This window comes from Burkholderia sp. Bp8986 (assembly GCF_003854225.1).
Lineage (GTDB): Bacteria > Pseudomonadota > Gammaproteobacteria > Burkholderiales > Burkholderiaceae > Burkholderia.
The window spans coordinates 56,009-113,679 of the sequence record NZ_QTQM01000013.1 but is presented as its reverse complement, the minus strand read 5'-3'; the positions used below and the strand labels follow the sequence as shown (position 1 = coordinate 113,679).

The window sequence follows — 57,671 nt, the reverse complement described above, 5'->3', positions numbered from 1 at the left end:
GCAACCCGCTCGCCGGCCCCGAAGTGCTCGGCGTCACGCAGGGCGCGGGGCTCGTCACGCTGTTCGCGTTGTCGACGTGGCCGCTGATGGGGCATGTGACGCTCGCGGCGGCCGCGTTGAGCGGCGGTGCGGCGTCGCTCGCGATCACGCTCGTGCTGAATCACCGGCATCGTTACGCACCGCTCGCGGTCGCGCTGACCGGCATCGCGATCGGCGCGCTGTGGACCACGCTCGCGCAATGGCTGATCACGCAGCAAAGCGTGCAGCCCGCGCGCTTCGTCGTCTGGCTCGTCGGCGGCACCTACGGCCGCAGCTGGGGCGAGGTGTCGATGCTGCTGCCGTGGTGCGTGCTGGCGCTGCCGGTATTCGCGTGGCTCGCGCGGCCGCTCGACATGCTCGCGCTCGGCGACGACCAGGCGGCCGCGCTCGGCCTGCCGGTCGCCGCGCTGCGGCCGCTCGCGCTGACGATCGCGACGCTCGCCGCCTGCGCGGCCGTCGCGGCGGTCGGCCCGGTCGGCTTCATTGGGCTGATGGCGCCGCACGTCGCGACGATGCTCGGCGCGCGCCGGCATCGCACGCGGCTGTGGCTCGCGGCCGCATGCGGCGCGCTGATTCTCGGCCTCGCCGATCTGGCCGCCCGCACGGTCGTCGCGCCGCGCGAAGTGCCGGCCGGCGTGCTGACCGCGCTGATCGGCGCGCCTTACCTGCTCGGGTTGCTGATCCTCGAGGGGCGCCGCGCCCGGCGCGCGGGGCGATGACGCCGGCGCTCGACGGCGCACGCGCCACGCGATTCTCCGCGTTCGCGCCCGAACCGTTCGCCGCGCATCTCGACGCCGTGTGGCTCGGGATGCCCGACGACACGCACGCGCCGGGCCGGATCGTCGTGCCGGTCAGCGCGCTGCCCGAGCATCGCGATACGGTGCTCGACGCGATGGTCCGCCACTACGGCGGCGATCCGGTGCTGCATGCGCGCGCGCTGATGTCGCAATGGAGCAAGTACTACTTCGGCCGCGCGGCGCCCGCCGGCGTGGTCGCCGCGCTGACGCTCGGCCGGCCGCTCGACATGGCGCCGGAGCGCACCTTCGTCGCGCTCGACGACGGGATGCCGGCCGCGTTGTATGTCTCGCCTGACGCGCTCGGCGCACCGTGCGACGAACCTGCGCCGCGCTATGCGGGGCTCGTCGCGCATCTCGGCGCGGTGATCGACCTGCTCGCGGCGATGGGCCGCGTCACGCCGCGCGTGCTGTGGAGCAACGCGGGCAACCTGCTCGACTATCTGCTCGACACGTACCGCGCGCTGCCGTGCGCGGCCGATCCCGTTCGCGATGCCGACTGGCTGTTCGGCGCGTCGTGCGTCGCCGGCGAGCCGAATCCGCTGCGCATGCCGGTGCGCGACGCCGTGCCGCGCTCGCCGCTGCTGCCGACGCCGTTTCGCGCGCGCCGCGTATGCTGCCTGCGCTATGAAATTCCTGGAGAAACGCAACTGTGTGGAAGCTGCCCGCTGCTATTGACGATGGACGACGCGGCGCTGGCCGGGCAGGATGCGATCCGGTGATGCCGGTACCGCATGCCGGCCGCCGCCATGCGCTCGCGGCACTGGCCGCGCTCGGCGCCGCGTGCTGCGGTGCGCCGGCCGTCGCGATCGCGGACGGCGCGCGCGCCGGGCAGGGCGGCATGCCGTCGCAACCGGGCCGCTCGCTCGCCGCCAACCCCGTCGTGTCGCAGGCGAGCGCGACGATGCCCGTGCGGCCGCAGCGCGTGGTCGCGCTCGACTTCATGTTCGCGGAAAGCGTGATCGCGCTCGACCTCGTGCCGGTCGGCATGGCCGATACCGCGTTTTATCCGGGCTGGCTCGGCTACCAGAGCGACCGGCTCGCGCACGTGACCGACATCGGTTCGAGGCAGGAGCCGGGGCTCGAGGCGATTGCCGCGGTGAAGCCCGACCTGATCATCGGCGTCGGCTTCCGGCATGCGCCGATCTTCGCCGCGCTCGACCGGATCGCGCCGACGATCCTGTTCCAGTTCAGCCCGAACGTGTCGGAACGCGGCGTGCCCGTCACGCAGCTCGACTGGATGCGCCAGATCTTCCGGACGATCGGTCGCGTGACCGGGCGCGAGGCACGCGCACAGGCGGTCGAAGCGCAACTCGACGCAGGGATCGCGCGCAATGCGGCGCGGCTCGCGGCCGCGGGCCGCGGCGGCGAACGCATCGCACTGCTGCAGGATCTCGGGCTGCCCGACCGCTACTGGGCCTATACGGGCAACAGCACGTCGGCCGGCCTCGCGCGCGCGCTCGGGCTCGACCCGTGGCCGAAGAAGCCGACGCGGGAAGGCACGCTTTACGTGACGTCCGCCGATCTGCTCCGGCAACGCGATCTCGCCGTGCTGTTCGTCACCGCGACGGGGATGGACGTGCCGCTGTCGTCGAAACTCGATTCGCCGGTGTGGCGTTTCGTGCCCGCGCTGCGCGAGCGCAGGATCGCGCTGGTCGAGCGGAACATCTGGGGGTTCGGCGGGCCGATGTCGGCGCTGAAGCTGGCCGACGTGATGACCGATACGATGCTGACGCTGCCGGCCGTGCGCTGAACGCGCGGCGGGTCGTGCGCGGGTGGGGTGGCGTGGTCGCGAATTGCATTGTCTCGCGCGTGTTGCGCGAATGCCTGTTCCGCTGCATTCCGTCGACGTCGCAAACGATATATCTCAGGTTCTTCCGGTACTTCCCGACGCTCACCATCCTTCGAACCTGAAACCGCCTGCGTGCAGCATCCGCTGCGCGCAGGCGGCAGGTGTTTGACGATACTTACGCGCTCAGCACATCCGCACCATCGCGTGCGCGTGACCGCGCGGGCGTCGTATCGCTGACGATCTGCCCGTTGTCGAGCTTCAGCAGGCGATCGGCGAGACCGAAATAGCGGTCGTCGTGCGTGATCACGATCACGGCCTTGCCGCGCGCGCGCAGCTCGGGCAGCAACTGTTCGTAGAACACCGCCTTGAACGACGGATCCTGGTCGGCCGCCCATTCGTCGAACAGGTAGAACGGCCGGTCCTCCAGGTACGCGACGACGAGCGCGAGCCGCTTGCGCTGCCCGGTCGACAGCGCGCGGTTCGAGAACGCGCCGTCGACGACCTTCACCTTGTGATCGAGCGCGAGCTTCGCGACCAGCGCGTTCGCGCGCGCATCGGCCTGCGTCCGCGCCGGATCGTCGGGATCGACGATGCCGAGCAGCGCATCGAACAGGTGGAAGTCGTTGAACACCGCGCTGAAACGCTGCCGGTACGCGGCGCGCTCGCGCCAGCCGATCGGGCGGCCGTCGACCTCGATCGTGCCTTCCTCCGGCTCGTAGAGCCCCGTCAGCACCTTCGCGAGCGTCGTCTTGCCGCTGCCGTTGCCGCCGACGATGAACACGAGCTCGCCCGGCCGGATCGTCAGGTCGATCGGCCCGATGCGGAACATCCGTTCGTCGCGCTCGTGGAAATACGCGTGCGTGACGCCGCGCAGCGTGACGGCGCCTGCCGGCGGCACGTCGGGCGCGTCGCTCGCAGGCGGCACCGTCCGCAGCGCGCCGAATTCGGCCATCACGCCTTCGATGCGCCCGAGCGACACGCGCGCCGCGTTGACGGTCGGCAGGTTGTTCAGCAGACCGTCGAGCGGCACCAGCATGAACAGGAACACGACGACGTAGCCGGCCGCCGTGCCCGCATCGGCATGCACGCCGAGCTGCGGCCAGAACGCGGCCGCGCCGAGGAACACGTAGAACAGGAAGATGATCCAGCCGACGCCGATCGCATACGCGCTGAACGCGCGGCGGCGGTGGTCGCGCACCTCGCCGATCGCGGCGCCGAGCTGGCCGTCGACGAACTGGCGCGCGCGCGCGTCGTGCAGCTTCAGTTCCTTCGCGCCGGAGAACAGCGAGCCGAGATAGCCGAACAGGCGGTCCTGCGCGTGGCCGGCCGCCTCCAGCGACGCGATCGCGCGGCGATCGCCGGTGTGATAGCCGAGCGAGCCGGCGACGATCGCGGTCAGCGCGAGCACGCACACGGGCCACGACAGCCACGCGAGATAGCCGAGGCAGCCGAACACGATCGAGCCGTGCATCACCAGGTTCGGCAGCGCGAAGAACAGCATCGACACGTTGGTCGCGTCGTCGGTCAGCACCGACTGCACGGGCGCCGCGCCGATCCGCTCGATGTCGCGCAGCTCGGCCGCGCCGACGCGCCGCGCGAGGTGCATGCGCAGCCGCGCCATCGTGTCCTGCGACAGCCGGGCGAACAGCGTGCCCGACACGATCCGCGTGACGAGCGCGATCACCGCGCACAGCGCGAAGCGCCACGCGAGCGCCGCGTCGGCCGCGCCGGGCGTCGCGAGCGCGCGGTTCAGCGTCGCGACGAGCAGCACGCTCGCGACGCCGTTGAGCACGCAGGCGACGAGCGCCAGCGCGAGCGACGCGCGGCTTTCGCGCAGCAACGCGAGGATCAGGCGGGCCGCGGGGCGGCCGGGGGGGGCGTCGAGGGACGGCGGGGAAGAGGGCTCGTGGGCAGCGGTCATCGGCAACGTCGGTAAATGAAGGGCAGGCAAACCCTGCGGAAACGGCAAGACTGATGCGAAAGCGGCGCGCGGGGCGGGCCCGGTTGCGACTTTCCTCCCTGATAGACGAACGGGCCGCGCAAATATTTAGCCCTGCCTTCAAAAAATGCATCCGTGCCGGCTTTGCGCGCAAAACGGTAAAAAATCGGCCGCGCCGTTCGTCACACCAGTGAAGCCGCCCCATGCGGCCCCGAGACTTGGCCGAAGCGGCCGGACCGAAGGACTTCACGCACATGACGAGTTTCCCGACTGCGTTGCATCACCGAATCCGCGAACTGGCGCGCCGCGCGCCCGACGCGCCCGCGCTCGCCGCGCCTTTTCAGAACGACCTGCGCCTGTCGCGCGGCGCGCTCGACGCGCGTGCGTCGCACCTTGCCCGCCAACTGCGCGCGGCCGGTGTCGGCGCGGAAGTGCGGGTGGGTGTCTGCGTCGAGCGCTCGTGCGAGCTGTTCGTCGCGCTGCTCGCCGTGCTGAAGGCGGGCGGCGTATTCGTGCCGCTCGATCCGCGTCATCCGGCCGCGCGCCTCGACTGGATCGTCCGCGATGCGCAACTGCGGCACGGCGTCGTCGATGCGGCCGGCCGCGCGGCGCTCGGCGCGTCGTTCGATCACGCGTTCGACGCAAGCTCCGCGGATGCCGCTGCCTGCGTCGACGACGAAGACGCGCCGGTACATCCGCGCTCGGCCGCCTACATGATCTATACGTCGGGCTCGACCGGCACGCCGAAGGCGGTGGTCGTCGAGCACGGGCCGCTCGCCGCGCATTGCGATGCGCTCGCGGCCGCGCTGCCGATCGCGGGCGGCGACCGCCTGCTGCATTTCGCGTCGGTCAATTTCGATGCCGCGCACGAGTGCTGGCTCGCGCCGCTCGCGGTGGGTGCGAGCGTGACGATCGCGCCGCCGCAACCGTTCGCGCCGGACGCCGCACATGCGCTGATGGTGCACGAAGCGGTCAGCGTCGCCGCGTTCCCGCCGGCCTACCTGCGCGAATTCGCGGCCGTCGCCGCGCGCGACGGCGTGCCGCCGGCCTTGCGCGTGCTCGCGTTCGGCGGCGAAGCGCTGCCGCAACAGGCATTCGAATTCGTGCGCCGCACGTTCCCGTCGGTACGCCTGATCAACGGCTACGGGCCGACCGAGGCCGTGATCTCGCCGATGCTGTGGCCGGTCGAGCCGGGTGAAATGCCCGCGCTGGAAGCGGACGATGCGTATGCGTCGCTGCCGATCGGTCGCGCGATCGGCCCGCGTGTCGCGCGCATCGACGGCGACGCGGCCGGCGAGCCGAATGACGCGGGCGAGGGCGGCGAGCTGCTGCTCGGCGGCGTGTGTCTCGCGCGCGGCTATCACGGCCGCCCGGCGCTGACGGCCGAACGCTTCATTCCCGATGCGCACGGCGAGCCCGGTGCCCGCGTCTATCGCACCGGCGATCTTGCACGCCTGCGCGCCGACGGTGCGTTCGATTATCTCGGCCGCCTCGACGATCAGGTCCAGGTGCGCGGCGTGCGTGTGGAGCCCGCGGAAATCGCCGCGTGCCTGCGCACGCATCCGGCAGTGGCCGACGCGGCCGTGATCGCCGAAACCGGCAACGGGCCGACGCGGCTGATCGCGTGCGTCGCGCTGCGCGCGGCCGCCGACGATGCGGAGCTGAAGGCGCACGTGGGCGCGCAATTGCCTGCCGCGTGGCAGCCGCACCGCTTCGTGCGCTGCGCTGCGCTGCCGTACACGCTGAACGGCAAGCTCGACCGTGCCGCGCTGCGCGAGCGCAGCGCCGCCGCGCGCGACGCCGAAGCTCCCGCCGGCGCCGCGCCGTGCACGCCGACCGAAGCGCAGATCGCCGGCTTCTGGCAGACGCTGCTCGGCCTCGACGCGACGCCGTCGCGCGACGACCGCTTCTTCGCGCTGGGCGCCGATTCGCTCGCCGCGATGCAACTGCAGGCCGCGGTCCGCGCCGCGTTGCGCGTGAACCTGCGGCTCGACACTCTGTTCGCCGATCCGGCACTGGCCGAGCTGGCCGCGCACGTCGATCAGGCGGAGCGCGAGACGGGCGAGCCGCTGGCCGCGATTGCCGCGCGCCGTGCACCGGCCGAAGCCGCCGCATCGGGTGCCCCGCATGTCGATCGTGCCGCATCGCTCGCACAGCAACGCTTCTGGGTGCTCGCGCAAACGCGCGATGCCAGCGCCGCGTATCACATCGCCGCGCACTGGACGATCGACGGCGCGCTCGACCGCGCCGCGCTGCAGCGTGCGCTCGATCACGTGATCGGGCGGCACGACGCGTGGCGCACGACGCTCGTCGACAACGACGACGGCATCGTGATGCAGCGCATCCATGCCCGTCTGCCGGTTACGATCGCGACGCTCGACTTGCGCGACCAGCCGCCGGCCGCTCGCGACGCGCAAGCCGCGCGTATCGCCGAGCGCGACGCGGGCGCACCGTTCGATCTGTCGAACGGGCCGCTGCTGCGCGCGACGCTCGTCGTGCTCGCCGACGATCGCCACCGGCTGCTGCTGACCGCGCACCACGCGATCACCGACGGCTGGAGCTCGCGCTGCGCATTCGACGAATTGTCGGCCGCGTACCGTGCGTATGCGGAAGGGCGCGAACCGGCGTTGCCGCCACTGCCGATCCAGTACGCCGACTATGCGGACTGGCAGCGCGACATGCTCGCCGGCGGCGAAGGCGAGCGTCAGCTCGATTACTGGCGCGACGCCTTGCGCGACGTGCCGGGCCCGCTCGCGCTGCCGGTCGATCGGAAGCCGGGTGCGACGCGCACGCTGCAGGGCGCACGCGTGTCGGTTCGCCTGCCCGACACGGTTGCGGCGGACGTCCGGCGTCTCGCGCGCGACGCGCAGGCCACGGTCTTCACGGTACTGCTGGCCGCGCTCGATGCATGGCTGTCGCGCCTGACCGGCGAGACCGACGTGGTCGTCGCGGTGCCGGTCGCGCATCGGCAGCGGCCGGAAACCCGCGCGCTGCTCGGCCTGTTCCTGAACACGGTCGCGCTGCGCGTGCGGGTGGCGCCGACGCTGCCGTTCCGCGCGCTGGTCGACGCGGCGCGCACGGCGGCACTCGACGCGGTCGCGCACCAGGACGTGCCGTTCGAGCGCGTCGTCGATGCGGTGAAACCGCCGGTCCGGCGCGGCGACGAATGGCTGCGCGTGAAATTCGCGCAGCAGTTCGATGCGCGGCACGACAGCGTGCTGCCGGACGCGACCGCCGTTGCGACGCCGGGGCCTGATCTCGCCGCGCGCTTCGACTTCGCGCTTGATTTCACCGACGACCCGCACGGGATCGAACTGGTCGCCGCCTATGCGACCGACTGCATCGAGGCCGACACCGCGCGCGCATGGCTCGACAGCTATGCGGCGCTCGTCGCGTCCGCCGCACATGAACCGCACCGCGCGACGGCCGCGCTGCCGTGCGATGCGTCGCCGGCATCGCGCCAGCCGCGCGACGGCCGTGCGTTGCGGATCGAACACGCCGACATCGTCGCCGCTTTCGCGCGGCAGGCCGCCGCGTATCCGCATCGCGTCGCACTCGCCGATGCGTCGGCGTCGCTGACGTTCGCCGAACTCGACGATGCATCGAACCGTATCGCACATGCGCTGAAACTGCGCGGCGCGACGGCCGAAGCACCCGTCATCGTCTGCATCGAGCGCTCGGCCCGCTTCGTCGTCGGCCTGCTCGGCGCACTGAAGGCCGGCGCGCTGGCCGTGCTGCTCGACCCGGCCCAGCCGGCCGCGCGCCTCGTGGCCGCGGCCGCCGATTGCGGCGCGCGCTGGGCGCTCGTCGCGCAGCAGCCGGACGGGGCCGCGTGGCCGGCCGGCAGCGCCGCACAGCCGCTCGACGTCGACACGCTCGCGCAGGACGCGACGCTCGCGCATGCGGCGGGCATCCGCGTCGCGCCGCATCCGGAACAGGGCGCGTACCTGATCTATACGTCGGGTTCGACCGGCACGCCGAAGGGTGTCGTCGTGTCGCACGGCGCACTGGCCGACTACGTGCAGGGGATGCTCGACGAACTCGCGTTCGCACCGGACGCGTCGTTCGCGATGGTGTCGACGGTTGCCGCCGACCTCGGCCACACGACGCTGTTCGGCGCGCTGTGCGCGGGCCGCACGCTGCACCTGCTGCCGGCCGCGTGCGCGTTCGATCCGGACCTGTTCGCCGACGAGATGCGCCGCCGCGACGTCGGCGTGCTGAAGATCGTGCCGAGCCACCTGCAGGCGCTGCTCGACGCGCGCGTGCCGGCCGACGTGCTGCCGCGCCATGCGCTCGTGACCGGCGGCGAAACGCTGACGTGGGCGCTCGTCGCGCGAATCGCCGCGCTCGCGCCGGCCTGCCGCGTGATCAACCATTACGGGCCGACCGAGGCGACCGTCGGCGCGATCGCGTGCGACACCGCGTCGATCGCCGCCGATGCGCGCGATCCCGCGAGCGGCGTGCCGCTCGGCGGCCCGCTGCCGAATGCGCGCGCGCTGGTGCTCGACGCGTTCGGCGCGTGCGTGCCGGCCGGCGCGGCGGGCGAACTGTATCTCGGCGGCCCGGGCGTGGCGCGCGGCTACCTGAACCGGCCCGCGCAGACCGCCGAGCGCTTCGTGCCCGATCCGTTCGCGGCCGGTGCGCGCCTGTATCGAACCGGCGATCGCGTACGCCTGCGCGCGGACGGCCGTCTCGCGTTCCTCGGCCGCATCGACGACCAGGTGAAGATTCGCGGCTATCGCGTCGAGCCGGGCGAGGTGAGCACGGCGGTACGCGCGGCCGGCCCGATCGCGCAGGCCGAGACGCTCGCGATCGAGCACGACGCCCGCCTGCGGCTCGCCACGTTCGTCGTGATGCGCGACGGCGCGGCATTCGACGAAGCGGCCGTGCGCGCGGCGCTCGGCGCGGCGTTGCCCGACTACATGGTGCCCGCGCAGTTCGTCGTGCTCGCACGCCTGCCGGTGACCGCGAACGGCAAGCTCGATCGCGCGGCGCTGCGCGAACTGGCCACATCGCCGGTGGCGGTGGCCGCCGGCGATGCGCCGCAGGGGCCGGTCGAAACGGCGCTCGCCGAAGTCTGGCAAGCGGTGCTGAAGGCGCCGCACGTCGGCCGCGACGACAATTTCTTCGAGCTCGGCGGCGATTCGATCCTCGTGCTGCAGGTGATCGCACGCGCCCGCAAGCGCGGCGTGCGCTTCACGCCGAAGCAGCTGTTCGACGGCCCGACGGTCGCCGAACTCGCGCGCATCGCGAAGATCGAGGACGTTGCCGCCGCAACGACATCGACCGCGCCGGCTCGGTCCGCAACCGCTTCCGCAGCGGTCCTGACGCCTGCACAGCAGCGCTTCTTCGCGCTCGACGTGCCGCATCCGGGCCACTGGAACCAGTCCGTCGCGTTCGACGTGCGCGGTCCGTTCGACGCCGACGCATTCGCGCGTGCATTCGACGCGTTGCTCACCCATCACGACGCATTCCGCCAGCGCTTCGCGCGTGGCGCGGACGGCAAGTGGCGCGCGAGCGATGCGCCGAAACCCTACGACGCGCTGCCGTTCGTCGAAGTCGCCGCGCGCGACGAAGCCGACGCACTGGCGCGCTTCGACGCGTTGCAGCGTCGCCTCGACCTCGGCCGCGGGCCGCTCGCGTGCGCATGCGCGGCGCGTCTGCCGGACGGCGCGGCGCGGCTGTATCTGGCGATTCACCACGCGATCGTCGACGGCGTGTCGTGGCGCATCCTGCTCGACGACCTCGACGCCGCGTATCGCGCCGCATGCGAGCGCACGCCCGTTCGCCTGTCGCAGCCGGGCCTGCGCGCGGATGCGTGGGCCGCGCGCCTCGCGCGTGCCGCGACGGAGCCGGCATCGCCGTTCGCCGCTGAAGCGGCTTACTGGGCCGGCATGGCACAGGGCGACGACCTGGTGCCCGATCATCCCGACGCACCGGCGACGAACGCCGACGCGGCGGTCGTCGTGCAGACCATCGACGCGGCATTGACCCGCGCCGCGCTGACCGACGCGCACGCCGCGTATCGCACGCAGACGATCGAACTGCTGGGCGCGGCGCTCGCGCTGGCGCTGGCCGGTGCCGACGGCGCCGCGTCGTGCCGCGTCGAACTCGAGGGGCATGGCCGCGAGGCGCTGTTCGACGATGCGGACGCGAGCCGCACGATCGGCTGGCTGACGAGCCACTATCCGGTCACGCTGCCGGTCGAAGCCACCGCGCGCGACACGCTGTGCGCGGTCAAGGACACGCTGCGCGCGGTGCCGCACAAGGGGCTCGGCTTCGGCGTGCTCGCGCACTACGGCGACGCGGCGACGCGGGCGGCGCTGGCCGCCGTGCCGCGTCCGCGCGTCACGTTCAACTATCTCGGCCAGTTCGACGCACCGCGCGACGCGACGCTCGTGCCGCGCTTCGGCGGCACCGGCATCGAGCGCGACCCGCAAGGGCCGCTCGGCAACACGCTCGCGATCCATGCGTATCTCGATACCGACCGCGACGGCGCACGCACGCTGAAGGTTCACTGGGTATACGGCGCGCCGCAGTTCGAGCGCGCGACGATCGATGCGCTCGCGGAACGCTTTGCGGCCGCACTGCGCGAACTCGCCGACGCATGCGCATCGCGTGTCGCGCATCGCGGCGGCGGCGCGACGCCGGGCGACTTCCCGCTCGCGCAGGCTGCCGGCCTCACGCAGGCCGCGATCGAGCGCGCGCCGCTCGACTGGCGCACGATCGACGACGTGTATCCGCTGTCGCCGATGCAGCAGGGGATCCTGTTCCATGCGCTGTTCGCGCCCGGTCATGCGAGCTACGTGAACCAGCTCGTCGCGACCGCGACGGCGCTCGATGCCGACCGGCTCGCGGCCGCGTTCGCCGCATCGGTCGCACGTCACGACATCCTGCGCACCAGCGTGATGCCCGACGAGGCCGCACCGCTGCAATGCGTGCATCGCCATGCGCGGATGCCGGTCGAGCAACTCGACTGGCGTGCGCGCGGCGACACGCTCGACGCCGACTTCGACGCGTGGCTCGCGGCCGATCGCGCACGCGGCTTCGACTGGCGCGAGCCGCCGCTGATGCGGCTCACGCTGATGCGCGTGACGGACGACGCGTGGCGCGTCGTGTGGACGCGCCACCATGTGCTGCTCGACGGCTGGAGCACCGCGCGCCTGCTCGCGGACGTGCTGCGCGACTATCGCGACCCCGATGCGGTGTCGCCGTTCGCGAGCCGCCCGGCGCTGCGCTATCGCGACTTCATCGCGTGGCTCGGCACGCGCGACCGCGACGCCGATGAGCGTTTCTGGACCGGGCGGCTCGCGCGCCTCGATGCGCCGACGCTGATCGCCGAGCGTGTGGCCGACCGCGCGGACGCCGAGATGGTCACGTGGCGCGCGACGATCGACGCGGCCGCGACGACGCGTATCGCGCACACGGCGCGCGCGCTGAAGCTGACCGTCAACACGCTGGTGCAGGGCGCGTGGGCGCTCGCGCTGCAGCGCATGACGCACCAGCCGGCCGTCGCGTTCGGCGCGACCGTCGCGGGCCGTCCCGATGCGCTCGCGGACGTCGATACGGTGCTCGGCCTTTTCATCAACACGCTGCCGGTGATCACGGCACCCGCGCCGCAACAACGCGCGGCCGACTGGCTGCAGGGATTGCAGCGCGAGAACGCGGCGGCTGCCGAGCATGCGCATACGCCGCTCGCCGACATCCAGCGCTGGGCGCGCGGCGCCGGCGGCGCACTGTTCGACACGCTGGTCGTGTTCGAGAACTACCCGGTCGACGACACGGCGCGCGATGCCGATCCGCGTGCGCTCGCGCTGAGCGGCGTGCGCAGCATCGAGTCGACCGATTTCGCGCTGACGCTCGTGATCGAAAGCGGCGCCGAGCTGACGATCGACTACGGCTACGACACCGCGCGCGTCGATGCGCACCAGGTCGAGACCTGGCACCGCGCGTTCGCGTGCGCGCTCGATGCGCTGGCCCGCACGCCCGACGCGCTGCTCGGCACGCTGTCGATCGCCGACGACGCGACGCGCGACGCGCTGGCCCGCGCGCAGGACACCGCACGGAGCTGGCCGGACGCGCAACGGCAACCGCTGCATCTGCAATTCGCGGACGCCGCACGCGCAACGCCCGATGCGATCGCACTCGAATACGCGGATGCCCAGGGCCACGTGCAACGCGCGACCTATCGCGAACTCGACCGGAACACAACGCGCGTCGCCGCCGCCTTGCGCCGGCGCGGCGTGCAGCCCGACACGCCGGTCGCGCTGTGCGTCGAGCGTTCGTTCGACATGGTGACGGCGCTCGTCGGCGTGCTGAAGGCCGGCGCCGCGTACCTGCCGGTCGACCCCGACTATCCGGCCGAGCGCATCGCGTACCTGCTGCGCGACGCGCGGCCCGCGGTCGCGATCACGCAGGCCCATCTGAGCGCGCGAGTCGAGGCTGCGCTCGGCGACGACGCGACGACGCAGTTGCTGACGGTCGCCGATCTGCTCGCCGATGAAGCGAACGATGGCGGCGAGTACGGCGAAGCGGGCGATGCCGCCGAGATCGCGACCGACATCGACGCCGCCCAGCTAGCGTACCTGATCTACACGTCCGGCTCGACCGGCAAGCCGAAGGGCGCCGGCAACTCGCACGGCGCGCTCGCGAACCGGATCGCGTGGATGCAGCACGCGTACCGGCTCACGCGCGACGACGTCGTGCTGCACAAGACGCCGTTCGGCTTCGACGTGTCGGTGTGGGAATTCGTGTGGCCGCTCGCGACCGGCGCGAAGCTCGCGATCGCCGCGCCCGGCGACCACCGCGATCCGGCCCGCCTCGCGGCCGCGATCCATGCGCACGGCGTGACGGTGCTGCACTTCGTGCCGTCGATGCTGGCCGCGTTCGCCGCGTATCTCGACGATTTCCAGGCCGCCGCGCAATGCGACAGCGTGCGCCTGATCGTCGCGAGCGGCGAGGCGCTCGCGCCGGAACTCGTCGCGAAGGTCGCGCGGCTCGTGCCGAACGCGACGCTCGTGAACTTGTACGGGCCGACGGAAGCCGCGATCGACGTGTCGCACTGGACCTGCGGCCCCGACGACGCCAACGCATTCGCGGTGCCGATCGGCCATCCGATCGCGAACCTGCAGCTGCACGTGCTCGACGCGGCCTGGCAGCCGGTGCCGGCCGGCGCGACCGGCGAACTGTATCTGGCCGGCGCGGGGCTCGCGCGCGGCTATCTCGGCCGCCCGGGGCTGACCGCCGAGCGTTTCGTGCCCGATCCGTTCGTGCCGGGCGCGCGCATGTATCGCACCGGCGACCTCGCACGGCGTCGCGCCGACGGCGCGCTCGACTACCTCGGCCGCGTCGACACGCAGGTGAAGCTGCGCGGCCAGCGGATCGAGCCGGGTGAAATCGAGGCGCTGCTGCGCACGGCGCCGGGCGTGCACGACGCGGTCGTGATCGTGCGCGACGATCAGCTGATCGGCTATGTCGCACGCGGCGACGCGGGGCCGCTCGACCGTGCGGCCATGCTCGATTCGCTGCGCGCGCAGTTGCCGGCCTACATGGTGCCGTCGCAGCTGATCGAACTCGACGCGCTGCCGGTCACGCCGAACGGCAAGTGCGACCGCCATGCGTTGCCCGCACCGGTGCGCGAGGCGGCCGCGGCCAGCGAACTCGCGACCGACACGGAGCGCACGCTCGCGGCGATCTGGCAACGCGTGCTGCACGTCGACGCGATCGGCCGCGACGACGATTTCTTCCTGCTCGGCGGCCACTCGCTGCTCGCGACGCAAGCCCATGCGCAGGCGAACCTGCACTGGGGCCTCGCGCTGCCGCTGCGCACGCTGTTCGACACCCGCACGCTCGCACGCTGCGCGGACGCGATCGATGCGGCCTGCGCGGCACGCGGCGCGACCGACGCGGCGAGCGCGATCGACGCGCTGCTCGGCGAACTGGAAACCCAATAAGGACGACGGATGACGAGGATGCAACCCGACTGGCTCGCACTCGCGACGCGTTTCGCGCAATTGCCCGACGCGCAGCGCGCGGTGTTCATCGACAAGCTCGGCGCGGCCGGCATCGACTTTCGCATGCTGCCGATCCCGCCGCGCACGCCGCGCGGCGACCGTGTGCCGGCATCGTTCGCGCAGACGCGGCTGTGGCTGCACGCGCGGCTGATCGACGCGCCGGACGCGTATCACATCACCGAGCGGCTCGCGCTGACCGGTCCGCTCGACGCGCACGCGCTGCGGCTCGCGTGCGATGCGCTGATCGCGCGCCATGAAGCGCTGCGCACCACCTTCGACGAAGCGGAGGACGGCGTCGCACAGACGATCCATCCGCCGCTGCGCTGCCCGTGGCGCGAGACCGGTCTCGAAGCGCTGCCCGACGCGCAGCGCATGGCACGCGCCGAAAGCATCGCGACGGCCGACGAAGCCGCCGCGTTCGATCTCGGCGCGGCGCCGCTCATGCGAGCACACCTGATCCGTCTCGACGCGACGCATCACTGGCTCGCGCTGACCGTTCACCACATCGTGTCGGACGGCTGGTCGTCGGACGTGATGCTGTTCGAACTCGCGGCGTTCTATCGCGCGTATGCGTCGGGCGCGCCGGTGCCGCTCGCGCCGCTGCCGATCCAGTATGCGGACTATGCGCTGTGGCAACGCCGCTGGCTCGATGCCGGCGAGCGCGATCGCCAACTGGCGTTCTGGCGCGAGCGCCTCGACCCGCAACGCGGCGTGCTGACGCTGCCCGGCGCGGCCGCACGGCCGGCGCGCCGCAGCGCACGCGGTGCGCGTCACGTGTTTTCCCTCGACGCACACACCGGCGCGCGGCTGCGCGCGTTCGCGGCCGCGTCGGGCGCGACGCCGTTCGCGGCGCTGCTCGCGGCGCTCGACGCGCTGCTCGCGCGCGCGACCGGCGATGCGCGGATCTGCGTCGGCGTGCCGGCCGCGAACCGCGAGCGCGCGGAAACGGCCGGCCTGATCGGCTTTTTCGTCAACACGCTCGCGATCGATGTCGACGTGCCCGCGCACGGCGATTTCGCGTCGCTGGTCGCACGCACGCAGCGCGCGCTCGTCGATGCGCAGATGCACCAGGACGTGCCGTTCGAGCAGGTCGTCGACGCGCTCGGCGTGCCGCGCAGCGCCAGCCACCATCCGCTGTTCCAGGTGATGGCCGCGTACGGCGAGCGCCGCGCGCTGCCGGCGCTGGGCGCGGCATCGGCATCCTTGCTGCCGTCCGGCACGCCTTCCGCGAAATTCGACCTGACGCTTGCCGTCGAGGCGACGCCCGACGGCACGTTCGACGCCGCATTCATCTACGCGCTCGACCTGTTCGACGGCGACGCGATCGCGCGGCTGGCCGCGCGCTTCGTCACGCTGCTCGGCGATGCGCTCGCGCGCCCCGACATGCCGATCGGCGATCTCGACTGGCTGCCGGCCGACGAGCTCGCGCAACTCTTCGCGTGGAATGCGCCGGCAGGCGCGGCCGATGCCGAACCGTTCGTGCCGGTGCACGCACGCATCGCCGCACACGCGCACGCACGGCCCGACGCACGCGGTGTCGCCGACATCGATCGCGCACTGACGCGCGGCGAGGTCGACGCGCGCGCGGCCCGCATCGCGCGCAACCTCGTCGCCGCCGGGGTGCGGCCGGAAATGCGCGTCGGCGTCGCGCTGCAGCGTTCGGTCGACCTGCTGGTCGCGCTGATCGCGGTGCTGAAGTCGGGCGCCGCGTTCGTGCCGCTCGATCCGGCGCATCCGCGCGAACGGCTCGCGCAGATCGTCGGCGACGCGGGCATCGCGCACGTGCTGACCGACGCCGCGAGCGCCGCCTCGCTGCCCGAGCTGCCGGCGCTGCGCGTCTGGCGCGCGGACGAAGTCGACGCGCTCGACGAAGCCGCGGACGTCGCGCTGCCGGACGTGCTGCCCGGCCATGCGGCGTACGCGATCTACACGTCCGGCTCGACCGGCAAGCCGAAGGGCGTGATCGTCGATCACGCGGCGTTCGCGCGGCATTGCGCGGCGATCGCCGAACGCTACGGCGCGGGCGAGCACGACGTGTTTCTGCTGTTCCAGTCGGTCAACTTCGACGGCGCGCACGAAGGCTGGTTTTCGCAGTACCTGTCGGGTGCCGCCGTGTCGGTGACGGCCGACGTGCTGTGGCCGCCCGCGCAGACCTGCGCGATGATGATTCGCGACGGCGTGACGATGACCTACGTGCCGCCCGGCTGCGCCGCGCAGCTCGCCGAATGGGCGCTCGTGCACGGCGCGCCACCGACGCTGCGCTCGCTGACCGTCGGCGGCGAGGCGACGTCGCGCGAAGCCTTCGCGATGTTGCGCCGCGCGATGCCGAACGTGCGCGTGGTCAACGGCTACGGGCCGACCGAGACCGTGATCACGCCGACGCTGTGGATGTTCCGTCCCGGCGACGATCTCGCGACGCTCGGCGACGCCGCGTACCTGCCGATCGGCACGCTGGTCGGCGCGCGCACCGCGCACGTGCTCGACGCGCGGCTGCATCCGCTGCCGGTCGGCGTGATCGGCGAGCTGTACCTCGGCGGCGAGGGGATCGGCGTCGCGCGCGGCTATCTCGATCGTCCCGCGCTGACGGCCGAGCGCTTCGTGCCCGACCCGTACGGCGCGCCGGGCGCACGCCTGTATCGCACGGGCGACCTCGTGCGGCGGCGCGCGGACGGCGTATTCGACTTCATCGGCCGCGTCGATCACCAGGTGAAGCTGCGCGGGCTGCGCATCGAACTCGGCGAGATCGAGGCGCAACTGGCCGCGCACGATGCGGTGCGCGAAGCGTGCGCGGTCGTGCACGGGCAGGGCGCGCAGGCGCAGCTCGTCGCGTACGTCGAACTGACCGCCGACGCGCAGGCGGCCGCGCAACCGGTGGAGGCCGCGACGCTCGACGCGCATCTGCGCCGCACGCTGCCCGACTACATGGTGCCCGCGCAGCTGATCGTGCTCGACGCGTTGCCGCGCAACGCGAACAGCAAGGTCGATCGGGCGCGGCTGCCGGCGCCGGTGCGCGTCGAACGTGCCTACGAGGCGCCGCACGACGGCGATGAAACCGTGCTCGCGGCGATCTGGCGCGACGTGCTGAACGCCGAGCGCGTCGGCCGCGGCGATCACTTCTTCGAACTCGGCGGCCATTCGCTGGCGGCGGTGCGCGTCGCGACCCGCGTTGCCGAGCGGCTCGGCCGCGACGTGCCGGTGCGCGCGCTGTTCGAAGCGCCGGTGCTCGCGCAATACGCGCGCCAGGTGGCCGACGCGCCGCGCGCCGCGCACGCCGGCACCGCCGTGCCGGGCGTCGCGATGGCGAAGCCCGATGCGCATGGCGTGTGGCCGCTGTCGCCCGCGCAGCTTGGCCTGTGGTTCCTGTGGCGCGCGCAGCCGGACAGCGCCGCATACAACATTCCGGTCGCGCTGCGCGTGCGCGGCCCGCTCGACGTCGATGCGCTGCGCGCGGCGTTTTCGGCGGTCGCGGCCGCGCACCCGGCGCTGCGCACGCGGCTCGTCGCGCGCGACGGCATGCTGCCGGGCCAGCGGATCGACGCCGCGGCGAGCGTCGCGCTGCCGGTCGTCGACTTGTCCGCGCAGCCCGACGCGCTCGCGCGCGCGGCGGCGCTGACCGGCGCCGATGCGCTCGCGCCGTTCGATCTCGCGGCCGACGCGCCGCTGTGGCGCGCCCGCGTGCTGCGGCTCGGCGCGGACGATCACGTGCTGTCGGTGACGATCCATCACATCGTGTCGGACGGCGAATCGATCGAGCTATGGCTCGACGCGGTGCGCGCGCGCTATGTCGCGCTCGTGCGCGGCGAAGCGGCCCGGGCCTCTTCGACGACGACAACGACGCCAGAAAACACGCCGCTCGTGCTGCCCGCGTCGTGCCAGCCGGCCCGTGTCGCGTACTGGCGCGACGCGCTGGCCGACCTGCCGCCGCCCATGCTTCCGCAGCGCGCCGACGCGCCGGCCGTGCCGCAATGGCGTGCGGCGCGCATCGCGTTCGAGTTCGACGCGTCGCTGATCCGTGCCGCGCGCGATGCCGCGTCGGCGTCGCACGCGACGTTGCCGATGCTGCTGCATGCGGCGCTCAATACCGCGCTGTTCCGCGTGACCGGCGCGGCCGACCAGCCGGTCGGCGTGCTGGCATCGACGCGCGAACTCACGGGTGAAGCCGCACGCGACGCGCTCGGTCTCTTCATCAATTCGGTGGTCGTACGCACGCGGCTCGATTCCACGGCCCGCCGCGCGGACGTGCTCGCCCAGGTGCGCGACATGGCGCTTGCCGCCTATGCGCATGCGGACGTGCCGTTCGCCGACGTCGTCGCGGCGCTGCGCGCGCCGCGTGCCGCGCGGGCCAATCCGCTGTTCCAGGTGATGTTCAACTACCTGCGCCCGACCGGCGCGGCCGCACGCGACTGGGCCGGCCTGTCGCTCGCCGGCTTCGACGACGTTCGTCATCGCGTCGTGTTCACGCTGGAGCTGGACGTCGTCGAGCATCCGGACGGCCGCGTGAGCGCCGCGTTCTCCTATGCGGACGAACTGCTCGACGGCCGCTTCGTCGATGCGCTCGTCGATCTTTACCACGACGAAGTCGCGCGTTTCGCCGGTGCGGCGCAAGCGCCACTCGGCGTGCCCGATGCGCTGTTCGCCGCGCCGGCAGCGGTCGCACCGGTCGGCAACGCGACCCATGCGGCGGCGTCATCGCGCGTGCCGAACACGGCTGCCGCGCTCGCCGCGCTGTGGTCGGACACGTTCGCGACGGCCGCGCCCGCGCCCGATGCCGATCTGTTCGAGGCCGGCGCGACGTCGTTCGACGTCGTGCGTTTCGTCGATGCGGCGAGCCGCGCCGGGCACGCGCTGACGGTGGCCGACGTGTTCACGTCGCCGACGCTCGCGGCGCTCGGCACGCATCTCGACGAAGCGGCGCACACGCGACTGGAGGTGCGCGATGCTGGCTGAAGTGCGCCCGGACGGATTCACGCTGCTCGATACGTACCGCCTCGCGTTCGCGGGCGGCCTGTTCGCGGTGCGCGACGGCACGGAGATCCGCGTCGCACAGGGCGACGGCATCGGCGCGCAGTTGCTGCGTGCGCAACTCGGCGACGACGGCGCGCTGCGCCTCGTCGCCTACAACCACCGCGCGGCGCCGGCCGACCAGCGCCGCGCGCTGCTGGCCGCGCTCGCCGCGGCGTTTTCGGACAGCGCGCGCCACGCGGCGATCCGGCTCGACCCGGCCGCATGGCCGGCGGTCGCGCTCGATGCGCTGCGCGCGAGCGGCGTGCTGGCCGACGGCGGCCGGTGCATGCGCGAGGGCTGGGCCCAGCAGGCCGATCTGTGGCGCGTCGGCGCGCATCTGCCGTGCGCGACGCTGCCGATGCTGACCGACGGCCGGCGTCATCCGCGCCGGCCGCCCGCGCCGCGCGGCGACGTGTATGCGCGCGACCTGCCGGCGCTTGGCGTGCGCTTCACGCTGCGCGGCTGGCAGCCGGGCGAGGATGCCGCGCGCCTCGCGCACTGGTTCGACGAGCCGCGCGTGCGCGACGGCTGGCCGGGCACGCAGCCCGGCGCGCACGGCACGGCGCCCGATGCCGATCCGCACGTGAGCCCGCTCGTCGGCTGCTTCGACGGCGAACCGTTCGCGTACGTCGAGGCGTACTGGCTGAAGGAAGACCCGCTCGCGCCGCACGTCGGCGCGCGCGACTACGACCGCGGGCTGCGGATGCTGGTCGGCGCATCGCGCTGGCGCGGCCCGCATTGCGTGGCGGGCTGGCTGCCGTCCGTCGTGCATTACCTGTTTCTCGACGACCCGCGCACCGAAGCGGTCGGCTGCGCGGTCCCGGCCGGCCGCGCGCGGGTCGTCGATACCCTCGCGCGGCATGGCTTCGCGCGGCAGCGCCGCCTGGCGCTCGCCGACGGGCAGCCGCTGTGGATGCGCACGCTGCGCGAGACCTTCTTCTCCGGCCGTCACGTCTGACGGGCCGGTTTCACCGACAAGGGAGCTGAGAGACATGCAGAGAGAAACCGTATTCGACCTGATCGGCGTCGGCTTCGGGCCGTCGAACCTGGCGCTGGCCGTGCGCCTCGCGGAACGCCACGGCACGCGTCCGTTCGCGCATTGCTTCGTCGAACGCCAGCCGGAATTCGGCTGGCACCGCGGCATGCTGCTCGACGACTGCCGGATGCAGATCTCGTTTCTGAAGGATCTCGTCACGATGCGCGATCCGAAGAGCCGCTACACGTTCATCAACTATCTGTTCGAACGCGGCCGGCTGAACGAATTCGTCAACCTGAAGAACTTCTATCCGACCCGCGTCGAATTCCACGACTACCTGAGCTGGGTCGCCGGCGCGTTCGACGAACACGTCCACTACAGCGAAACCGTCACGGCGATCGAGCCCGTGCGCGGCGACGGCGCGCGCGTCGATGCGCTGCGCGTGTTGTCGCGCGATGCGGCCGGCCACGAACGCCAGCGCGTGACGCGTGCGCTGTCGGTCGGCGTCGGCGGCACACCGGCGGTGCCGGACGCGTTCGCCGCGCTCGGTCGCGACCGCGTGATCCATTCGTCGTCCTACCTGACCGACATCGACCGGCTGGTCGCGTCGCCGGACGGCGAGCGCCGCCGCGTCGCGGTGATCGGCGCGGGGCAGAGCGCGGCCGAGGTGTTCATCGACCTCGCGCGCCGCTTCCCGCACGTCGACGCGAGCCTCGTGATGCGCGCGGGCGCACTGAAACCGGCCGACGACAGCCCGTTCGTCAACGAGATCTTCAGCCCCGCGTTCACCGACGTCGTCTACGCGCAGCCGCACGATGCGCGCCGCGCGCTGCTCGAGCGCTATCGCGACACCAACTACGCGGTGGTCGACCGGCCGCTGATCGAGCAGATCTACGAAATGCTGTACCTGCAGCGCATCGACGGCACGCCGCGTCACGCGCTGCGCGCGAACAGCGCGATCGAGGCCGCGGTGCGCACCGCCGACGGCCGCATCGAGCTGACGCTGCGCGACCGGATGAGCGGCGCGACGCACGTCGAACGCTTCGACGCGCTGGTGCTGGCGACCGGCTACCGGCGCGACACGCATTCGGCGCTGCTCGAAGGACTCGCGCCGCACCTGGGCGATGCGCTCACGCGCGGCGACGTCACGCGCGACTACCTGCTCGCGACGCCCGAGCACTTCGCGCCGCGCATCTACCTGCAAGGCTGCTGCGAAGACAGCCACGGCCTGTCCGACACGCTGCTGTCGGTCCTCGCGCGCCGCGCGGACGAGATCTGCGCGTCGCTCGAGGAAGGGATCGCGCCCGGCCATGACGACGGGGCGGTCCGGGCGCTGCATGAACAACGACACCAAAACGGGGCGAGCGCGGGCCGCATGGCTTTCGCTCTTTGACAAAGGCGCGGTCGGAGACCGCATCAAAAAAGTGGAGCAGAGAAAGATGGAGTGGGCAACAGGCACGCGTGTGCGTGCGATCGCAGCCGCGGCGAGCGTGGCGTTCGGGATGGCGGCAGGGCATGCATACGCCCAGACGGCGCCGACCGTGAACGCAGGTGCCGCGGTGTCGGCCGGCGGTGCGCAGAACGGTGCGGCGGCTAGTGCGGCGGCAAGCACGTCGACCGGCGCGCAGAATGGCTCGACGTCCGGCACGCTGCCGGCGATCAACGTCAACGCGGGCTCGCAAGGCGACGGCACGGTCGGGCTCGTCGCGAAGCGCAGCCGGACCGGCACCAAGACCGATACGTCGATCAACGAAATCCCGCAGACGATCAACATCGTCACCGCGCAGCAGATCGAGATGACCGGCGCGACCGACGTGAACGCGGCGCTGCGCTACGTGCCGGGTTTCTCGTCGTACGGCTCGGACAACCGTTCCGACTGGTACGCGGCGCTGCGCGGCTTCACGCCGACCGCGTACGTGAACGGCCTGCAGGTGCCGAACACGCTGAACCTGTCGAGCTGGCGCGTCGATCCGTACATGATCGACAGCATCACCGTGCTGCGCGGGCCGACGTCGGTGCTGTACGGCGCCGGCGACCCGGGCGCGATCATCGACGTGCAGACCAAGACGGCCGACGGCGAGCGCGTGCGCGAAGCCGGCGTGCAGTTCGGCAACTATGCGCGCAAGCAGTTCATGATCGACGTCGGCGACAAGCTCGATGCGGACGGCAAGTATGCGTACCGGTTCGTCGGCGTCGCGCGCGACGGCAACGCGCTGACCGGCCCGAACAACGACCAGCGCGTCGCGCTCGCGCCGTCGTTCCGCTGGCGCCCGGACGCGGATACGTCGCTGACGCTGTCCGCCACCTACCTGCAGGACTGGGGCGACATCTCGTCGAACTTCCTGCCGGCGCAAGGCACGGTGTTGCCGAACCCGAACGGGCAGCTCAGCAAGGACGTCTACGGCGGCGACCCGGATTTCAACTACTACCGCAAGAAGCAGTGGTCGCTCGGCTACCAGTTCGAGCGGAATCTGAACTCGATGTGGACGTTCCGGCAGAACGTGCGCTGGATGCACCTGTCGCTCGACAACGGCTCGGTGTTCGGCGCGGGCTTCGCGGACGGCAGCCTGACCGACATCAACCGCTGGGCCGGCGTGTTCCAGACGAACTACAGCCGCTTCGACATCGACAACAACCTGCAGGGCCGCTTCGGCACGGGGCCGCTCGAGCACACGCTGCTGCTCGGCTTCCAGTACAACCGGCAGACCGCGACCGACAGCGAATGGCTGGCCGCCGCGCCGACGCTGAACATCTACAACCCGGTCTACACGCCCGTCACGCTGTCCGTGTTCTCGCCGCCGAACACCACGTACCGCACCAACACGTACACGACGATGAACACGTTCGGGCTGTACGTGCAGGGCCAGGTCAAGTGGAACCGCTGGACGCTGACGCTCGGCGGCCGCGAGGACTGGGTCAACCAGCGGATGGACGACCGCGAGGGCGGCACGCAGTCGAAGGCCGACATCAGTGCGTTCACCGGCCGCGTGGGCCTCACCTACCAGGGCGACTACGGGCTGTCGCCGTACGTCAGCTACGCGACGTCGTTCAACCCGCTGATCGGCGTGAACCTGTACGGCGGCGGCCTGCCGCAGCCGACCCGAGGCAAGCAGATCGAGGCCGGCCTGCGCTGGCAGCCGCCCGGCAAGAACCTGATGCTGAGCGCGGCGATCTACCAGATCAACCAGACCAACGTGCTCACGTCGACGCCGCTCAATCTCGATCCGTCCGGCACGACGTCGGTCCAGACGGGCGAAGTGCGCTCGCGCGGGATCGAGCTGAACGCGACCGGCAAGCTCACGCGGAACCTGTCTCTGATCGCGTCCTACGTCTACCAGGACGTGAAGAACGTGAAGGCGAACGACGCATCGCTGAACAACTGGCCGGTCGACATTCCGCGACCGCGCCAGATGGCGTCGCTGTGGGCCGACTGGACGTGGCACACGGGGCCGCTCACGGGCTTCGGCCTGGGCGGCGGCGTGCGTTACCAGAGCGCGTCGGCCGGTGCGGCCGACAACTCGCTGACGGTCGCGAGCTACACGCTGTTCGACGCGGGCGTGCACTACGACACGCGCAACTGGCGCTTCGCCGTGAACGGGACGAACCTGTTCAACCGCCACTACATCAGCGGTTGCCAGTCGACGAGCGTCTGCATTTTCGGGACCGACCGCACGGTGCTCGCCACCGCGAAATACAACTGGTGACGCCGCGCGCCGCGGCGCGCCGGCCGGCCTTCGGGCCGGCGCGGGCGGGCCGCGGCGCCGTCGTCCGTTTTTTCCACGACGCCTCCATGCCGAAGAAAAATCTCGTCTACATCCAGTCGCTGCGCAACGGCGCGGCCGATCGCGCCGGCCAGCCGGTCGCCTACCGGGGCGGCACGCGCTACATGAAGGCGCCGCTCGAATTCCTCGTCGAGCGCCTGAACGACTCGGCGCTCGGCGAACGCTATGCGCTCAAGGGCGTGATCGTCGACGACGACGCAGGCTCGCCGGCCGACCGCGCGAAGGTCGCCGACTACGGCTTCGCGCGCACGCCGGGCCGCCCGTGGATCCTGCCCGACGGGCTGACGGTGCAGGGCCGGCCGGTCGACGAACTGTTCTGCACGATTGCATCGACGTACCGCCGGCTGCCGCGCGACGCGCGCGAGCGCGTGACGGGCAAGCAGGCTTTCGAGTGCCGCCTGCTCGAACGCCTGCTCGAACTCGACGCCGACGTGGTCGTGCTCGACGGGCTGCTCGTGATCCTCGACGAGCTCGTGCGTCCCGGCGCGCGCTTTCACCGCCGCATCGCGAACATCCACCCCGGCATTACGTCCGACGCTTCGCCGTACCAGCGGCGCGGTGCGTGGGCGACGCTCGACGCGCTGCACGGCGCGCGCGGCGAACGGGTCGACTGGGCGAGCGGCGCGACCTCGCGCGTCGAACCGGTGACGATGACGGGCGCCTCGTTCCACTACGTCGACAACGGCATCGATTCCGGCGAGGTGATCTGCGACGTGCTCGACACGCCGATCGCGCCGGACGACACGATTCTCGAACTGCGCTGGAACAACTTCCAGCGCAGCCTGTTTCCGGCGCTCGAGCGGGGGCTGCACATCCTCGCCGACCGCCACGACGCGGGAACACTGTGATGGAAGACACGCTGACGAAACCGGCCAACGCGGCAGACGCGGTCGAAGGCGACGTGGCCGCGGCACTCGACGGCGCCGCGCACGGGCAGGAACCGCCCGCCGTCGAGTGCACGCTCGACGCGTGGCGGCCCGGCGATCCGCCGGCGGCGCTGCTCGCGGAATTCGTCGCGCTGTTCAACACGGACACGCGGCACGACGCGGCGACGGTGTCGGTGCCGCTCGGCGGCGCCGATCCGGCGGCCATCGCGTCGTACGTCGCGCGCGCGGTGCGCGAAGGCGTGATCGACGGCGCGCGGATCGCGGGCGACCGGCTGCGCGTCACCGCATCGCGCGCGACGTTCTGGCAGAACCCGCGGCCGTGGCTGAAGGCCCCCGCGTCGGGCGGGATGCCGCTGCGCTACACGATCACGAACGGCCACCGGCACCCGGTGCGGCCGCCGTCGCCGGCCGGCGAGATCTATGCGCGCTACATGCCGCAGGTCGGGATGACGTTCAGCCTGCGCACCGTCGACATCGCTGCACATGCGCAGCTGTTCAGCGACTGGATGAACCTCGATCGCGTCGCGCATTTCTGGGATCAGCGCGGCACGCTCGACGAGCACGCCGCGTATCTCGCGGAGCGGCTCGCCGATCCGCACATGCATCCGATGATCGGCTATTTCGACGACACGCCGTTCGGCTATTTCGAGTTCTACTGGGCGAAGGAGGACCGCCTCGCGCCGTTCTACGACGCGCACGACTACGATCGCGGGCTGCACCTGCTGATCGGCGACTCGCGCTTCCAGAGCGCGGGCAAGCTGCATGCATGGTGGAGCGGGGTGCTGCACTACATGTTCGTCGACGAACCGCGCACGCAGCGGCTCGTCGGCGAGCCGCGCGTCGATCACGTGCGGCATATCGCGTACATGCACCGGCTCGGGTTCCATACGTTGAAGGAGTTCGATTTCCCGCACAAGCGCGCGGCGCTTACCGTGATGGAGCGCGAAACATTCTTCGACACTTTCCGGTTGCCGTGACGGGGACGGGGGCGCGAGGCGTCGATTCGTCGATACGTCGATACGTCGATTCGCAAGCATCGACGTTTCGCGCGGCTTGCAAGGGGTGCGCATCGGCCGTTCGGGATATGGATCGGGTGGGCGGCATGAGGAAGAATGGTCGCTCCCTCATCGCAGACAGGTCGTGACGACATGGCAAGCACACCCGCGACAGCATCAGGCGCGATCCCGCATCAGCGCCGCCCGATATTGACATATGCCGGCATATGCCTAGAGTGGGTGCATCGTACTCCATTGGAGTGGCTCATGCGCACCGTTTCCATTTTCAAGAACGCCCGTAACCAGGCAATCCGCATCCCGAAGGACATGGAATTCGAGGGGGTGACGGAACTCGAGATCCGCCGCGAGGGCGACACGTTGCTGCTGCGGCCGGTGCGGCCGACGTGGCTGTCGCTCGCGAGTGAACCGCTGGCCGATGCCGACCTCCTCGTCGAGCGCCAGGCTGTCGTCGAATCCGGCCGTTTCGACTTGTCCGGCGCCGATGACGCCGCACCGACGGAGTCGGGCCGGTGACCACGCTCTACATGCTCGATACGAACATCTGTTCGTTGATCATGCGCGAGCGACCGTCCGTGGTGTTGTCCCGGCTGCAGTCGTGCGTCAATGCGCAGCACCGGATCGTCGTGTCGGCGATTACCTATGCGGAAATGCGGTTCGGCGCGGTCGGCAGAAAGGCATCGCCGAAGCATGCGGAACTCGTGACGGCCTTTGTCGCTCGGCTGGACGGCGTGCTGTCGTGGGATACCGCGGCGGTCGATGCAACGGCGGCGATTCGCGCCGACTTCGCCGCGCGCGGCACGCCGATCGGCGCAAACGATGCGTCGATCGCCGGTCACGCGATCGCGGCCGGTGCCGTGCTCGTCACGAACAATCGTCGCGAGTTCGGCCGCGTCGCGGGGTTGTCGCTCGAAGACTGGGCGGCCTCGGCCTGAGGTCGTGAATGCGCGATGGCGTGGCGCCCGCGCGGTCGCACATCACGCGCGAGGAACAGGCGGATCCGCGAGGAAGGTGCTGCGGAACGCGTCGAGATACCGGTCGGCGTCAGCGCTGAATTCCCCCGGCAGCAGCGCGAACGCGCGGGCCTGCAGATCCTGCCCGAGCGTCGCGTAGATTGCTTCGTCGGACAACAGCGCGCGGATCGCATCGTACGTCTGCGGCGAAGCAATCCGCTGCGCATCGCGCGCCAGCAGCGCAGCCGCCGCCACCTCAGGCTGGAAACCGTGCTGCTCGAGCAGGTCGGGCGCCACGTCCCAGATGCGCTCGCGATTGCCTGCGTCGTGGAAATGCGTGAGCAGGAACAACAGGTCGTACGCGTCGCTGTTCTGGCGCGCGCGCCGGTCCTTCCACGCGAGCAACTTCAACAGCGCAAGGGCGGGCAGGCTCGCCACCGGCACCGCGACGTCGGCCGCGATCGACACGACCAGCGCCGTATCGATCGCCTCCTGAAAGCCCAGCACGTTCAACACGAAATCGCCGCCAGGCGGCCAAGCGATTTCGCCGGGCGGCGTTTCGAGCGGCCCGAACGGCACGAGATCGAGTTCCGTGCGAAAGCCTTGCGTCCCGCTGTCGAACAGCAGTTTCTGCCGATGCTTCGGCGCACGCGCGAATTGCCCGGTCGCGACGAGCGCATCGACGAGCCGTTCGTGAAACGGCCAGCTCACCGCGCACACCGCGACGTCGACGTCCCGCGTCGCACGCACCGGGCGGATGCCGTGGACATGCCACATCAGGATGTCGCGCGCGGTCGCACCGGCGACGACGAATGCCGCGTCGAGTTGCGCGCAGGCCGCGCGGACCGCCTGCAGCAGCGCGACCGCCGCCGGCTCGAGCGGCCGGCGCGCGTCGACTTCAAGCGGGCGGGCGGGCGAGGTATCGGTCATGGATGTGTTCGGCGGCGGCGAGATTGCGACTGTCCCCGGACGAGACGAGATCCGCGTAGATCAGCAGCGGCGGCACGAGCGGCACGTCCTGCTCGCGCCAGTCGAGCGCCTGCGACGGCGGCCAGAAGGCTTCGAGCAGCTCGACGTCGCCACGCTCGTCCGGGCGCAGGCGTGCCTGGAGCAGCAGGCGGTTCGACACGGCGCCATGCGTATAGACGGTGATCGCGGCCGGCTTCAGGTCGTGCGTCAGCAAGTCGGCCGCGGGTTCGCCGCCCAGCCGCGCGTCGAATGCCGCGAAATCGAAGCCGCGCCACCAGTCGGGCGCGAGCGCGGCAAACCGCCGGGCCGGCAGTTTCGCGCGCAGGCGGCTCGGATACAGTGCGACCCATTCCTGCATGAAGCGCGGCCAGTCGGGTATCAGCCGTTCGCCGTTGCGCCGCTGCGCGACAAGGCCGCGCGCGAGCAGGTCGTCCATCGCGAGATTGACCGTGCCGAGCGCGACGCCCGACGCGGCAGCGATCGCCCGGTACGGTTGCGCGACGAGGCCCGGCTGCGTCGCGAGCGCGAACATCACGGCCAGCCCCTTGGGCGTCGTCGCGCGCGATGCCTGCCGGCGCGGCGTGCGGGCGGGTTTCGGCCGGCCGGTGATCATCACGGTCGCTTCCGGCTGGATCAGGCACGCATTGCCGGCCGTATCGAGGAACGGGATGCCTTGATCGGTCAGGCGGGCGGCCAGCTCGACCGATACGTACGGCGCAACCAGCATCAGCGGTCGCTCGCCGGGCAGCGGGGCGCCGCCGCGCCGGCGCAGCGCCGCGCGTGCGTCCTGCACCGATTCGACCCCGACGCTCACCGCCGCCGGCATCTCGAAGGCCTGCCCGGCAATGGCGAAACGGATCATCGCGTCGGCATGCGCATCGTAGGCGGCCGGCACGCGCACGGGCCGCGCATGGAAGTGCCGGGTCGCGCGTTCGAACGCGGCGCAGGCTTCGTCGAGCACGTGCTGTTCCGCTATCGGCAGGGTGGCGTTCTCGGGCATCGGGATGGATCGCTTGTTCACTTTTCTACCAGCGTACACAAAAAATGTACAACCGTCAAAAAATGAACAAGAACGCTCAACCCTTTGATGGGACGGGATTATTCAGGAATGACGAACGGAACTCAACGTGCACTCCCACCTGAGGAATCAAGATGAACTCGCAGTGTCCCGCATCCCGATGCGTGGCCGGCAGTCGCCCGAATGGCCGGTTTCCTCCCGCCGTGCGATTCGCCTTGTGCCGGAGGATAGACCGGCAACTCAAGGTTGTCTCAGCGACGACTTTCTGTCTGTCCGGTTGCCGCTCAACCGACTATCCTTGCCTGCACATTCCCCATGGAACCCAGGAGACGACACCGTGACGCACAGCGTGATCCCCGCAGGCCTCGCCGACGAAATGATCGAGATCCGGCACCGCATTCATGCCCACCCCGAACTGGGCTTCGAGGAATTCGCGACGAGCGATCTCGTCGCCGGGCAGTTGCAGGCGTGGGGCTACACGGTGCAGCGCGGGCTCGGCGGCACGGGCGTCGTCGCGCAGCTGAAGGTGGGCAATGGCACGCAGCGCCTCGGCCTGCGTGCCGACATGGACGCGCTGCCGATCCACGAGTCGACCGGCCTGCCGTACCAGAGCACGATCCCCGGCAAGATGCACGCGTGCGGTCACGACGGCCACACGGCGATGCTGCTCGCGGCCGCGAAGCACCTGGCGCGCGAGCGCCGCTTTTCCGGCACGCTGAACCTGATTTTCCAGCCGGCCGAGGAAGGGCTCGGCGGCGCGAAGAAAATGCTCGACGACGGGCTGTTCGAGCAGTTCCCGTGCGACGCGATCTTCGCGATGCACAACATGCCGGGCTTCCCGACGGGCAAGTTCGGCTTCCTGCCGGGGCCGTTCATGGCGTCGTCCGATACCGTGACCATCGACGTGCAGGGGCGCGGCGGCCACGGCGCGGTGCCGCACAAGGCGATCGACCCGGTCGTCGTGTGCGCGCAGATCGTCATCGCGCTGCAGACGATCGTCTCGCGCAACGTATCGCCGCTCGACATGGCGATCGTCACGGTCGGTGCGATCCACGCGGGCGAGGCGCCGAACGTGATTCCCGACCGTGCGCAGATGCGCCTGTCCGTGCGCGCGCTGAAGCCCGAGGTGCGCGACCTGCTCGAGACACGCATCAAGGAAGTCGTTCATGCGCAGGCGGCCGTGTTCGGCGCGACCGCGACGATCGATTACCAGCGTCGCTATCCGGTGCTCGTCAACGATGCGGAGATGACCGCGTTCGCACGGGGCGTCGCGCGCGGGTGGGTCGGCGAAGCGAACCTGATCGACGGGATGGTGCCGCTCACCGGCAGCGAGGATTTCGCGTTCCTGCTCGAGAAGCGGCCGGGCTGCTACCTGATCATCGGCAACGGCGACGGGGAGGGCGGCTGCATGGTGCACAACCCCGGCTACGACTTCAACGACGCGGCGCTGCCGATCGGCGCGTCGTACTGGGTCAAGCTGGCGGAGACTTTCCTGGTGTGACGCCGCGGCGCATCGACGTGGGCACCGCCGCCCGGTGAGCGCCCGCGCGGCCATGACACCGGCCGCGCGGGACGCATTGGAAACGCGCCAAAGGCGCTACACAAGAGCTACCGCAAACCCTCGCCCAGGCTCCTGTTCCATTGGAAAGCGCTCACGCGCTGAATTTGACGCTCCTTGACATCGACGGCACGGGCCGCGTGCTACGCTGCGCGCGACGCCGGATCGGCTCGATGAATACAGGTGTGGACGACATGCGAAAACAGTTTCTGACCGTGCTGACGGCTTGCGCGGTCGGCGTTCTGGTGGCCGGATGCGACGACCAGAAGGTGGCTGACGCGGTGAATGCGATCAAGCCCGATCCGATGGCGTTCGGCAATCTGCAGCCGGGCGTCTCGACGACCGAGGACGTGCTGCGCCAGGCGGGCAAGCCCGAGATGGTCCGGCAGGGCGACGACGGCTCGCAGCGCTTCGAATATCCGCGCGGCCCGTACGGCACGAGCACGTACATGCTCGATTTCGGGCCCGACGGCCGGCTCGTGTCGATCACGCAGGCGCTGACGGCGGCGAACATCGCGAAGGTCGTGCCGGGGATGTCGAAGGACGACGTACGGCAACTGCTCGGCAAGCCGACCGAGGTCGCGCAATACGCGTTGAGCCATGAGGAAGTGTGGAGCTGGCACTGGGCCGAGGGCGGCGTATCGGGCGACGCGATGTTCAATGCGCATTTCTCCCCCGACGGCACCGTGATCCGGACTTCGCGCTCGGAAGCGCCGGGCCGCGAAAAACCCTGACCGCGCGGCCGCGCGGTGTCCCGGGGTATTTTTCGTCAGAATACCGTGCCGCCGAACAGCGCGGCCGCCATCTCCGGATTCGATGGCCAGTACATGTGCATGTAGGTCGCGACGATCGGGCCCGCGCGATAAACGGCTTCGCCGCTTCCGGGCGCGCCGTCGGGCCGCGCGGCCGTCGCCACCGGCGCCAGCGGCGTATCGAGCCGCGAATAATGAAACGTATGACCGCGCATCGGCCCGGTGCGCGTGTCCAGCTGCTGCATCCCGAGCGCCGCGAACCGGCGCTGCATCGTCGCATGGCCTGACAACAGTCCGAGCATCGGCGTCGTCGCGCCGTCCACGTCGGTCAGCGATTCGCACAGATACACCATCCCCCCGCATTCCGCGACGATCGGCAGGCCGGCCGCCGCGTGCGCGCGAATCGTCCGCGCGGTCACGGCATTCGCTGCGAGCGTCGCCGCATGCAGTTCCGGATAGCCGCCCGGCAGGAACAGCGCGTCGCAATCGTCGGGCACGGGTTCGTCCGCAAGCGGCGAAAAGAACCGCAGCTGCGCACCGAGCGCGTCGAGCAGCGCGAGATTGGCCGGATAGATGAACGAGAACGCGGCATCGCGCGCGATCGCGATCCGCTTGCCGGCGAGCACGCGCGGCAGCGCGGCGTGAACGTCCGGTTCCGCGAACGCGACGGCCGGCGGCAATTCGGCGAGCGCCGTCTGCGCGAGCACGTCGGCCGCACGCTCGAGCCGCGCGTCGAGATCGTCGATGTCGGCCGGCTGGTGCAGGCCGAGATGCCGTTCCGGCAGCGCGATGCCCGCATCGGCCGGCACGTGCCCGAGCCAGCGCAGGTCGTCCGGCAGCGCCTGCCGCAGCAGTTCCGCGTGTCGCGGCGACCCGACACGATTGCCCAGCACGCCGTGAAACGGCACCTCCGGCCGGAACCGCGCGAGCCCGAACGCGATCGCCGCGAACGTCTGCGCCATCGACTTCGCGGCAATCACCGCGACGACCGGCACGCCGAACGCGACCGCGAGATCGGCGCTGCTCGGCGTCCCGTCGAACAACCCCATCACGCCTTCGATCAGGATCAGGTCCGCGTCGCGCGCCGCATCGGCGAGCAGCGCGCGGCAGCCGGCTTCGCCGACCATGCCGAGGTCGAGCGCATGCACGGGCGCGCCGCTCGCGCGTTCGAGCAGCATCGGATCGAGAAAATCCGGCCCGGTCTTGAACACGCGCACGCGCCGGCCGAGCCGCCGGTGCAGCCGCGCGAGGCCGGCCGTCACCGACGTCTTGCCCTGGCCGGACGCGGGCGCGCTGACGAACAGCGCGGGGCAGGCCGGCATCGCTCAGAACTCCACGCCGGGTTGCGCCTTCACGCCTTGCTCCTTGTACGGATGCTTGACGAGACGCATTTCGGTGACGAGGTCGGCCGCGTCGATCAGCGCATCGGGCGCATGCCGCCCGGTGACGACGACGTGCACCGATTCCGGGCGCGCGACGAGCGTCGCGAGCACTTCGTCGAGCGGCAGGTATTCGTACTTCAGCACGGTGTTCAGCTCGTCGAGGATCACCATCCGGTACTCGCCGCTTTCGATCATCCGGCGCGCCTCGTCCCAGCCCTTGCGCGCGGTTGCGATGTCGGCGTCGCGGTTCTGCGTGTTCCACGTATAGCCGTCGCCCATCGTCACGAAGTCGCATTGCGCGACCGCGCCGAGGAAGTCGCGCTCGGACGTGTGCAGCGCGCCCTTGATGAACTGCACGACGCCGAGCCGCATGCCATGGCCGAGCACGCGCACGGCCATGCCGAACGCGGCCGTGCTCTTGCCCTTGCCGTTGCCGGTATTGACGATCAGCAGGCCCTTTTCCTGGGTAGCGGCAGCCTGCTTCTTTTCATGGCCGGCGCGGCGGCGTTCGGTCATCCGCTGATGGGATTCGGCATCGGTCTTCATCGGGAATCGTCCTGTCGAAAGCGAAACAAAAGGTTCAGAGCGGGCCGGCGAGCGCGACCGTCACGCCGTCCCGGATGGATTTGGGGCCGAGCAGCCGGCCATCGGGCGCCGCGAGCCGTGCGCACGGCTCGGCCACGCCCGCGACGCCGAAACGCGCGAGCGCCGCAGCCGACGGGCCGCTCAAGGCCGGTTCGGGGCACCGCGCGAGCTGCGCCGCGTCGAACGCGACGAGCGGCCAGCCGCGGCGTGCGCACAGCGTGCGCAGCGGCCGGGCACGCGCCTTGTCGGCGAGCGTCGCGACGACGGCCGGCTCGGCGTCCGGGTAGCGCGCCAGCGCCGCGCGGATCGCGGCATCGAGTTGCGCGGCCGTCACGCCCGCGCGGAAACCGACGCCGAGCGCGACGCGCATCATGCGCTGCCGCCGAGCGCCGCGCGCACCGCCGGATCGCCGGCGAGCGCCGCGACGCGGCCGATCACGACGATCGCGGGCGAGCCGATACCGGCGGCGCCCACGCGTTCGACGACCGTGTCGAGCGTCGCGAGCGCGTGCCGCTGCCCGTCGCGCGTCGCGTTCTCGATCGCCGCGCACGGCATGTCGCCGGGCACGCCGCCGTCACGCAGCGCGGCCACGATCGTGTCGAGCCGGCGTATGCCCATGTAGATCACGATCGTCATCCGCGTCGCGGCCAGCGCGCGCCAGTCGGGCTCGTCGGCGCCCGCGCCGTGGCCCGTGACGAAGATCACGCCCTGCGCGTCGCCGCGATGCGTGACCGGAATGCCGAGTGCGGCCGGGGCCGCGATACCTGCCGTGATGCCGTTCACGACCTCGACCGGGAAACCCGCCGCGCCGAGCGCGAGCAGCTCCTCGCCGCCGCGGCCGAACACGAACGGATCGCCGCCCTTGAGCCGCGCGACGCTGCGGCCCGCGCGCAGGTGCGCGAGCATCGCGGCGACGATCGTTTCCTGCGGCGTCGACGCGTGGCCGCCGCGCTTGCCGACGTGCTCGATGCGCGCGTCGGCGCGCGCATGGCGCAATACATCGGGGTTCACGAGATCGTCGACGAGCAGCACGTCGGCCGCGGCGATCGCGCGCACGGCCTTCAGCGTCAGCAGATCCGCGTCGCCGGGGCCGGCGCCGACGAGCCAGGCGCGGCTCATCGGGCGCGGCACGGCGCACACCGTGTCGTGGCAGTGGAAAGGGGACAGCGAGCGGCGCATCGGCGGCCGGCGGACAGGCAAGGCATGACGGATCGGGCGAAGCCCGCGCGAACGCGGGCGGAAAGCGCACCCCATCCGTCCCCCGCGGATCGGGCGTTCGGCGAGCAGCGGGCTCGCCCCTTGCGTCGGCCGGTATCCGGGCTGGCCGCTTGCCAGGCCGCAGCCTTCCCGCCCGCTGAAGGGCAGTGGCATCGCGGGCGGCCTGGGCGCGTGCGGGGGGAACCGCGGCGCGCGGGCGGCGTACCGTTGCGGGGACAGCACAGGCCGGGCGGACTTCCGCCTCCTGTTTCCCGTTTAACTGCGTGCGCGGAATGCGCATGCGAGCACCGAACGCGGCGCATACGATAGCACAGCGGTCGGCCCGCGCGAACCCGCCGCGCGGGCGCCGCAAGCGCCCCCGGTGCGATGCCGCCACCACGCCGGACGCGCCGCGGCGGGCCGTTCCGCCTTTACCTTGACGCTCCCCGCACCGCCGCCTACACTCGCACGCGTTTCGGTGCTCGCGCGCGCTCCTCCGGCGCGCGCAGTTAAACGGGAAACAGGGAGCCTGCCTGCGCCGCAGTCGGGCCAACCTGTGCTGCCCCCGCAACGGTAAGCGAACGCGTCGCGCCCAGCGCGATGCAGCGCCGCTTCGCCGCATGCCTGCCGCATGCGGACGACCGCCACTGGATGCCGCGCATCCGGGAAGGCGAAGCGGCGTGTTCGTCAGCCCGGATACCGGCCGAGACGTTGGGGTTCAGCGCCGCGGGGAGGCGGCGCATCGTCCACGGCCGCAGTTCGCCGGACGCCCGGGCGTTGCCCTTCCTTCGCCGATCCGTCAGCCGCTGCACGCGTGCGGGCCGGGGCGAAGAACGGCCAGCTCCGCGGGCAGGCCGACGACGGCCGTGTTGGCATTCATCATGTCGACCGTTCGCAAAGGAGCATCATGCTCGACTCGTTCTTCCGCCTGTTCAACGACAGCCCGTCCGGGCTGCGCGGCAAAATCGTCGCGATCTATTCATTGCTCGTCGCATTCAACGTCGGCGCGTGGATCTGGGCCTTCATCGCGTTTCGCGACCAGCCCGTGCTGCTGGGTACCGCGCTGCTCGCCTACGTGTTCGGGCTGCGCCACGCGGTCGACGCCGATCATATCGCCGCGATCGACAACGTCACGCGCAAGCTGATGCAGGAGGGCCGCAGCCCGCTCGGCGCGGGCCTGTTCTTCTCGCTCGGCCATTCGACGGTGGTGATCGTGATGTCGGTCGCGGTCGCGCTGACCGCGGCGTCGCTCGCGCGCTTCGAGAGCATGAAGACCTGGGGCGGCGTGATCAGCACGAGCGTGTCGGCGTTCTTCCTGCTGGTGCTCGCGGCCGCGAACCTGCTGATCCTGATCTCCGTGTACCGGACGTTTCGCGCGGCCCGCCGCGGCGAGCCGATCGTCGACGCCGACCTCGACATGCTGATGAACCAGCGCGGCGTGCTGGCCCGCCTGTTCCGGCCGTTGTTCCGCCTCGTGTCGCGCAGCTGGCACCTGTATCCGGTCGGCTTCCTGTTCGGCTTCGGCTTCGATACCGCGACCGAGATCGCGCTGTTCGGCATTTCGGCCACGCAGGTGCAGGGCGGCCTGTCGTTCTGGTCGGTGATGGTGCTGCCGGTGCTGTTCACCGCGGGCATGACGCTCGTCGACACGACCGACGGCATCCTGATGATGGGCGCGTACCGCTGGGCGTACGTGCGGCCGATCCGCAAGATCTACTACAACATGACGATCACGTTCGTGTCGGTGCTGGTTGCCGCGCTGATCGGCGGCATCGAGGTGCTCGCGCTGCTCGCGGACAAACTCTCGCTGCAGGGCCCGGTATGGGATTTCGCGACGATGGTCGCATCGCATTTCGGCATGCTCGGCTACGTCGTGATCGGCCTGTTCGTCGCGTGCTGGATCGTATCGGCCGCGATCTACCGCCTCAAACGCTACGACGAGATCGACGTGACGCTCTCGGCCTGACTCCCTTTTAGACACAGGACCCACCATGACCCTACGCAAGCTTCCCGTCACGATCGTCACGGGCTTTCTCGGCAGCGGCAAGACCACGCTGATGCGCCACATCCTGCAGCATGCAGAAGGCCGCCGCATCGCGGTGATCGTCAACGAATTCGGCGAGCTCGGCATCGACGGCGAAATCCTGAAGGGCTGCGGGATCGGCTGCGAGGATGCCGAGGGCGCCCGCAGCGAAGCGTCGGGCCAGCTGTACGAACTCGCGAACGGCTGCCTGTGCTGCACCGTTCAGGAGGAGTTCTATCCGGTGATGGAAGCGCTCGTCGAGCGCCGCGCCGACATCGATCACGTGCTGATCGAGACGTCGGGCCTCGCGCTGCCGAAGCCGCTCGTGCAGGCCTTCAACTGGCCCACGATCCGCAACAGCTTCACGGTCGACGCGGTCGTGACCGTCGTCGACGGGCCGGCCGCCGCGAGCGGCCAGTTCGCCGAGAACCCGCAGGCCGTCGACGCGCAGCGCCGCGCCGATCCGAACCTCGACCACGAATCGCCGCTGCATGAACTGTTCGCCGACCAGCTGTCGTCCGCCGATCTCGTGATCGTGAACAAGGCCGACCTCGTCGCCGACGCGCAGTTCGCCGCGGTCGAAGCCGCGATTCGCGAGGAGATCCCGCCGCAGGTGAAGATCGTGCGCGCGACGCGCGGCGAGCTCGACCTCGCGATGCTGCTCGGCCTCGAATCGGCATCGGAGGAAACGATCCACCTGCGGCACGACCATCACGGCTCGGCCGACGACGGCGATCACGACCATCACCACGACGAATTCGATTCGGTGGTGGTGTCGGGCGACGCGGGCTCGCGCGAGGCGACGATCGCCGCGCTGCAGCGTGTCGTCGAGACGCACACGATCTACCGCGCGAAAGGCTTCGCGGCGCTGCCCGATGCGCCGATGCGGCTCGTGATCCAGGGCGTCGGCCGTCGCTTCGACAGCTATTTCGACCGTCGCTGGCAGGACGGCGAACCGCGTGCGAGCCGCTTCGTGCTGATCGGCGAGGATCTCGACGCGGCCGCGCTGCAGCGCGCGTTCGACGTCGCGTGCGCGGCCGAGCCGCAACAGGCGTAACGCACGATGCATCTGCTGCGCACCACGCCGGGCGGCTTCGTCGACGATACGCAGGGTGTCGTCCGGATCGACCAGCAGCCGGCCGACATCGTGATCCTGAGCTCGGCCGACACGACGCTGTCGCTGCTGGCCAGCGTCGTGCCGAAGCTGCCGGCCGGCTTTCCGAGCGTGCGGCTCGCGAACGTCACGTTCCTGCGGCAGCCGGCGTCGGTCGATTTCTATGTCGACGACGTGCTGCGTCATGCGAAGACGGTCGTGATCGACCATCTGGGCGGCGAAGCGTACTGGCCGTACGGGATCGAACAGGCCGTGTCGCTCGCGTCGAAACGCAGGCAGCAGCTCGCGATGTTCTCGGGCGACCTGCAGGAAGATCCGAACCTCGTCGCGAAGAGCACGGTCGCACCGGACCTGTGCCGGTTGTGGTGGCACTATCTGCGCGAAGGCGGGATGCACAACGCCGAAGCGTTGCTGCGCAGCATCGCGTTCCATACGCTCGGGGTCGGCGACGAACCCGAGCTGCCGCGCCCGCTGCCGGCCGCCGCGCTGTATCACCCGGCGCGCGACCCGGCGAGCGTCGACGACTGGCGTCCGCGCTGGACGCCCGGCGCGCCCGTCGTCGCGATCCTGTTCTATCGTGCGCACTGGCAGGCCGCGAACACCGCCGTGTTCGACGCGTTGGCCGATGCGCTCGTGCGCGAAGGGCTCAATCCGCTGCCGATCGCCGTCACGTCATTGAAGGATGCCGTGAGCCGCGAGGTCATCACGCGGCTGTGCGACACGCACGGTGTCGCGCTCGTGCTGAACACCACGGCCTTCGCGGCCGGCGCGATCGACAGCCCCGAGCCCGACGTGCTCGCCGGCGACGCGCCGGTGCTGCAGGTGATCCTGTCCGGCGGCAACCGCGACGCGTGGGTGGCCGACAACCAGGGGCTGCACGCGCGCGACATCGCGATGCACATCGCGTTGCCCGAAGTCGACGGGCGCATCGTCACCCGCGCGGTGAGCTTCAAGGGGCTGGCATATCGTTGTCCGCACACCGAAGTCGACGTCGTGCGCTACCAGCCGGACGCCGAACGGATCGCGTTCGTCGCGGCGCTCGCGCGCGGCTGGTGCCGGCTGCGCACGCTCGACCCGGCCGACAAGCGCATCGCGCTGATCCTCGCGAATTATCCGCAAAGCGAAGGGCGGATCGGCAACGGCGTCGGGCTCGACACGCCGGCGTCCGCGCTGCGCGTGCTGGCGGCGCTGCGCGACGCGGGCTATAGCGTGGCCGACCTGCCGGCCGACGGCGACGCGCTGATCGCGCGGCTCACCGAAGGCGTGACCAACGACCCGGCCGTGCGCGCATTGCGCCCGGCGTTCCAGAGTTTCGCGCTGGCCGATTACATTGCGCATTTCGCGCGACTGCCGGCCGCCGTGCGCGACGCGCTGAACGCACGCTGGGGCCCGCCCGATGCCGATCCGACGCTGCGGCAGGGGCGCTTCACGATCGCCGGCTGGCGCGCGGGCAACGTGTTCGTCGGCATCCAGCCGTCGCGTTCGCGCGGCGAGAACGACTATGCGAGCTACCACGACGCGGATCTCGTGCCGCCGCACGCGTACCTCGCGTTCTATTTCTGGCTGCGCGATGCGTTCGGCATCGACGCGGTCATCCACCTCGGCAAGCACGGCAACCTCGAATGGCTGCCGGGCAAGAGCGTCGCGCTGTCCGACGCGTGCTGGCCCGACCTGACGCTCGGGCCGCTGCCGCACCTGTATCCGTTCATCGTCAACGATCCGGGCGAGGGCAGCCAGGCGAAGCGCCGCGCGCAGGCGGTGATCATCGATCACCTGATGCCGCCGCTCACGCGCGCGGAAAACTACGGCCCGCTGCAGGATCTCGAACGGCAGGTCGACGAATACTACGAGGCGCTGATGGTCGATGCGCGGCGCGCGAAGCTGCTGCGCAAGACGATCCTCGCGACGATCGCCGAACACCGGCTGCACGACGAACTGAGCGTGTCGCCGCCGCGCGATGTGGGCGACGAAGATGCGCTGCTGACGCGCGTCGACGCGTGGCTGTGCGAATTGAAGGAAGCGCAGATTCGCGACGGGCTGCATGTGTTCGGCGCGTCGCCGGCCGAGCGTCAGCGCCGCGACACGCTGCTCGCGCTCGCGCGCTTTCCGGTCGGCGACGGCAAGGGCGAACGTGCGGGGCTGATCGGCGCGCTCGCGCGCGATCTCGTGCTCGGCGACGATTTCGATCCGCTCGCGGCCGACTGGGCCGCGCCGTGGACGGGCCCGCGGCCGGCCGTGCTGCAGGCGCTCGACACATCGCCGTGGCGCCATGCGGGCGACACGCGCGAGCGGCTCGAACGGCTCGCGCAGCAGTGGCTCGACGGCGTGTGTGCGGCCGGCACGTCCGGCGCTTCCGGGATCGGCACGACGCCGCCCGGCGACTGGCCGCATACGCTCGCCGTCATCGAACGCGTGCGCGCGACGCTGATGCCCGCGCTCGACGCGTGCGGCGGCGAGGAAATGCGCCAGCTGCTGCGCGGGCTCGATGGCCGCTTCGTGCCGCCGGGGCCGAGCGGCTCGCCGTCGCGCGGCCGCCCCGACGTGCTGCCGACGGGCCGCAACTTCTATTCGGTCGATACGCGCGCGGTGCCGACGCAGGCCGCGTGGTCGCTCGGGCTGAAATCCGCGCAGCAGCTGATCGAACGTCATCTGCAGGATCACGGCGACTATCCGCGCGCGATCGGGCTGTCGGTGTGGGGGACGGCCACGATGCGCACCGGCGGCGACGACATCGCTCAGGCGTTCGCGCTCCTCGGCGTACGGCCGAAATGGGCGCACGGCAGCCATCGCGTGACCGACTTCGAGATCCTGCCGATCGAGATCTTCGACCGGCCGCGCATCGACGTGACGCTGCGCGTGTCCGGCTTCTTCCGCGACGCGTTCCCGAACCTGATGCACCTGTTCGACGCCGCCGTGCAGGCCGTCGCCGCGCTCGACGAGCCGGAGGCCCTGAACCCGATCCGCGCGCGCGTCGAGCGCGAACGCGCAACGTGGATCGAGCGGGGCGTGGCGCCGGACGAAGCGCGACGCCGTGCCGGCTGGCGCGTGTTCGGCGCGCGGCCGGGCAGCTACGGCGCCGGCCTGCAGGACCTGATCGACCAGCGCCGCTGGCAGAGCGACGCCGATCTCGCCGATGCGTACCGCCAGTGGGGCGGCCACGCATACGCGCAGAACAGCGCGGGCGAGCCCGCGCCCGACGTGTTCGGCGAGCGGCTCGCGACGATCGACGTGGTCGTGCAGAACCAGGACAGCCGCGAACACGACATCCTCGATTCGAACGACTACTACCAGTTCCAGGGCGGGATGACGGCGGCCGTCCGGCACCTGTCCGGGCAGCAGCCGAGCATCTATCACGGCGACCATGCGAACCCGGCCGCGCCGAAGATGCGCACGCTGCGCGAGGAGATCGCGCGCGTGATCCGCTCGCGCGTCGTCAATCCGAAATGGCTCGACGGCGTGAAGCGCCATGGCTACAAGGGCGCGGCCGAAATGGCCGCGACCGTCGACTACCTGTACGGCTATGACGCGACCGCGCGCGTGCTGTCGGACCACCAGTACGCGCTCGTCGCCGACGCGTACCTGTTCGACGACGACACGCGCGTGTTCCTCGAACGCCACAACCCGAAGGCGCTGCACGGCATCTGCGAACGCTTCGTCGAAGCGATGCAGCGCGGGCTGTGGCAGCAGCCGGGCGACTATCGCGAGCGGATCGAAGCGGTCTGGCTCGACAGCGAACAACTTCAGGAAGGAGGACGGCGATGACCGATCCGACGACGCAGCACGCACGCGCGGTATTCCCGTTCGCGGCGCTGGTCGCGCAGCAACCGCTGCAGCAGGCGCTGCTGCTCGCGGCGATCGACCCGTCGCTCGGCGGCGTGCTCGTCAGCGGGCCGCGTGGCACCGCGAAATCGACCGCCGCACGCGCGCTCGCCGAACTGTTGCCCGAAGGGGCATTCGTCACGCTGCCGCTGTCGGCGAGCGACGAGCAGGTCACGGGCACGCTCGATCTCGCGCATGCGCTCGCCGAAAACGGCGTGCGCTTCCGGCCGGGCCTGCTCGCGCGCGCGCATCGCGGCGTGCTGTACGTCGACGAGGTGAACCTGCTCGCCGACGGGCTCGTCGATACGCTGCTCGATGTCGCCGCGAGCGGCGTGAACGTGGTCGAGCGCGATGGCGTGTCGCATGCGCACGACGCGCGCTTCGTGCTGGTCGGCACGATGAACGCCGAGGAAGGCGAACTGCGCCCGCAATTGCTCGACCGCTTCGGGCTGATGGTCGAACTCGCGAACTGCTTCGACGCCGCGCAGCGCGAACAGATCGTGAAGGCGCGCCTCGCGTTCGATCTCGATCCGGATGCGTTTCGCGCACGTCACGCGACTGCACAGCGCGACCTCCGCGACCGCATCCACGCGGCGCGGGCAAAGTTGTCGACGCTGGATTTCGACGATGCGGTTCACGCGCGCGTCAGCGCGCTTTGCATCGACGCGGCCGTCGACGGCCTGCGCGCCGACCTCGTGATGCTGCGCGCCGCGCGCGCGCTCGCGGCGCTGGAACAGGCCGACGCGGTGACGGTGTCACATGTCGAACGCGTGGCCGACGCGGTGCTGCGGCATCGGCGTCATGCGGGTGCGCCGCCGTCGTCGGGCGCGTCGCAGTCGAATGCAGAGGGCGGCGGCGACCGCGACGACCCTGCGCCGCCGGACCTGCGCCGGCAGCCCGATCATCGACCGGGCGCGGCACGAAACGATGCAACGGCGTCGCAAGGCGACTGGGGCTACCTGCCGCCCGAGCCCGCCGGACTGCGCGACGTGAAAGGCGTAGTGCCGCTGCCGCTAAAAAAACGCTGAGCCATCGAGCCGACGCCGCCGCGAACACCGTTCGCGGTCCTCGATGGCTGCCAGGCGCCGCCGCGCGCGTGCCGGGAACGGTGCGTGCCGGCACGGCCGTTGCATGGCCGGCGACGCTCGCCGCGAAGCGCGGCGGCCCGCTGCACGCCGACCACCTGCGTTTTCGCAAGCAGGTCGGCACGCCGCGCGCACTCCATTGCTTCGTGCTCGACTGTTCGGCGTCGATGCTGTCGCACGAACGGCTCGCGCTCGCGAAAGGGCTGATCGTCGCGTACTTCGATCAGGCCGCGCGCGACCGCGTGGCAACCGCGCTGATCTGTTTCGGCGGCAACGGCGCCGAGCGGCGCTTCGGCCCGGCCGTGCCGCGCTGGTGGAATGCGCGCTGGCTCGAGCCGGTGGACGGCGGCGGCGGCACACCGCTTGCGGACGGCATCGCCGCCGCCGGACACTTGCTCGCCGGCGCCGCACGGCGCACGCCGGACCAGCAGCGCTGGCTGTGGGTGCTGTCCGACGGGCGCACGCGCGAAACACCGCCGAAACCGGCGGCCGCCGATCACGTCGTGTTCGTCGATTTCGACGATGCAGCCGTGCGGATCGGGCAGGGCAGGCGGCTCGCCGATGCGTGGGGCGCGCAATGGATGACGGCCGCGTCGCTGTGTCCACGGCTGGCCGGCTGATCCGGTGATCGGGCGCGCGGGCCGGGCGGGCCGATTGCCGGCGCTGCGCTATGATCGCCGTTTCTACTCACCGGAATGCCTTCCATGCAAGTACTCGTCGATGCCGACGCGTGTCCCGCCGTCATCAAGGACATGCTGTTTCGCGCCGCGCGTCGCGCCGAGATCTGCGTGACGCTGGTCGCGAACCAGTTCCTGCGCACGCCGCCGTCGCCGTTCATCAAGGCGCTGCAGGTGCCGGCCGGCTTCGACGTGGCCGATGCGCGGATCGTCGAGCTCGCGGCAGCCGGCGATCTCGTGATCACCGCCGACATCCCGCTGGCCGCCGCCGTCCTCGACAAGGGCGCGCATGCACTCGACCCGCGCGGCAACTGGTTCAGCCGCGAGAACATCGAGGAGCGCCTGTCGACGCGCGCGATGATGGATCAGCTGCGCAGCGCGGGCATCGACACGGGCGGGCCGGCCCCGTTCAGCGCACGCGACGGCAAGGCGTTCGCGTCGCAGCTCGACCGGTTCCTGGCACGCCACGGCAAGCCGTGACACATCAGGCCCCGCGCGTCGATCGTGCGATACGTCACCGGTTTCGCGTCGAACCGTCCGCTACGGCAGAATACGGATGCTGCCCCGGCATCGATGTCGTGGCGCGAACGACCCACCTGAGGGCATGGATGTCACCGACTCAACTTCTCGTTCCAACGTTCACCCAGATGCTGCGCGCGCAATCCGCGTGGCTCCACAAGGCCGTGGCGCACCGGCAGGCCGCCGGCGACGCGCCCGATGCGGTGCTCGCGCTGAAGCTCGCACCCGACATGTATCCGCTCGCGGCGCAGGTGCGGTTTTCGTGCTTCCAGGCGATGGAACCCGTCTACCGGCTGCGCGGCGAACCGCTGCCGGACGCGCTGCTGGCGTTGCGGGAAGCCGGCTGGCATGCCGATGCGCAGCCCGGCACGCTGGGCGACGCACAGGGCATCCTCGCCGGCACGATCGCGTTCCTCGGCGAACTCGCGCCCGACGCACTCGACGGTGGCGCCGCGCTGCCGATCGCGCTCGCACTGCCGAACGGTATCGCGTTCGACATGACCGGCGAGCAGTACGTGCGCGACTGGGCGCTGCCGCAGTTCTATTTTCATTCGATCGCTGCGTACGCGATCCTGCGCCATCACGGCGTCGAGCTGGGCAAGGCCGACTACGTGCCGCACATGCTGGCCTACGTGCGGCCCGGCACGATTCCGCAGGGTTGAACGGTCGAGCGGACGATCCCGCCGCCGCGCACCGGCATGACACGCGCCCTGTTCATCTGCAGCCGCAATCGGCTGCGCAGCCCGACGGCCGAGGCGGTGTTCGCCGCGTGGCCGGGCGTCGAAACCGACTCCGCGGGCCTCGCGCCCGACGCGGAAACGCGTCTGTCCGCGGAACAGCTCGAATGGGCCGAGATCGTGTTCGTGATGGAACGCGCGCACCAGGCGAAGCTGCACGCCCGATTCGGCGCCCGGCTGAAGCAAAAGAAGATCGTCTGTCTCGACATCCCCGACCGCTACGCATACATGCAGCCGGAACTGGTCGCGCTGCTCGAGCGCAAGGCCGGGCCATTGCTGCACGCGTGAGCCGCGCGGGCCGGTTCAGCGCGAGCGAAGCGGCCCGTCCGCGAGCGCGGAAAAGCGGTCGAGGTGCAGCAGCTCGATGATCTTGCGGGTCGGCACGCTCGCCCGCAGCGTCTCCAGCCGCTCGACGTCGAACCACTTGCAGCGCGCGATCTCGTTGCTCGCGCGTGGCGTCAGGTGTTTCGGCACGTCGGCCACGAACACGTGATGGAGCTTCGTGAGGCCGCCGAACTGCACCGCGTAGTCGAGCGCGAGCCCCTCCAGCCGCGTTTCCTCCGCCAGTTCCCGCTGCGCGGCCTCCAGCGGCGTCTCGCCGCGCCGGATCGTGCCGCCCGGCAGCGACCAGCGCGCCGCGGTACGGGCGACCAGCAGCACGCTGCTGCGCTGGCGGCACACGATCGTGGCGCGTTCCTTGATGCTGACGACGGTATCCGGCCCGGTATTCATGTTCGGCAAAACAAAACTGGTGCTCAATCGTGAAGGGAAATGCACGTCGGCCGATCGCCGGGCACGACGGCATGCAAGCCGCCGCGCCGATCATACCGGCCGTTCGTGACAGTTCCGTGCGTTGTCGCGCGCAACGCGGATCACCTCACGCGTGCGTGTCGATCCCCGCGCGCGCCGGCTTTCCGGACCGCCCGTGGTGCTGCTTGTGGACGGTACGCCGGTGGTGATGCGGCGGCGTCACGTGCGGGCGCACCGGCGCGGGTCGTGCCACCGGCGCGGCGGCCCGCGGCTGTAATTGTCCCTCGCCAAAATGGAAGGTCTGGGTTTGCGCGCGGGCGACGCCCAGCGTCGACGCCAGCAGGATGGCCGCGAGCAGCGTGCGTTTCATGAAATCTCCGCCTTTCTTCAGTTGAGCACCGTCCGCCAGCTTAGCGAATCGCGGCCCGGCGCGGCAACCGGCCGGCGTTCGGTGGCGTCCCCACTTGCGGCCGGCCGCGTTCTCGGCGCGGCCGCCGGGGCATCTCCTGCTTGACAATGAAATTCTCGAGTGTGAATATAAATTCACACCCAAGAATTATTCTTCGAGTCCGGACAACCGTGCCGCTGCTGTCGGCCCGGCGGAACCGGCGGTCCGATCAACCGGAAGCAGGAGCGAGACGCATGGCGGAACTGAAGCAGCAGGGCGCGTTGGCGGGGTTGCGCATCATCGATCTGTCGCGGGTGCTGGGCGGCCCGTACGCGACGCAGATCCTCGCCGACCACGGCGCGGAGGTGATCAAGGTCGAACCGCCGTCGGGCGACGAGACGCGCACCTGGGGGCCGCCGTTCGACGGCGACACGGCGTCGTATTTCCTCGGCGTGAACCGCAACAAGCTCGGCATCGCGCTCGACCTGACGCAGCCGGCGGATCGCGAGCGGCTGCTCGGCCTGCTCGAGCACGCCGATGCGCTGGTCGAGAACTTCAAGATCGGCACGATGGAGCGCTGGGGCCTCGGCTTCGACACGCTGCACGCGCGCTTTCCGCGCCTCGTCCATTGCCGCGTCTCGGGCTTCGGCGCGGACGGCCCGCTCGGCGGCCTGCCCGGCTACGACGCGGCCGTGCAGGCGCTGGCCGGGCTGATGAGCGTGAACGGCGAGGCGGGCGGCGCGCCGCTACGCGTCGGCGTACCGATCGTCGATCTCGTCACCGGGCTGAACGCGGCGCTCGGCGTGCTGATGGCGCTGCGCGAACGCGATGCGAGCGGGCGCGGCCAGTTCGTCGAAGCGACGCTGTTCGACTGCGCGCTGTCGATCCTGCATCCGCATACGCCGAATTTCTTCCATTCCGGGAAGGCGCCGGCGCGCACCGGCAACGCGCATCCGAACATCACGCCGTACGACAGTTTTCCGACCGCGAGCGTCGACATCTTTCTCGCGGTCGGCAACAACGGGCAGTTCGCCGCGCTGTGCGACGTGCTCGGCACGCGCGACTGGCCCGCCGATCCGCGCTTCGCCGACAACCGCGCGCGCAGCGCGAACCGCGCCGCGTTGCGCGCGCTGCTCGAAACGGCGCTGGCCGCGCACGACGGCGCGGCGCTCGCCGAGCAGCTGATGCGCCGCGGCGTGCCGTGCGCGCCGGTGCTCGGGCTCGATGCGGCGCTCGACCATCCGCACGTCGCACATCGGCAGATGAAGGTCGAACTGGGCCGGCATCGCGGCATCGCGTCGCCGATCAAGCTCGGCCGCACACCGGCCACGTACCGGCGGCCGCCGCCGGCGCTGAACGAACACGCGACACAGGTGTTTGCCGAGGATGCATGCGACGCCGGCCACGCCAACGACACCAACGACAACGCCGGCCGCACGCGCCGCAACTGACACACCTGGCGGCCGGCGGCCGTGCGAAGGCGCCCGACGCCGCCGCACGCCCGCACGCCGCTTCGGACATCGCGCCGCACCGCGCCCGACGCGCGCCGGCGTCAGAGGAGACACATCATGCTCGCATGGATCGGCGCGATCGCGATCGTCGCGCTGTTCGGCCTGATCATCACGAAGCGGCTGTCGCCGCTCGTCGCACTGATCGTCGTGCCGGTGGCCGCGTCGCTCGCGGCCGGCTTCGGACTCTCGACCGGCACGTTCATCGTGCGCGGCGTGCAGAACATCGGCCCGATCGCCGGGATGTTCGTTTTTGCGATTCTATTTTTCGGAATCCTCACCGATGCGGGGATGCTCGACCCGATCATCGCGGGCGTGCTGCGCGTGATCGGCTGCCATCCGCCGCGCATCGTGACGGGCTCGGCGCTGCTCGCGCTGCTGATCCACCTGGACGGCTCGGGCGCCGTCACGTTTCTCGTCACGCTGCCCGCGATGATGCCGCTCTATACGCGGCTCGGCATGGACCGGCGGATTCTCGCGTGCGTCGCGTCGATGGCGGCCGGGGTCAACTTCCTGCCATGGGTCGGGCCGATGCTGCGCGCGTCGGCGGCCTTGCACATTCCCGGCTCGGCGATCTTCATGCCGATGATCCCGGTGCAGATCGTCGGGCTCGCGTTCGTGTTCGGCACCGCCTACATGCTCGGCGTGCGCGAGGCCAGGCGGCTCGGGCTCGATCGCGCCGGCGCGGCGTCGCTCGCGGTCGCGCCGCGCGAGCTGACCGACGCCGAGCGCGTGCTGCGCCGGCCCGGCCGCTTCCGGATCAACCTGGCGCTGACGCTCGTCGTGCTCGGCACGCTGGTGTCGGGCATCGTCGACCCGATGGTGATGTTCATGCTCGGCACGGTCGCCGCGCTCGTCATCAACTATCCGGACGTGCAGGCGCAGCGCGAGCGGATCGACGCGCACGCGAAGGCCGCGCTGATGATGGCGAGCGTGCTGCTCGCGGCCGGCGCGTTCACCGGGATCATGTCCGGCACCGGGATGCTGAAGGCGATGGCCGAGGTCGTCGTCGCGCACGTGCCGGTCGAGCATGCGCGCCACATGCCGTTCGTGCTCGGCCTGCTGTCGATGCCGCTCAGCCTGCTGTTCGATCCCGATTCGTTCTACTTCGGCGTGCTGCCGGTGCTCGCGGAAAGCGCGAAGCTGCTCGGCGTACCGCCGATCCAGATGGCGCAGGCCGCGCTGCTCGGCCAGATGACCACCGGGTTCCCGGTCAGTCCGCTCACGCCCGCGACGTTCCTGATCGTCGGCCTGACCGGCGTCGAGCTGGCCGAGCACCAGAAGTTCACGATCCCGTTCCTGTTCGCCGCCACCGTGCTGATGGTCTTCGCCGCGGTCGTGGCGGGCGTGTTTCCGTTGTGAGCGTCCGCGTGCCTGTCGCGCCGCGCCGGCCGCCACCGCCCCCCCTCGAAGGCCGACATCGTCTCGAGCGCGGCGCGGCCGTTCACGTTTTCCTGGAGAGCAATCCATGCAGTTCGACCTGACCGACGACCAGCGCGCGATCGAAAGCGCGATCGAGAAAATCTGCGAACGCTTCGGCGACGATTACTGGCTCGAGCGCGATCGCGCGGGCGGATTTCCGTCCGACTTTCACGCGGCGCTCGCCGAGGCCGGCTGGCTCGGCATCGCGATGGATCCGGCCCACGGCGGCGCCGGGCTCGGGATGACCGAGGCCGCGCTGATGATGCGCACGATCAGCGCGTCGGGCGCCGGCCTGTCGGGTGCCTCGGCCGTCCACATGAACATCTTCGGGCTGAACCCGGTGCAGGTGTTCGGCAACGACGCGCAGAAGGCGCGCTTCCTGCCGCCGCTGATCGCCGGGCGCGACAAGGCCTGCTTCGCGGTGACCGAGCCCGACGCCGGCCTCGACACGACGCACCTGAGCACGCAGGCGCGCCGCGACGGCGACCACTACGTGCTGAGCGGACGCAAGATCTGGATCTCGACCGCGCAGGTCGCGAACAAGATGCTGATCATCGCGCGCACGACGCCGCTCGACCAGGTCGCGAAGCCGACCGACGGCTTGAGCCTGTTCTACACCGACCTCGACCGTGCGCGCGTCGAGGTGCGCGAGATCGAGAAAATGGGCCGCAAGGCCGTCGATTCGAACATGCTGTTCATCGACAACCTGCGCGTGCCGCGCGACGACCTGATCGGCAACGAAGGCGACGGCTTCCGCTACCTGCTGCACGGGCTGAACCCCGAGCGGATCCTGATCGCCGCCGAGGCGATCGGCCTCGGTCAGGCCGCGCTGCGACGCGCGACGCAGTATGCGTGCGAGCGCGTCGTGTTCGGCCGGCCGATCGGGCAGAACCAGTCGATCCAGCATCCGCTCGCGCAGGCGTGGATGCAGCTCGAGGCCGCGTGGCTGATGGTGATGAAGGCCGCGACGCGCTACGACGCGGGGCAGCCGTGCGGCGCGGAGGCGAACGCCGCGAAGTACCTCGGCGCGGAAGCCGCGTTCCAGGCCTGCCAGACGGCGATCGCGACGCACGGCGGGATGGGCTATGCGAAGGAATACCATGTCGAGCGCTACCTGCGCGAGTGTATGATTCCGAGGCTCGCGCCCGTGAGTCCGCAACTGATCCTGTGCTACATCGCGGAGAAGGTGCTCGGGCTGCCGAAGTCGTACTGACACGCGGCGGCTCGCCCGGCGCGCGTTTCCCGTTCCGAATCAAGCGCTCGTCATGGACGTCAAACTCGTTGCCCGCACGCTCGATCTCTTCGAGCTGTTCGCCGCCGAACGGCGGCCGCTGCCGCTCACCGAACTCGCGCGCCTGCTCAACGTGCCGGCGTCGAGCTGCCTGGCGATGGCGCGCACGCTCGTGAGCCGCGGCTATCTGTACGAGGTGCGCAAGCGCGGCGGCTACTATCCGACGCGGCGCCTGCAGACGATCGCCGCCGCGATCGACGCGACCGATCCCGTCGTCGACATCGTGCATCCGCATCTCGTCGCGCTGCGCGACGCGAGCCGCGAGACGGCCGTGCTCGGCAAGATCCAGGGCGCGTCGGTCACGTATCTCGACGTCGTCGAGTCGGAGCAGGCGATCCGCTATACGCGCCAGCCGGGCGAGCTGCGCCCGCTGCATGCGAACTCGATCGGCAAGGCGATCTTCGCGGAACTCGCGAGCGATGCGCAGCAGGCGCTCGGCGCGCAGTTGTCGTTCGAGCGCTTCACCGATGCGACGGTGGCCGACCTGCCGGCGCTCGTCGCGCAAACCGCGCGGTTTCGCGAACTCGGCTGGGCCGAGAACTTCGGCGAGAGCGCGCCCGAGCTGTCGGCGATCGCGGTCGCGCTGACGCTCGACGGCGACTGGTACGGGCTGTCGGTCGTCGGGCCGACCGAGCGGATCCGCCAGCATCGCGACACGCATGCAGCGCTGCTGGTCGATGCGAAGACGCGGCTGCTGGCCGAGCAGGGGCGCGGCTAGCAAAGGCCGCGAAGCGGGGCGGGGCGCTTGCTTCGCTTCGCTGCCCGTTCACCGCGATGCAGGATAGCGACCGGGAACGGCCGCATCGCATCACATGCCGGTACGCCGCTCGCCGTCGAGCTTCCCGAAGGTCGCTGCGAACGCGTACGGGTGCTGCGCGATATCCGGGCGGCTCGGCGCCCGAACCACGCCATCGCCCCGGCCAGCAAGGCTGGACTGTGGCTCAATCCGCATCAAAGTTCAGCGATACCAGCGCGGCGTATACACCCACTCACGCCCGTCGCCGATCGCGAAACGCCGCGTCGTCGACGAACCGACGATCACCATCGTGCGCATGTCCACCTGATCGCTGCGCAGCGCGCCGAGCGTCGTCGTCGCGAGCGTCGCGCCGGGCCGGCCGATGTCGCGGCCGAGCACGACGACCGTGTCGGCCGCGCGATGCGCGCGCACCGCATCGAGCGCACGATCGAGCTGCCACGGCCGCGCACGCGAGATCGGGTTGTAGAACGCCATCACCAGATCGGCTTGCGCCGCGTGCCGCAGGCGCGTCTCGATCACGTCCCACGGCTTCAGGTTGTCCGACAGCGAGATCGCGCAGAAATCGTGGCCGAGCGGTGCGCCGGCCTGCGCGGCGGTCGCGAGCGATGCCGATACGCCGGGTTCGATGCGCAGTTCGACCGCGGCCCAGCGCGGATCGCGCGCTTCGTCGAGGGCTTCGAGCACGGCCGCGGCCATCGCGAACACGCCGGGATCGCCCGACGACACGACCGCGACGCGCCGGCCCTCGGCCGCCAATTCGAACGCATGACGCGCGCGCTGCATTTCCTCGCGATTGTCGGTGCCGTGCACGCGCTGCTCCGCGCGGAACGGGCCGGCCATCGTCACGTAGGTCGTATAGCCGAGGATATCGGTGGCGTCCGCGAGCGCGCTGCGCGCCGCGGGCGTGAGCCATGCGGCGTCGCCCGGGCCGAGGCCGAGCACCGTCAGGCGGCCGCGTGCACGGCCGAGCGTGGCGGGATCGACCGGTTGCGCCGCGACCGCGCACGCGAGGCCATCGGTCGCTGCGCGCAGCGTATGCGCGACGCGCAACGTGCGGGCGAGCAGGGTGGCGGCAACGGTGTTGCCAGCGCGGGCCTTATCACCATCACCATCGCCTTCGACATCGGCGAAGCGCAGCGGCACCTCCAGCATCCGTGCGGCGGCTTCGACCCGTGCATCGCCGAGCAACGTCGCCGGTGCGACGAGCGCGGCAAGCGCCAGCCGCGCGAGGCCGTGCGCGTCGAGCAGCGCGTCGATGCGTTCGGCAAGCGACGGCGCCGCATCGGCCCGCACGCCGCGCGTATCGACGCCGACCACCACGCTGCGCGGATGGATCACGAGTTCGTCGCGCGCGCCGCGCCACGCATCGGGCGTCACGCGGATCGCATGCGCGGCCGCGTCGTCGCGCGGCAGCGCGACGTCGTCGAGCCACGGCGCCGCGCCGTCGACGCGCGTGGCCGCGCCCGCGAGCAGGTCGGACACGAAGCGCTTGCCTTGCTGGAGATCGGCGAGCGCATAGCCGTCGGGCGGGTTGAGCACGCATGCGCCGAAGCGCAGTTCGCCGCTCGTGGTGATCGCCGGCGCGACGCCGAGGCATTCGGCGATTTCGCGCGCGATCACGTTGACGCCCGTCAGCCCGCCGAGCAGCGGCACGACGGCCGACCCGTCTTCCGCGACCGCGAGCACCGGCGGTTCGACACCCTTGTCGGCGAGTGCCGGCGCGACGCAACGGATCACGATGCCGGCCGCGCACAGCGCGACGATCGGCAAGCCGCGCGCGTAGAGTTCGCGCAGGTGCGCGCCGAGTTCGTCGAACGGCACGTCGGCCTCGACGCGCGACGCGAGCCCGTGCACGGCGGCCCCCGGATAACGCGCCTGGATGCGCCGCGCGGTATCGAGCGCGCCCGCGCCGAGAATCACGATCGCGGGCGGGGTCGTCATCCTTGCCATTTTTCCCCCGGGACGACGAGCAGCGAGAAATACGGCGACGCCATCGGATCGACTTCGTCGAGCGGCACGATGCGCTGGGCCGCCATCGTCGCGCGCTCGACGTACAGCGCGCGCTTCGCGAGCCCCAGTTCGTCGAGCACGCGCCGCACCTTGTCGAAGTTGCGGCCGAGCTTCATCACGACGGCCGCGTCGGCCTGCGCGAGCCGCGCGCGCAATTCGTCCTCCGGCAGCACGCCGGACAGCACCGACAGGCTCTGGTTGCGATAGACGAGCGGCTGGCCGAGCACGGCCGTGCCGCCGAGCATCGCGCACACGCCCGGGATCACTTCGGTGTCGTAGCGCGGCGCGAGGCGATCGTGCAGGTACATGTACGACCCGTAGAAGAACGGGTCGCCTTCGCAGATCACCGCGACGTCGCGCCCGGCATCGAGATGCGACGCGACGATCTCGGCCGCCGTGTCGTAGAAGTCGGCAATCACGGTCTCGTAGCAAAGCGGCGGCGCCAGCGCCTCGGTCGTCACCGGATAGACGAGCGGCAATTGCGTCTGCGCGTCGCGCAGGTGCGCCTCGACGATTCCGTACGCATTGCCCTTCTTGCCCTTCGCGACGAAATACGCGACCACCGGCGCGGCCTGCAGCACGCGCAGCGCCTTGATCGTCATCAGTTCAGGATCGCCGGGGCCAACGCCGACCCCGAACAGGCGTCCGCGCGGGGCCGTCATTCGGCCTCCGTCGCGAGTGCGTTGACCGCGGCGGCCGCCATCGCGCTGCCGCCGCGCCGGCCGAGCAGCGCGACGTACGGCACGCCGCGGCTGTCGGCGTCGAGCGCCGCCTTCGATTCGGCCGCGCCGATGAAGCCGACCGGAAAGCCGAGGATCAGCGCGGGGCGCGGCGCACCGGCGTCGATCATGTCGAGCAGGTGGAACAGCGCGGTCGGCGCATTGCCGATCACGACGACGCTGCCGGCCAGATGCGGGCGCCACAGTTCGAGCGCCGCGGCCGAGCGGGTGTTGCCGAGATGCCGCGCGAGGTCGGGCACTTCAGGTTCGCCGAGCGTGCATATCACGCGATTGCCGGCCGGCAGCCGCGCGCGCGTGATGCCTTCGGCAACCATCTTCGCGTCGCACAGGATCGGCGCGCCGGCCGCGAGCGCCATACGGCCCGCCGTGCCGGCGCCGGCCGAGAAGCGCAGGTCGTAGGTGACATCGACCATCCCGCACGCGTGGATCACGCGCACCGCGAGTTTCTCGAGATCGGGCGGAACCTGCGACAGGTCGGCCTCGGCGCGGATCGTCGCGAACGACTGGCGGTAAATTTCCTGCCCGTCGCGAATGTAGTCAAGCATCGGTGGTGTCCTGGCTGTGGCGCGCGCCCGTCAGTCGGGCCGCGGCCTGGTCAATCGTCAAATGGCGCGCGAGCGGGGCGCCGAGGCCCGCGGCGGCGTCGCGCCGGTAAAGGTCGTAGCGCGCGGGCGCGACCGCGACCAGCGTATGCGTCGCGGGGTGCGGCAGCGCACAGTGGCGCTCGCAGCCGGTCAGGTGCACGTCGACCGGATGGCCGACGCGCGCGGCCAGCGCGAGCGCATCGCGTTTCGTATCGGCACGCGACTTCGCGCAGCCCGCGCTGCCGGTGCAGGCGACCAGCGCCGCCAGCGGGTCGGATGTCGTGCACACGAGCCCGAGCGACGCGAGCGCGCCGAGCACGGCCGGCGCACGTTCGTGCCGCACGCCGTGCACGAACACGCCTTGCCACGGCGTCATCGACAGCGTGCCGTCGCCGTCGGCGTCGGCCAGTGCCGCGAGCCGTTCCAGTTGCGACGCGTCGAGCCGGCCGAGCACGAACTGCGCGCCGACGCTGCAGCGATCCGCGTCGCGCGACGGCCGTGCGCCGAAACGCAGCGCGGCATCCGCTTGCGTGCGCCGCCAGCCGGCCAGTGCCGGATCGGCTTCGAGCGGGAACGGTACGTAATGCTGCGCACGCTCGCGCAACGCGCGTGCGCCGCCGGTCGCGAGCCACGCGCGCATCCGCGTGACGTCGGCCGGTGCGAGATCGAGGAACGCCAGCAGCAACGCGCGCACGAGCGCGACGGCCTGGTCCGGCGCCACGTCGAACGCGGCGGGCGGATCGTCGGGCGCGACCGGCGGACAGCCGGCCAGGCCCGCGGCGATGCGGACCGCGCCGTCGCCGCGACGCCACGCGGCGAGCCAGATGTCGTGCGGATGATCGAGCGCCGCGACCGATTCGCCGCCGTCGAGCTGGATCGAGAATTTCGGCGACAGTTCGCCGCGGCGCGGCTCGTGCGTCAGCATGTCGAGCAGCGCAAGCGCGAGTGCGCGGCTATCGAGCAGCGCGTCGGGATCGCGCCCCGCAAGCGGGCTGAGCATCAGGTTGCGGACGTCGTCGCTTGCGGCGAGCGCGGCGCGGTCGTCAGCGGCCTCGCCCGCGTTGATGCGTGGGCCCAGGCCCGCGTCGAGCAACGCGTCGACCAGCGTATCGGCCGTGCCGTCGCGAATGCCGCGCAACTGGAGATTCGCGCGATTGGTCGCGTCGATCGCGCCGGAGCCGCAGGCACGCGCGACGGCGGCGATCGCGCGCGCCTGCCGCGCGTCGAGCCGGCCGCCCGGCAGCTTGATCCGGCACAGCCCGCCGTCGGCGGCCGCGACGATGCGCACGAGCCCCGGGCAAGCCGAAGGGCGCACGACGGGCGAAGCAGGATTCGAATCGGGGGCGGATCTCAACGGGATACCGGGACAGTGTCGCGCCGCGGCCAACGCATCGGTACACCCCGCCCGACGCCGACTGGCACGCACGCACTTTCAGGCCGGCAGGTCTCCTGGCTGACAGGTCGGCGCCGGCTCCCGGCCTTCCCGGTGAAACCAGTGGCATGAGGGGGGAGATCGGCTCGCTGTCTACAGTTGCGGGGGCAGCCACAGCGGCGCGAGGCGCGCCCTGTGTTCCCTCTTCGGCCCCGAAGGGCACCGGCGAACGAACGGCCGTAGGATACCCGATTTCACCGGCGTTTCGGGACCCCCAGGCGACCGCCGGGCGACCGTCGGGCAGGCGCCGTGGACGACGCGAAACGCGGCCCGGCGTCGGCGGGCTCGCAGATGAAACGCGCGGTGGAACACGGTACCATGCCGACTTTCGCAATGCGGACAGCCGCACCGGCGCCTTCACGGCCGCCGTGCGGCGACTCGATGGAATCGGACGAAGGGGAAGGGTGCATGACGGCGTGGCTGACGGTAGTGGGCATCGGCGACGACGGCTACGCGGGGCTCGGGCGCGGCGCGCGGCGCGCGCTGCTCGAGGCGAAGCGGGTCGTCGGCGCGAAGCGGCACCTCGACATGCTGCCCGCGCGGCTGCCGGCCGAACGCGCCGCGTGGCCGTCGCCGTTCGACCTGTCGGGCCTGCTCGCGCAGCGCGGTTCGCCCGTCTGCGTGCTGGCGAGCGGCGACCCGATGCTGTTCGGCGTCGGCGCGACGCTCGCGCGCGAACTGTCCCCCGACGAATGGCGCGTGCTGCCCGCACCGTCGTCGCTGTCGCTGGCGGCCGCGCGGCTCGGCTGGGCGTTGCAGGACGTCGGCGCGGTGTCGCTCGTCGGCCGGCCGCTCGCGACGCTGGCGCGTCACCTGCTGCCGGGCCGGCGCCTGTTCGTGCTGAGCGCCGACGGCCGCACGCCGGCCACGGTCGCCGCCGAACTCGCCGCGCGCGGCTTCGGCCCGACGCGCCTCAGCGTGTTCGAGCACCTCGGCGGCCCGCTCGAGCGGCGCATCGACGGGCTCGCGCAAGACTGGCACATCGACGAAACCGCCGCGCTCAATCTCGTCGCGCTCGACTGCCAGGCCGGCCCCGATGCGCCGCGCCGCGCACTCACGCCCGGCCTGCCCGACGACGCGTACCGCCACGACGGCCAGCTCACCAAGCGCGACATGCGCGCGCTGACGCTCGGACGCCTCGCGCCTGCCCCCGGCGAACTGTTGTGGGACGTCGGCGCGGGCAGCGGCTCGATCGGCATCGAGTGGATGCGCGCGCATCCGTCGTGCCAGGCGATCGCGATCGAGTCGCATGCGGAGCGGCAGCGCTACATCGAGCACAACCGCGACGCGCTCGGCGTACCGGGCCTGCAACTCGTGGCCGGGCGCGCGCCCGATGCGCTCGCGGGGCTCGCCGCGCCCGACGCGATCTTCATCGGCGGCGGCGCGACCGTGCCCGGCGTGCTCGACGCGTGCTGGTCGGCGCTGAAGCCCGGCGGCCGGCTCGTCGCGAACGCGGTCACGCTGCAGGGCGAGCTGGCGCTCGCCGCGTGGCGCGACGCGCACGGCGGCACGCTCACGCGCGTATCGCTCGCGCACGCCGAGCCGCTCGGCCGCTTCGACACATGGCGGCAGCCGTTGCCCGTCACGCTGTACGACGTGCACAAGCCCGCTTCCACGGCGACCGACCTCGCGGACCCTGCCTGATGCGCGACGAAACCCCCGAACAACCGGCACCGCTGCGCTTCGGCTACACGACCGGCAGCTGTGCGACCGCGACGTCGCTCGCCGCCGCACGCGTGCTGCTCGCGGGCCGCGCGGACGATGCGGTCGAGATCGTGTTGCCGAAGGGGCAGCGCGTGATGATGCGGCTCGCGTTCTGCCGAGCCACGGCCGACGGCGCGGAAGCCGGCACGATCAAGGATGCCGGCGACGATCCGGACGTCACGCACGGCGCGCTGATCTTCGCGCGGGTCGCGCTCGCCGCCGCGCCCGGCGTGCGTTTTCACGCGGGGCCGGGGGTCGGCACCGTCACGCGCGCGGGGCTCACGCTGCCGGTCGGGGAACCGGCGATCAATCCGGTGCCGCGCCAGATGATGACCGCGCACCTCGACGCGCTCGCGGCCGAATACGGCTACACGGGCGGCTTCGACGTGACGATCGGCGTCGAGGGCGGCGAGGCGCTCGCGCTGAAGACGATGAACCCGCGGCTTGGCATCGTCGGC

41 protein-coding genes and 3 riboswitches (2 of these 44 running past the window's edge) are annotated in these 57,671 nt (G+C 71.1%); of the genes, 28 read left to right on the top strand and 13 right to left on the bottom strand.

Annotated elements, in window-relative coordinates; all coding sequences use genetic code 11:
* The 3 genes in view from fhuB to DID99_RS14785 are tightly spaced (each overlapping or abutting the next) and all read left to right on the top strand, a layout consistent with a single transcriptional unit that may run on beyond the window.
* A protein-coding gene (fhuB, locus tag DID99_RS14795) for a Fe(3+)-hydroxamate ABC transporter permease FhuB (protein WP_124667011.1) crosses the window boundary here: on the top strand, positions 1–758 show its final stretch. It extends 1,345 nt beyond the left edge of the window; only the last 758 of its 2,103 coding nucleotides appear in the window; its start codon lies off the left edge, out of view; its stop codon occupies positions 756–758.
* Positions 755–1,555, top strand: a complete 801-nt coding sequence (gene fhuF / locus DID99_RS14790) for a siderophore-iron reductase FhuF (protein WP_124570470.1) — start codon at positions 755–757, stop codon at positions 1,553–1,555. Before fhuB ends, fhuF begins: the two co-directional genes overlap by 4 nt.
* The gene (locus tag DID99_RS14785; protein WP_124570471.1) at positions 1,555–2,586 is read left to right on the top strand and encodes an ABC transporter substrate-binding protein; all 1,032 of its coding nucleotides are present in this window, start codon (positions 1,555–1,557) and stop codon (positions 2,584–2,586) included. The genes fhuF and DID99_RS14785 overlap by 1 nt, the downstream gene beginning before the upstream one ends.
* Positions 2,587–2,800: 214 nt before the next feature.
* On the opposite strand, the gene DID99_RS14780 is transcribed toward DID99_RS14785, so the two are convergent.
* Positions 2,801–4,546 carry a cyclic peptide export ABC transporter gene (locus DID99_RS14780; RefSeq protein ID WP_124570472.1) on the bottom strand — a complete coding sequence of 582 codons (1,746 nt, stop codon included), beginning with the start codon at positions 4,544–4,546 and terminating at the stop codon, positions 2,801–2,803.
* A gap of 272 nt (positions 4,547–4,818) precedes the next feature.
* Between DID99_RS14780 and DID99_RS14770 the strand changes: the two genes are divergently transcribed.
* The 9 genes from DID99_RS14770 (at position 4,819) to DID99_RS14730 (ending at position 27,174) form a co-directional block, all read left to right on the top strand.
* Positions 4,819–14,517, top strand: a complete 9,699-nt coding sequence (locus DID99_RS14770) for a non-ribosomal peptide synthetase (RefSeq protein WP_124667010.1) — start codon at positions 4,819–4,821, stop codon at positions 14,515–14,517.
* A gap of 9 nt (positions 14,518–14,526) precedes the next feature.
* Positions 14,527–19,524 carry a non-ribosomal peptide synthetase gene (locus DID99_RS14765; RefSeq protein WP_124667009.1) on the top strand — a complete coding sequence of 1,666 codons (4,998 nt, stop codon included), beginning with the start codon at positions 14,527–14,529 and terminating at the stop codon, positions 19,522–19,524.
* On the top strand, positions 19,514–20,539 hold the full coding sequence (locus DID99_RS14760; protein WP_124667008.1) for a GNAT family N-acetyltransferase: 1,026 nt from the start codon (positions 19,514–19,516) through the stop codon (positions 20,537–20,539). Before DID99_RS14765 ends, DID99_RS14760 begins: the two co-directional genes overlap by 11 nt.
* A gap of 34 nt (positions 20,540–20,573) precedes the next feature.
* Positions 20,574–21,950 carry a lysine N(6)-hydroxylase/L-ornithine N(5)-oxygenase family protein gene (locus tag DID99_RS14755; RefSeq protein WP_124667007.1) on the top strand — a complete coding sequence of 459 codons (1,377 nt, stop codon included), beginning with the start codon at positions 20,574–20,576 and terminating at the stop codon, positions 21,948–21,950.
* A gap of 46 nt (positions 21,951–21,996) precedes the next feature.
* Complete coding sequence (locus DID99_RS14750) at positions 21,997–24,261, top strand: TonB-dependent siderophore receptor (RefSeq protein WP_124667006.1); 2,265 nt, start codon at positions 21,997–21,999, stop codon at positions 24,259–24,261.
* Positions 24,262–24,347: 86 nt separating this feature from the next.
* Complete coding sequence (locus tag DID99_RS14745; RefSeq protein WP_124667005.1) at positions 24,348–25,187, top strand: formyltransferase family protein; 840 nt, start codon at positions 24,348–24,350, stop codon at positions 25,185–25,187.
* A complete protein-coding gene (locus DID99_RS14740; RefSeq protein WP_124667004.1) occupies positions 25,187–26,203 on the top strand; it encodes a GNAT family N-acetyltransferase in 1,017 nt (338 codons plus the stop codon). Before DID99_RS14745 ends, DID99_RS14740 begins: the two co-directional genes overlap by 1 nt.
* A gap of 285 nt (positions 26,204–26,488) precedes the next feature.
* A complete protein-coding gene (gene vapB, locus DID99_RS14735) occupies positions 26,489–26,755 on the top strand; it encodes a type II toxin-antitoxin system VapB family antitoxin (RefSeq protein ID WP_124667003.1) in 267 nt (88 codons plus the stop codon).
* A complete protein-coding gene (locus DID99_RS14730; protein ID WP_124667002.1) occupies positions 26,752–27,174 on the top strand; it encodes a PIN domain-containing protein in 423 nt (140 codons plus the stop codon). The genes vapB and DID99_RS14730 overlap by 4 nt, the downstream gene beginning before the upstream one ends.
* Before the next feature lie 42 nt (positions 27,175–27,216).
* On the opposite strand, the gene DID99_RS14725 is transcribed toward DID99_RS14730, so the two are convergent.
* The gene (locus tag DID99_RS14725) at positions 27,217–28,122 is read right to left on the bottom strand and encodes a nucleotidyl transferase AbiEii/AbiGii toxin family protein (RefSeq protein ID WP_124667001.1); all 906 of its coding nucleotides are present in this window, start codon (positions 28,120–28,122) and stop codon (positions 27,217–27,219) included.
* Positions 28,091–29,161 carry a type IV toxin-antitoxin system AbiEi family antitoxin gene (locus DID99_RS14720; protein WP_124667027.1) on the bottom strand — a complete coding sequence of 357 codons (1,071 nt, stop codon included), beginning with the start codon at positions 29,159–29,161 and terminating at the stop codon, positions 28,091–28,093. The genes DID99_RS14725 and DID99_RS14720 overlap by 32 nt, the downstream gene beginning before the upstream one ends.
* 355 nt (positions 29,162–29,516) lie before the next feature.
* Here DID99_RS14720 and DID99_RS14715 point away from each other — a divergent pair, with 355 nt between their 5' ends.
* Both DID99_RS14715 and bamE read left to right on the top strand, forming a co-directional pair.
* Positions 29,517–30,680, top strand: a complete 1,164-nt coding sequence (locus DID99_RS14715; RefSeq protein WP_124485510.1) for a M20 aminoacylase family protein — start codon at positions 29,517–29,519, stop codon at positions 30,678–30,680.
* A gap of 251 nt (positions 30,681–30,931) precedes the next feature.
* Positions 30,932–31,471, top strand: a complete 540-nt coding sequence (gene bamE / locus DID99_RS14710) for an outer membrane protein assembly factor BamE (RefSeq protein ID WP_124667000.1) — start codon at positions 30,932–30,934, stop codon at positions 31,469–31,471.
* Positions 31,472–31,506: 35 nt separating this feature from the next.
* Here bamE and DID99_RS14705 read toward each other — a convergent pair whose 3' ends face one another.
* From DID99_RS14705 to cobA, 4 genes are read right to left on the bottom strand one after another with little or no spacing between them, the layout of a single operon-like run.
* Positions 31,507–32,811 (bottom strand): cobyrinate a,c-diamide synthase, encoded by a 1,305-nt coding sequence (locus DID99_RS14705; RefSeq protein ID WP_124666999.1) that lies wholly within the window; start codon positions 32,809–32,811, stop codon positions 31,507–31,509.
* Positions 32,812–32,814: 3 nt separating this feature from the next.
* Complete coding sequence (gene cobO / locus DID99_RS14700) at positions 32,815–33,417, bottom strand: cob(I)yrinic acid a,c-diamide adenosyltransferase (protein WP_044843565.1); 603 nt, start codon at positions 33,415–33,417, stop codon at positions 32,815–32,817.
* 34 nt (positions 33,418–33,451) lie between these two features.
* Positions 33,452–33,829: a cobalamin biosynthesis protein gene (locus tag DID99_RS14695; RefSeq protein ID WP_124485507.1), complete on the bottom strand. Its 378-nt coding sequence runs from the start codon at positions 33,827–33,829 to the stop codon at positions 33,452–33,454.
* A complete protein-coding gene (gene cobA / locus DID99_RS14690; protein ID WP_185500366.1) occupies positions 33,826–34,635 on the bottom strand; it encodes a uroporphyrinogen-III C-methyltransferase in 810 nt (269 codons plus the stop codon). The genes DID99_RS14695 and cobA overlap by 4 nt, the downstream gene beginning before the upstream one ends.
* Positions 34,636–34,744: 109 nt before the next feature.
* Positions 34,745–34,981, bottom strand: a riboswitch (cobalamin riboswitch).
* Between the two features lie 131 nt (positions 34,982–35,112).
* Positions 35,113–35,376: riboswitch (cobalamin riboswitch) on the top strand.
* 184 nt (positions 35,377–35,560) lie between these two features.
* Between cobA and DID99_RS14685 the strand changes: the two genes are divergently transcribed.
* From DID99_RS14685 to DID99_RS14650, 8 genes are all read left to right on the top strand, one after another.
* The gene (locus DID99_RS14685) at positions 35,561–36,619 is read left to right on the top strand and encodes a HoxN/HupN/NixA family nickel/cobalt transporter (protein ID WP_044843562.1); all 1,059 of its coding nucleotides are present in this window, start codon (positions 35,561–35,563) and stop codon (positions 36,617–36,619) included.
* Positions 36,620–36,644: 25 nt separating this feature from the next.
* Positions 36,645–37,733 carry a cobalamin biosynthesis protein CobW gene (cobW, locus tag DID99_RS14680; RefSeq protein ID WP_124570484.1) on the top strand — a complete coding sequence of 363 codons (1,089 nt, stop codon included), beginning with the start codon at positions 36,645–36,647 and terminating at the stop codon, positions 37,731–37,733.
* A gap of 6 nt (positions 37,734–37,739) precedes the next feature.
* On the top strand, positions 37,740–41,552 hold the full coding sequence (gene cobN, locus DID99_RS14675; RefSeq protein WP_124666998.1) for a cobaltochelatase subunit CobN: 3,813 nt from the start codon (positions 37,740–37,742) through the stop codon (positions 41,550–41,552).
* Positions 41,549–42,637, top strand: a complete 1,089-nt coding sequence (locus DID99_RS14670; RefSeq protein ID WP_124666997.1) for an ATP-binding protein — start codon at positions 41,549–41,551, stop codon at positions 42,635–42,637. Before cobN ends, DID99_RS14670 begins: the two co-directional genes overlap by 4 nt.
* A 68-nt stretch (positions 42,638–42,705) precedes the next feature.
* Positions 42,706–43,314: a VWA domain-containing protein gene (locus DID99_RS14665; protein ID WP_124666996.1), complete on the top strand. Its 609-nt coding sequence runs from the start codon at positions 42,706–42,708 to the stop codon at positions 43,312–43,314.
* A gap of 84 nt (positions 43,315–43,398) precedes the next feature.
* Positions 43,399–43,851, top strand: a complete 453-nt coding sequence (locus DID99_RS14660) for a YaiI/YqxD family protein (RefSeq protein WP_044843557.1) — start codon at positions 43,399–43,401, stop codon at positions 43,849–43,851.
* A gap of 128 nt (positions 43,852–43,979) precedes the next feature.
* Positions 43,980–44,552 carry a DUF1993 family protein gene (locus tag DID99_RS14655; RefSeq protein ID WP_124666995.1) on the top strand — a complete coding sequence of 191 codons (573 nt, stop codon included), beginning with the start codon at positions 43,980–43,982 and terminating at the stop codon, positions 44,550–44,552.
* A 36-nt stretch (positions 44,553–44,588) separates the two neighbouring features.
* Positions 44,589–44,915 carry a low molecular weight protein tyrosine phosphatase family protein gene (locus tag DID99_RS14650; protein WP_124666994.1) on the top strand — a complete coding sequence of 109 codons (327 nt, stop codon included), beginning with the start codon at positions 44,589–44,591 and terminating at the stop codon, positions 44,913–44,915.
* 15 nt (positions 44,916–44,930) lie between these two features.
* On the opposite strand, the gene DID99_RS14645 is transcribed toward DID99_RS14650, so the two are convergent.
* The gene (locus tag DID99_RS14645) at positions 44,931–45,359 is read right to left on the bottom strand and encodes an NUDIX hydrolase (RefSeq protein WP_124520781.1); all 429 of its coding nucleotides are present in this window, start codon (positions 45,357–45,359) and stop codon (positions 44,931–44,933) included.
* Between the two features lie 145 nt (positions 45,360–45,504).
* Complete coding sequence (locus DID99_RS14640) at positions 45,505–45,747, bottom strand: hypothetical protein (protein WP_124666993.1); 243 nt, start codon at positions 45,745–45,747, stop codon at positions 45,505–45,507.
* A gap of 272 nt (positions 45,748–46,019) precedes the next feature.
* On the opposite strand from DID99_RS14640, the gene DID99_RS14635 reads away from it, so the two are divergent.
* From DID99_RS14635 to DID99_RS14620, 4 genes are all read left to right on the top strand, one after another.
* Entirely contained in the window at positions 46,020–47,216 is a 1,197-nt protein-coding gene (locus DID99_RS14635) for a CaiB/BaiF CoA-transferase family protein (protein ID WP_124666992.1), read from the top strand.
* Positions 47,217–47,333: 117 nt separating this feature from the next.
* Complete coding sequence (locus DID99_RS14630) at positions 47,334–48,635, top strand: CitMHS family transporter (RefSeq protein WP_124666991.1); 1,302 nt, start codon at positions 47,334–47,336, stop codon at positions 48,633–48,635.
* Between the two features lie 106 nt (positions 48,636–48,741).
* Entirely contained in the window at positions 48,742–49,908 is a 1,167-nt protein-coding gene (locus tag DID99_RS14625; RefSeq protein WP_124485495.1) for an acyl-CoA dehydrogenase family protein, read from the top strand.
* Positions 49,909–49,960: 52 nt separating this feature from the next.
* Complete coding sequence (locus DID99_RS14620; RefSeq protein WP_124666990.1) at positions 49,961–50,704, top strand: IclR family transcriptional regulator; 744 nt, start codon at positions 49,961–49,963, stop codon at positions 50,702–50,704.
* A 240-nt stretch (positions 50,705–50,944) separates the two neighbouring features.
* On the opposite strand, the gene cobJ is transcribed toward DID99_RS14620, so the two are convergent.
* Genes cobJ through cobG form a run of 4 tightly spaced genes read right to left on the bottom strand, consistent with a single transcriptional unit; the run spans position 50,945 to position 55,392 of the window.
* The gene (gene cobJ, locus DID99_RS14615; RefSeq protein WP_124666989.1) at positions 50,945–52,684 is read right to left on the bottom strand and encodes a precorrin-3B C(17)-methyltransferase; all 1,740 of its coding nucleotides are present in this window, start codon (positions 52,682–52,684) and stop codon (positions 50,945–50,947) included.
* Positions 52,681–53,415 carry a precorrin-2 C(20)-methyltransferase gene (locus DID99_RS14610; protein WP_044843548.1) on the bottom strand — a complete coding sequence of 245 codons (735 nt, stop codon included), beginning with the start codon at positions 53,413–53,415 and terminating at the stop codon, positions 52,681–52,683. Before DID99_RS14610 ends, cobJ begins: the two co-directional genes overlap by 4 nt.
* Positions 53,412–54,038, bottom strand: coding sequence for a precorrin-8X methylmutase (locus tag DID99_RS14605; RefSeq protein ID WP_044843547.1), 627 nt, complete (start codon positions 54,036–54,038; stop codon positions 53,412–53,414). The genes DID99_RS14610 and DID99_RS14605 overlap by 4 nt, the downstream gene beginning before the upstream one ends.
* Complete coding sequence (gene cobG, locus DID99_RS14600; protein WP_311767494.1) at positions 54,031–55,392, bottom strand: precorrin-3B synthase; 1,362 nt, start codon at positions 55,390–55,392, stop codon at positions 54,031–54,033. Before cobG ends, DID99_RS14605 begins: the two co-directional genes overlap by 8 nt.
* Positions 55,393–55,498: 106 nt before the next feature.
* Positions 55,499–55,691, bottom strand: a riboswitch (cobalamin riboswitch).
* A 226-nt stretch (positions 55,692–55,917) separates the two neighbouring features.
* On the opposite strand from cobG, the gene cbiE reads away from it, so the two are divergent.
* Both cbiE and DID99_RS14590 read left to right on the top strand, forming a co-directional pair.
* Positions 55,918–57,153, top strand: a complete 1,236-nt coding sequence (cbiE, locus tag DID99_RS14595) for a precorrin-6y C5,15-methyltransferase (decarboxylating) subunit CbiE (RefSeq protein WP_124570556.1) — start codon at positions 55,918–55,920, stop codon at positions 57,151–57,153.
* Positions 57,153–57,671, top strand: the 5' portion of a protein-coding gene (locus DID99_RS14590; RefSeq protein WP_124570493.1) for a cobalt-precorrin-5B (C(1))-methyltransferase. It continues 570 nt past the right edge of the window; 519 of the gene's 1,089 nt are visible here — the first part of the coding sequence; it begins with the start codon at positions 57,153–57,155; its stop codon lies beyond the right edge, outside the window. Before cbiE ends, DID99_RS14590 begins: the two co-directional genes overlap by 1 nt.

Coding starts and splice junctions, on each gene's coding strand:
- DID99_RS14720 (WP_124667027.1), bottom strand. CDS start 29,161: ATGCCCGAGAACGCCACCCTGCCGATAGCGGAACAGCACGTGCTCGAC.
- DID99_RS14625 (WP_124485495.1), top strand. CDS start 48,742: ATGCAGTTCGACCTGACCGACGACCAGCGCGCGATCGAAAGCGCGATC.
- cobO (WP_044843565.1), bottom strand. CDS start 33,417: ATGAAGACCGATGCCGAATCCCATCAGCGGATGACCGAACGCCGCCGC.
- fhuF (WP_124570470.1), top strand. CDS start 755: ATGACGCCGGCGCTCGACGGCGCACGCGCCACGCGATTCTCCGCGTTC.
- DID99_RS14670 (WP_124666997.1), top strand. CDS start 41,549: ATGACCGATCCGACGACGCAGCACGCACGCGCGGTATTCCCGTTCGCG.
- DID99_RS14770 (WP_124667010.1), top strand. CDS start 4,819: ATGACGAGTTTCCCGACTGCGTTGCATCACCGAATCCGCGAACTGGCG.
- DID99_RS14640 (WP_124666993.1), bottom strand. CDS start 45,747: ATGAAACGCACGCTGCTCGCGGCCATCCTGCTGGCGTCGACGCTGGGC.
- cobW (WP_124570484.1), top strand. CDS start 36,645: ATGACCCTACGCAAGCTTCCCGTCACGATCGTCACGGGCTTTCTCGGC.
- DID99_RS14760 (WP_124667008.1), top strand. CDS start 19,514: ATGCTGGCTGAAGTGCGCCCGGACGGATTCACGCTGCTCGATACGTAC.
- DID99_RS14750 (WP_124667006.1), top strand. CDS start 21,997: ATGGAGTGGGCAACAGGCACGCGTGTGCGTGCGATCGCAGCCGCGGCG.
- DID99_RS14725 (WP_124667001.1), bottom strand. CDS start 28,122: ATGACCGATACCTCGCCCGCCCGCCCGCTTGAAGTCGACGCGCGCCGG.
- DID99_RS14650 (WP_124666994.1), top strand. CDS start 44,589: ATGACACGCGCCCTGTTCATCTGCAGCCGCAATCGGCTGCGCAGCCCG.
- DID99_RS14745 (WP_124667005.1), top strand. CDS start 24,348: ATGCCGAAGAAAAATCTCGTCTACATCCAGTCGCTGCGCAACGGCGCG.
- vapB (WP_124667003.1), top strand. CDS start 26,489: ATGCGCACCGTTTCCATTTTCAAGAACGCCCGTAACCAGGCAATCCGC.
- DID99_RS14645 (WP_124520781.1), bottom strand. CDS start 45,359: ATGAATACCGGGCCGGATACCGTCGTCAGCATCAAGGAACGCGCCACG.
- DID99_RS14685 (WP_044843562.1), top strand. CDS start 35,561: ATGCTCGACTCGTTCTTCCGCCTGTTCAACGACAGCCCGTCCGGGCTG.
- cobN (WP_124666998.1), top strand. CDS start 37,740: ATGCATCTGCTGCGCACCACGCCGGGCGGCTTCGTCGACGATACGCAG.
- DID99_RS14610 (WP_044843548.1), bottom strand. CDS start 53,415: ATGACGGCCCCGCGCGGACGCCTGTTCGGGGTCGGCGTTGGCCCCGGC.
- DID99_RS14660 (WP_044843557.1), top strand. CDS start 43,399: ATGCAAGTACTCGTCGATGCCGACGCGTGTCCCGCCGTCATCAAGGAC.
- cobJ (WP_124666989.1), bottom strand. CDS start 52,684: ATGACGACCCCGCCCGCGATCGTGATTCTCGGCGCGGGCGCGCTCGAT.
- cobA (WP_185500366.1), bottom strand. CDS start 34,635: ATGCGCCGCTCGCTGTCCCCTTTCCACTGCCACGACACGGTGTGCGCC.
- DID99_RS14705 (WP_124666999.1), bottom strand. CDS start 32,811: ATGCCGGCCTGCCCCGCGCTGTTCGTCAGCGCGCCCGCGTCCGGCCAG.
- bamE (WP_124667000.1), top strand. CDS start 30,932: ATGCGAAAACAGTTTCTGACCGTGCTGACGGCTTGCGCGGTCGGCGTT.
- DID99_RS14605 (WP_044843547.1), bottom strand. CDS start 54,038: ATGCTTGACTACATTCGCGACGGGCAGGAAATTTACCGCCAGTCGTTC.
- DID99_RS14740 (WP_124667004.1), top strand. CDS start 25,187: ATGGAAGACACGCTGACGAAACCGGCCAACGCGGCAGACGCGGTCGAA.
- DID99_RS14780 (WP_124570472.1), bottom strand. CDS start 4,546: ATGACCGCTGCCCACGAGCCCTCTTCCCCGCCGTCCCTCGACGCCCCC.
- DID99_RS14755 (WP_124667007.1), top strand. CDS start 20,574: ATGCAGAGAGAAACCGTATTCGACCTGATCGGCGTCGGCTTCGGGCCG.
- DID99_RS14765 (WP_124667009.1), top strand. CDS start 14,527: ATGACGAGGATGCAACCCGACTGGCTCGCACTCGCGACGCGTTTCGCG.
- cbiE (WP_124570556.1), top strand. CDS start 55,918: ATGACGGCGTGGCTGACGGTAGTGGGCATCGGCGACGACGGCTACGCG.
- DID99_RS14620 (WP_124666990.1), top strand. CDS start 49,961: ATGGACGTCAAACTCGTTGCCCGCACGCTCGATCTCTTCGAGCTGTTC.
- DID99_RS14695 (WP_124485507.1), bottom strand. CDS start 33,829: ATGATGCGCGTCGCGCTCGGCGTCGGTTTCCGCGCGGGCGTGACGGCC.
- DID99_RS14785 (WP_124570471.1), top strand. CDS start 1,555: ATGCCGGTACCGCATGCCGGCCGCCGCCATGCGCTCGCGGCACTGGCC.
- DID99_RS14630 (WP_124666991.1), top strand. CDS start 47,334: ATGCTCGCATGGATCGGCGCGATCGCGATCGTCGCGCTGTTCGGCCTG.
- DID99_RS14635 (WP_124666992.1), top strand. CDS start 46,020: ATGGCGGAACTGAAGCAGCAGGGCGCGTTGGCGGGGTTGCGCATCATC.
- DID99_RS14655 (WP_124666995.1), top strand. CDS start 43,980: ATGTCACCGACTCAACTTCTCGTTCCAACGTTCACCCAGATGCTGCGC.